A 57671-nucleotide genomic window follows, 5' to 3' on the forward strand; every position below is an offset into this window, starting at 1 on the left:
TTGGGCGGCACGGCGGCCCTTTGGCGCGCTTGGGCGAGACGTTTACGGCCTGGTATTACGGCCGTTCCCTGGCCCCCACCATCATCTTAGACGAGGGCCAGCTTGAACAATCGCTGACCGACATCGCCGTCGAAATCAACCAACCGGCGGTCAATGCCGCCTTTACCTATGATGGCAGCCGCACCACCTATGTGCCCAGCCAGGCGGGCCGTCAGGTGGATGTGGCCCTGGTGCGCAGCAGTCTGGTCGAGCCGCTGACCACCTTCCGGCCGGTGGCGGTGACGCTGCCCATTGTGGCGACACAGCCACAAGTGGCCGATACGGGGGAAACGGCCGTGCAAATCCAACAAGCCCTGTACAACCCCATCACCTTTTACCTGCCCCAGCCGTTGGTAGACGTAGACCTGGGGGCGATAGAGCTTTCCTCGGACCAACTGGCGCAGTGGGTGCGCGTGGAAATGGCCCTGGCCGCCGATGGCGCGCAGCAGCCACAACTGGTGGTAGACGAAAACGCGGTGCGCTACTGGTTGTACCAGTATGCCAACCAACTGTACCGCGCGCCGGTTAACGCCCGCTACTACTTCGACGACGACACCAAAGAATTGGTGCTGGTTGCGCCGCATGTAAACGGCCGTGAACTAGATATAGACGCCACCATGGAACATTTCCTGGCTCAGGTAAACACCCCCAATCGTTCCGTCCCCCTCATGGTCAAAGCCATCGAACCGTTGGTCCACTCCAACGCCACCGCCGCCGAATTGGGCATCACCGAACTGGTCAGCGAAAAAGTCACCTGGTTCTACGGCTCCTCCGACGAACGTAAACACAACATCGCCCGCGCCGCCGCCAACTTCTACGGCATCGTCATCGCCCCTTACGAAGAATTTTCCTTCAACAATTATCTGGGCAGCATCAGCGAAACGGATGGTTACTCCGAAGGGCTAATCATCGTCGGCGGGCAAACCATCAAAGGGATTGGCGGTGGCATTTGCCAGGTTAGCACCACCATCTACCAGACAGCGTTTTGGGCCGGTTTCCCCATCACCAGCCGCCTGGAACATGGTTACTGGCTGAGCTATTATAACGACGGCGAGGGGCCAGGCATGGACGCGACCATTTACACGCCTATTGTGGACCTGAAATTCATCAACAACACTCCGTACCACTTGCTGCTGGAAAATTATTACAGCGCCGAAAACGAGGCCTTGACTTTTAAGTTTTATTCCACCAGCATGGGGCGCACCATCGAAAAAGTGGGACCGATTTTTGAGGACGTCACCGAAGTGCCGGGAACCGACCAGGATCGCTGGGAGTTTGACCCCGATTTACCGGAAGGCACGGCCAAACAAATTGATTGGGCCACCGAAGGCGCAAACGTATTTGTGACACGCATCGTCAAAAACGCCAGCGGTGACGTGATTGAAGAACGCACCTTCATCAGCCGCTATATCCCCTACCCCAACACCTATCATTACGGCCCCGGCGTGCAGCCTTACGACTATTCCGTGCTGCCCAAAGAAGACCGGCGGTAGTTACGGCTCACATGGATCGGGCGGATTCACACCGGTTTTCCCAATGGTCAGAGGTTAGTCAAAGTTGTCAAGCTGAAGACAACATGCCACATTGTCATTCTGAGCGGAGTCTGCGGAGCGAAGAATCCCTATCTGTTAGCGGTAACGGGATTCTTCCTCGAAGACTCGTCAGAATGACGTCTTCTTTTGCCAGCGTTGTATGGCAAAAGACGTAGGTTCTGACTAACCAATGTCATTGACAATTGTCGATGACAATCCAACTAATCCGCCAGATCCGTGCATCTACAGCGCCAGCGCGGCCTGAATGTCTCGGGTATGCAGACGTTCGTGGTCGGCAATGATGTGGCAGATTTCTTCGATGCTCATAATGCGGCCGCTGCCGTGCCGCCCCTTTTTGGCCCAATCCTCTTCTGTTAACGCCGCCATAAACGCCAACAGATTGGCCCGATTCTGCCGCAAGTCGGCGACAAGGTCTGGTGGCGTTTTGGCTTGACTTTTCCTGAGCCGGACGGCGTTCCAACGGTCCAGGTCGAAATCTTCGGGCACGCCCTCGCCGCCATCGCGGATGCGGGACATGAGGGCGATCATGCTGTTTTCGGCGTCGGTCAGGTGACGCAGCAGGTCCAGCACGTGCCAGGAAGCATCTTCGGCGAACACGGCCGTTTCCCAGTCTGCTTCCCCCAACCCGGCCACCACCGCCAACAATGCCTGCCGGCTGGCTTCTAATTTGCCATACAACTCTGCTCTGGAATTATTCATCGGTATCTCCCTTGAAAATAGCTAGAGCTAGAGCGAGAGCTAGAGTATTGCCCGAATTCTTCCTCTCGCTCTCGCTCTCGCTCTCTTTAAAAGACCATCACTCCTCCCCCGCCGGGGCGGTGAAAGAGGGCAAACATGGGTTGGCGTCGGCTCCCAGGTAGACACGGTAAGCGACGTCGCTGTTTGGGTTGGGCAGCAGGTTCACAACGGCCGTCGTCTGCCGGAACAGCCAGCTTAACAAATCGCTGGACGACCCTTTGAAGTTGGGGCCGTAATACTCAATGCGCGTGCGCGCCGGGGTTTCATCGGCCGGAGCATAACGCGGCACAAAACCAACCCAGGCCAGGTTTTCAGCCATCAAGCGGTATAACTGCTCGTCGGCGGCGACGATTTCCACGGTGATGGGCGGGCGGGTGGCGCGGTTAAGGGCGGGCGGCTGCATGACACGGCTGAGGATGGGCACGGCCGTTTCCGGCCGCAGCAGTTGGGTAGACCAACCCGTGCCCGGTTCTTGCCAGGAGCGCACCGCGTCCCCGGCAAGCGCCAGATGTTGGATGCCGTTGGCGCGCACCGCCGGGGCCAGCGCTGCTAACTCCAAAACCACCGGCAGCGTCAGGTCCGTTTCCACCGCCTGCCGGTAAATGCGCCACAGGTCGGGAATGTCGCCGATGAGGTTACGCTCCAGGCCGCGATCTAAAATCGCGCGCAGCACCTGCTGCTGCCGTCGGCCGCGCTCAAAATCATTGGTTGTGCGGCGCGAGCGGGCATACCACAGGGCCAGGTCGCCATCCATCTCATGCACCCCCGGCTCCAGGGTAAACATCTCCCAATTTTCCTCCACCGTCTGGTCCAATTCCGGCGAGATAAGCCGCCAGTCACGCAGGGTGCACGTCACCACCACCTCCGCGCCGCCCACCAGGTCTACAGCGCTCTTAAAGCCATCAAAGCCAATGCGGGCATAATAATCCACCGGAATGCCCAGGTTATACTCGATGGTATCCTTCAACAAACCGCCGCCCGCGCCGGGATAATCCACGCCGTAGCCGTGGCCGTGGGGCAGCGCCAGGTTGATTTTGGTCATGCGCCAGCCGGGAATAAAGACGTAGAGGTCGCGGGGGATGGACAGCATGGTGGCTGTTTTGGCCTCGCGGTTGATAGAGACCAGGATGATGCTGTCGGTGCGGCCGCCTTGCGCTTCGGCCACGTCGTTGCCCACCAGGACGATATTGGTGATGGCGCTGTTCTTGGGAAAGGGGGGCATGGGGCTGGGCACGGCCGTTGGTGGGGTGGCTGCCAGTGTCGCATACGGCCGCAGCGTCGGCCGCGGCGTGAAGGTGGGTTGGGGAGTGAAGGTCGGTGGTAGGGTTGCCTGGCTGGTTGGTTTGTTCGTTGGTTGGATGGTTGGTTGGATAGGCGTCAGGGTGGGCGGCAGGTAGCGGGTGGCGGGCAGTGGGGTAAGCATTGTCTCGGTGGATGTGGCGCTAATGGCGGCGACGGCCGTCGCCGCAGTCGTCGGCAAGACAATGGCCGTCGCCGGGCGACAGCCGATAAGCAGAACAACGGCCGTCAGCAGCGCCAGCCAATAGATGGGGTGGGTAGAAAGGCGGTTCATCGCCACCTATTCTAGCCCAGAACAGCCTATCCCGACAGGTATCTGATCGAAGGGACGGCCACCCACAACTTGATAACTTTGACCATTAGATAAATCCGTTCAATCCGTGTCATCCGTGTATCAATTTTTACTTTTTCGACGACGGAATACGGAATACGATACACGGATTATCGAATACAGGCGTTAAGTCTCTGGATTATCTTACCGCCCGACGCCAACGCTGCCGCCAAAGGCGGCCGACATCGCCTCGTAAATGGCGGCAATACTGGCCTCGTCGCCGCGGTAAAAGTTGCCGTTGCCGCTGATGGCAAGCTGCCCCAACACCCCTTCGTCGGCGTCGCTGCCGTAAGCGATGGTGAAAATAGTGGTGTCGCTGCCGGTCGCGTAGTCAATCAAATCCTGGTTAAAGCGGTAGCGATAGCTGCGTGTATCCTGCCCATCGGATAAAACGACCATGGCGTTGGTCAGGGCCGGATCGTTGGTGCGGGCGATGCTGGTCGCGCCATCGCCGATGGCGTCGAACAGCGTGGTGTCGCCAGACGCATTCAGGTCACGAATGGTATTGGTTAATTTGACACGCGCCTCGCCGACCTGCATCCCTTCCACCAATAGGTACGGTTCGGTGCTGAAGGCGATGATGGTCAGGTGGTCATCATCGCCCATTTGCGCCACAAACTGCACAGCCGCTTCGCGCATACTCTCCATCTTGCTGCCGCGCATACTGCCAGAGGTATCCAGCAGCAGCACCAGGTTAACCGGCTTGCGCGCCGCCTGCCACACGTCCTGAATGGCATAGATGCTGGCCACAGTGGGTTCGCCGAAGACAATGGCCGGCTGGTCCAGGTCCACGCCATTTTCGGCCGTTAGCGGTGCGCCAACTGGGGTGGTGCCGTTGACGGGGCGCAGGGCATGGGTGACGGCCGTTGCCTGCCCGGCATCGCTCAACAAATAGTCCCGAAACAGGCTGGCCGCTTCTTGTTCAACGGCCGCTGCCTGCCGGTTGATACAGGCCGGATGTGTGGCCACAAACGTGCCTTCCAGCGGGTAAATCGGCACGATCTGCCCTGGGGCGCTGCTAACGGCGTCACTTTCATACATCACCGCCGCGCCTAGATAGGCAGCGCCGCGTTCGCTCATGGTTTGCGCCAGGGTGTAGGGGTCGCTGGCGAAGTAGGCCACGGCGCTCTCAAACGCGCCGACCGACGCCTGTACCAGCGGCAGGCTGATTTCGTCCACGGTGACGGCTTCGGTTTGACGCTGCGCAGACTGCACCAGCGCCAGCAGCGTGCTGGCTCCCGCGCCGGAGAGGCCAGGGTGGGTGTGGCTCAGGCGCAGGTTGTCGCCATAGGCGCCACCGCTGTAGAACTTCCAGGCGGCCGGGTCCTGGGCCAGGCTGCCAAAATCGAGCCAGCCCAGGGCATAACTGGGCCAGCCCAGTGATTCGGCTGCCGGCCGCCAGACGCCAATGACCAGTGGGCTTCGGGCCACGCTGACGCAGCCAGTCTGAAACGCATCGTACCCCTGGTCGGCCAGGACGTTGGTCCAGACGGGGCTGTCTGGCAGCCAAAGGGTTGGCAGCTCGGCGCTGCCGCCGGCGATATCGGTGATGAATTGGCCGGATTCTTGGCCCTGCACCATGGCAAAAGCGGTTTTGCCGTCGGCCGTTTGGCTTTCGGTGGCGTTGAAGTCGTTGGCGGCCTGTTGCAGCCAGGGGACCAGGCTGCTGTTGGCGACGACGGTGACGACGGCCGCATCCCTGGGGATGTTTACGGTGTCGGTATTGTCGGATTGGCCGAGCGTGCCTAATTGACAGGCAACGGCCGTTAAGCCCCACAGCCCCACCAACAGCCACAGCCCGCGATAACGTTGCAAACCTTTCATAGTTTTCTCCAGTTGTAGGGGACAGTTGGGAGTTGGGAGTTGATAGTTGGGAGTTGGGATCAACCAAAAACTATCCACTATCCACTATCCACTACCCTACCGTCCTACTGTGATCAGCGTCAGTTCCACGTAGCGGTCGGCGGCTTGCAGCGTGGCGTTGTCTGTGTTGCGGTGGTCTTCCGGCGGCAGCACCGCTTCAACGACAAAACGGGCCGGGTCTATGCCTTTACTCTCCAGATAGGCCACCACCGACCGGGCGCGTCCTTCGGCCACTTCCAGAATATCCGCTTCGGTGTAGGGCGGGTTGTTGGCCGGCCAGGCGGAAGAGCCTTCGACTTTCAGAAACAGCCCCACGCTTTGCGACAACGTGGGCACGACGCAGTTGTCCAGGATGCGCCGCGATTCCAACGTTAATTCGGTGGATTCGGGCAGGAAGGTGAAGGTGCGGCAGGGCAGCACCACCAGCGTCTCGGATGCGGCCGTGCTGACGCCGCTCAGGTCCAACTGCTGTGAGATGGAAAAGGTATCGTTGATTGGCTTGCCGTTGGGCTGCAAACCGGCCTGTTCGGCGGCGCGCAAGACAAAGCCAGGGTTCACTAGGGCGTCGGCGCTGTCGCCGGGCGCGGGCAGGTTCGCCAATGACCAGACACGCCGGGCGATGTTCAGGCGCTCCACGATGGGGCGTGTGTCGCGCATGACAAAAGCGTTGTCGCCTAAATCAGCCTGAGCCACGTTTGTCAGCCAGGTGGTGAAGTCGTCGCTGGCTGATTCAGGATAAACAAAGCTCCAATCGTTGTGTCCCCAGGCGGCGATCTGGTTGGCGGCCGTGCCGAAATCTTCTACCTGGGCTTTTAGGGTGGCAAACCAAGCGTTGTGGAAATTTTGCACCAGGTCTGGTTGGTTTTGGATGGTGTCGCGCGAGGTGACGATGGTGTCTATGACAATGCGCAGTTGGGCAGAACTGAGCAGGGGAATGCCGCCGCTGGTTTCTGCCTCGAAAATATCTGGTTCCCAGCCAGCTACGGCGTCAGCCTGGCCGCTGTTGAAGATGGCGACGGCGTCGGCGACGGTGTCTTGGGGGACCAGGGTTACGTCGGTGCGTGGGCTGAGTTGGGCGATGGAGAGGACATAGTAGAGGAAGTATTCGCCCACGCTGCCGCGGGAAAAGGCGACGCGCTTGCCTTTCAGGTCGTTGATGGTTTCGATGCCGCGCACCCATAGCTGGTCGGCGCCGGCGCTTTCATCCACAATGGCGGTGATGACGCCAGGGCTGGTGAGGGCCACCGAGTCCAGGGTGGTCAGGAGGCAGTCCCACACCCCGGTGGTGAGCAGGGCGACACGCTGTTCTTCGGAAATTTCGTATTTGGGATCGCCATCCAGGGCAAAGGGGACGATGCCCAGGTGGAAGCCGTTGGTTTTGTCCAGACCGGCCATCTGCATTTGTTGCAGGGTGAAGTAGCTGCCAAAGGCGTCTGCGCCGCAGATGTAGGTCGGTAGGCCGTCGTTGGCGTCGTAGTTGGGTCCCCAGATGGGTTCGGGGGATTGCAGGTTGGTCGGTGGGCGCGTGGGATTGGCGGGCAGGTTGCTGGCGGCGGTGGCAACGGCCGCTGGGGTGGCGGATGCGTTGTTGCCAATGTTGGCGTACATGGTTAGAAAGCCGGCCACGCAAACGGCGATGAGGGCCAGACCGACGATGACGATAAAGATGATGCGGGTGCGATCCATTTGCATTGTTCTTCTCCTTCTGGTTGGTGGTTAGATGGTTGGGTGATGTTTCAGGCGAACCTGTGGATGCTCTAACACGTTGTCTTTACGTGAGGTGGTAGCCGAGGTTGCGCAGGACGTCGGCGGTGGTTTGGCCGGGGAGGAGGTCGAAGGTGTAACGGCCGTCGCCATCCCGGTCTACCACCAACTCCATCGCTTCTGGCAAGACGCAATGTTTGCTGCCGCGCACCCCGCCCAACATCTCCTGGTACGCGCCAATGCTAAAAAAGCCGATGTACAAATCATCTGTTTCCACCGGCAGATAGAGGGGGGATTGGCTTTTCTTGGGTGGGTATACATCGTCGCTGTCGCAGGTGATGCCGCCGAGCTGCACGCGCTGGAATGGTTTGTCCAGGTGATTCAGCGGCAAGACAATGAAATGCTCGCCCAGCGCCCAACTATCGGGGAAGGAACTCATGATGGAGCTGTCTATGATGTACCAGGGGTAGGTTGAGTCGTTGTCTTTGGCGGCGATAATTTTAAAGAGGTGGGCGCCATGTTCGGAAGTGGTGTAACGGCCAAATTCGCCCATCACGTCTGGCTCTGGCACGTTGTAACGGGCGCAAGTCTCTTTGAGGGCGGTGAGCAGTTGGCGGGCGAAGGCGGCGTAATCAAAGTCGAAGCCCAGGGTCATCGCCACGGGCATCCCGCCGCCGAAGTTGAAGATGTGCAGGCTGGGGTGGCGCTGGCGCAGTTGGGCGTAAAGTTCGATACCTGGCCTGAGGTAATCCACAAAGGCTGCTTTGTCGGTGAGCTGACTGCCGACCATGTTGTGGAACATGACCAGGCTGAGGTTGGGGGCGGCGGCGATGTAATCGGCGGCGATCCACATCTGTTTGCTGTCCAAGCCGAAGCGGGAATTGGCGGCGTCCATTTCGTTGAGACTGGTGTTGGGGCCGTAGCTTTTCTGGCGCAAACCAACGTCGAAGTGGTGGCGGCTGTTGAGGAAGGGGGCGATTTCGTTGAGGTCTTCGATGACGGGGATAACCTGGGCGTGGTCGTCGCGCAGGCGCAGGATGCTGTCGGCGTAGGCGCTGCCGTTGGGTTTGAAGCCGTTGCAGACGATGAGCCGGCCGGGGGGCAGCAAGCCGCGCCGAATCATGAGGCGGGCGATGTCTACATCTACAGCGGAGGACATTTCGTGGTGGGCGCCGCCGCCGAGGGTGGTGCGGATGACTTCTTCGGCGGCGTTGGCTTTGGAGGCGTAGGTGTAGTGGAAACGGCCGTTATACTCCAATTCCTCTATCGCCGCGGCAAATACCTGGTTCATATAGGCGATCTGGCGCGGGATAATGGGCAGGTAAACGATTTCCAGCGGGCTGGGCAGGGTGCGCCCCAGCCCCAGGCGACTCCCGCCGCCCAGAAACAACTGCGCCAGGTCCAGGTCTTCGAGATGGAGACGGCCGTTTTTCACAATCAAATAATGATTAAACGAGTGCCCGTCGGGGACAGGGTCGCTGCTTTCCCAACCAATAACAGGTTCGCTCATAGCTGTTTCTCCCAGTTTATTGACTTAAGCTGTGCAAAAAGTTCAACTTCTCGGAAGAAGTTGAACTTTTTGCATAGGCATCGTCACGCTTTGGGCAGCGTGAACCAAAACATGCTGCCGGCGCCTAATTGACTCTCTACGCCCACCTGCCCGCCGCACTTTTCCACAATGCGGCGCACAATAGACAAACCCAATCCCTCGCCCCGAACCTGCCTCTGGTGCAGGCGGGTGTGGGCTTTAAACAAGCGCAGTTGATCCGCTTCGGACAGGCCGGGTCCGTTATCTTTTACCCAAAAGCAAACGTTAGTTTCATCGTTCACTGTTGCGCCCAGGCGCAAAATGGGTGGGCTGCCGCCATATTTTAACCCATTACTGATGTAATTGACCCACACCTCTTCAATCCAGGAAGGATAACCAAATGCGGCCGGCCAAACGTCTGCCAGCTCGATTTGGGCGTTGTGTTCATCAATTTCAAATGAGAGCCGCTTGCAGGCTTCGGCTACCACGCGCCCCATGTTGAGCGAAATGGTCGCCACTTCTTCACGGCCGACGCTGGCTAGAAGCAAGATTTCACTCAACACGTTGTTCATTTTGTGGCCGCTTTGCAATATGCGTTTTAGCGCCAACCGCCCTTCTTCATCCAGCTTTTCTTTTTGGGTCATCTCTAAAAAGCTGCCATAGCCGATGATTTGGCCCAATAAACCCTGGACCTGATGGGCGACTGTATGGGCAAATTGGTCCAATTCGGCGTTGCGGTTCTGTAATTCGATGGCCTGCCGCGTCAGTTGATTTTTGGCGAGAAGCTGCTCGGTGAGCAGGTGCTGCCGCTCAATGGCGTGGCGGATGGCATGAGTGAGCAGATCGGCGTCTATGCGCCCTTTCACCAGATAATCTTGCGCTCCCTGCTGCATCGCTCTGATGGCGATGGTCTCGTCATCTAATCCGGTCAGGACGATGATGGGGGTATTGTGGGCGCTGATTTTTATGATGTCGAATGTACCTAATCCCTGGCTGTCTGGCAGCGAGAGGTCGAGCAGGATGATGTCGAAGAATGTTTCATCTAGCCGCACCAGGGCGCTGGCGATGCGATCTGCCTGGTGGATGACAAATGTTGTGGTTCGGGCAGACAAATGGGCTGGCGGGTCGGCGAGCAAATAGCGAATGAGATCGGCGTCGCCCGGATTATCTTCAACGAGCAGGACGGTGATAAATGGGTTGTTCATAAGGTACTAGTTTACGTATCTGGTAATCCGTATTCCGTAATCAGTATTTCGTGGAGCGGCGCCTCTGGCAAATGCCAACGGGATACGGACTTCGGTTTACGGCAGTTGAACGATGCTTAACCAAAATTGCTCTATTTGTTTGACGATTTGGATAAATTCGTCCAGATCGGTGGGTTTGGTGATGTAACAATTGGCGTAATGGTTATAGGTGTCTTGGATGTCTTCTTCCGCTTTGGAGGTGGTCAGGATGACAATGGGGATGCTGCGGAAGTTGTTGTCGCTTTTGATTTCAGCCAGGACCTGACGGCCGTCTTTTTTCGGCAGGTTCAGGTCTAGCAAAATCATATCGGGGCGGGGGGCAGAGGCAAAACGGCCGTCCTGCTGCAAAAAGTCTATCGCTTCGGCGCCATCACGCACCACATGCAGGGTGCTGGGTACTCCGGTTTCCTTGAAGGCTTCCTGGGTCAAACGCACGTCGGCCGGATTGTCTTCAACCAATAGAATATGTATCATGCTGCGTAAACTTTTTCTGGTGGGGGTCATCGTTCTGTCCTCTCTATGCTGGCAGGGTGAAGTAGAATGTAGCGCCCTGTCCGGGCTGCGATTCGACCCAGATACGGCCGTTATGCCGTTCCACTATCTTCTTGCAAATCGCCAACCCAATCCCTGTGCCCGGATACTCTTCCAGCGTATGAAGCCGCTGGAAAATGGCAAAAATCCGCTCCGCGTACTCCAGGCTCAGGCCAATTCCATGATCCTTTACCCAAAAGAGCCACTCTTTGCCCTCTTGTCTGGCTCCCAGGTAGACTTCAGGCTCATTGCCACCAAACTTCATCGCATTGCTGATTAAATTTTGCCATAACTGATTGAGTTGTATCGCGTCGCCCATCAGCGTGGGCAGTGGTTCCTGGTGAATCACAGCGCCAGTTTCAGCAATGGTCATTTGTAGATTTGCCAATACCTGCTGCACCACCGCATTGCAATCAGTCGGCGCAAAAGACTTGCCCTGCCGCCCCAGCCGCGAATAATCCAGCAGGCCATTGATCAATCCCTTCATCCGCAGTGCCCCATCTACGATGTAATGCAAAAACAAATCCGCATCTTCATCCAGCCGACCCTTGTATCGCCTTTCCAACAACTGCACATAGCTGATGATAATCCGCAGCGGTTCCTGCAAATCGTGGGAGGCAACATAAGCAAACTGCGCCAATTCCGCGTTTTGCTCCTCCAAAACCTGGGCATGGCGTTTCACCTGTTCATACAGGCGCGCCTGTTCAATGGCAATTGCCAGCGGCGCAACTACCTCGCCCACCACCAGACTGTCCTCCTCCGAGAAACCATCGGGTACAGTTCTGGACAAATTGAGCGTGCCAATAATTTCCTCGTGGGCCACCAGCGGATAGATCAGAACCGACTGGATGTCTGATCCGGCCAAACCAGGAAATAAATCCGGATTAAACGGCAGTTCGCTCAGATTGCCAAAAAAAGGCCCCTGAGTAATCCGCTGCAGCACCATCAGGTTGTCGGTCAGACGATATTCGCCGGGGATCAACGACGCATCTTCGCCATTGGTGGCGGAATAGATCTGCACCTGGCCTGTCTGGTAATCAAAAATCGAAAAACTGGCGCGGTGATAAGGAACCATTGCTTTCAGGCGCTGCACGGCCGTGCGCGCAATGATTTCTGGTGACTGGGTCAACAAAATCGCCTGATCAATCTCGTGTAGACTCTGCAACCGTTCGGCGTAATGCCGCAGCGCCATTTCTGCCTGCTTTTGCTCCTCGAATAAATAGGCATTCTGAATCGCCGAGGCAATGTGTCCTGAAAAGACACTAAAGGTCGCTATGTCTAGCTGGTCGAAGCGATAAGAACGGTCGTCTTGCACGTCTAGCACGCCCAACACGCGCCCGCCCAAGATTAACGGCGCGGCCATCTCGCAGCGTGTGTCTGGCAGTAGGGGATTGGGCAAAAAATCGGGTTCGCGGCTGACATCATCCACTAAAATGATAAAGCCTTCACGGGCGGCGCGCGCTACCAGGCTGTGTTCTGTTTCCAGCCGGATGGCGTGCTGCTGTTCGCGCAGCCGTTTGCCCACCGGGCCAGAACCGGCGGCCATGTGCAACATGCCAACATCTTCGTCCAATAAGTAAACATGCACGTGGTAAAGCTGGAAGCGCTCTTTTAAGAGCATCACCACTTCGTTCAACAACCGATCCAGGTTGAGAATGCTGCTGAGCTGCTTAGAAACGTCTGCAGCCGTGCGCAGTTGGTTGGCAAACCGAGAAATCTGTGCGCCAGATTCTTTGTGGGTCGCCAGTTCTTCTTCCAGGCGCCGTACTGTTTGGTTTAATGCGGCAATTTTTTCGGCGGCGTTTGTTTGTCGGGGTACTGTGGGGTCTTCTAATTGGGTCATGTTGGCCTGCCTCTGTTATGTTCACCAGCCTAAGCAATCGTTTAAGAATAACTTCCTGTTTTTAGATTGGACCAATCTTGGAGATTGGTCCAATCTGGAAACTCCAAAGTTAATTGCAAACGAACCCTAAGCTGATGGGTCATCCCTCTTCTTGTCTGAACTTGCGCCATTCAGACAGCCAGGATGAGGGAACGGTGTCCGGATTTAAAGAGTTGCTAAACCGCCCCGCCACTACATTTTATCATATTCTATGCTATACTTACTCGTAGAACATGCGGTCTATTTTGTGAGGTATGCGGCATGGCAAGATTGGCAACACGCACGGCGCGGCTGCGCGAGATAGAGTCGCTGCTGCTGTTGGCGGCGGATGGGTTAACGGCCGTTGAATTGGCCGACAAACTGGAAGTAGACAGGCGCACAGTCTACCGCGACGTCGAATTTTTGTGCGAGCAGGGGACGCCGGTGTGGCAGGAAAACGGCCGTTTTGGCATCAACCGCGCCCGTTATCTGGCCAACGTCCGGCTTTCCTTCCAGGAAGCCATCGCCCTGGTGCTGGCCGGGCTGCTGCTGTCGCGCACCGTAGACGACCGTAATCCGCACGTTACGGCCGCCTTACGCAAGTTGGCTTCCACCCTGCCAGACCCCCTCGGCAGCCACCTGCAGCGGGCCGCCGACCGGGTGCAGCAGCGGGAAGATGGCAGCCAGACGGCCTTACTGGAAGCCGTCGCCGAAGGCTGGGGCAGCGGCCTGCAAGTTAAAATCGCATACCGCTCGCCACGCAGCGGCGCTTTGCGCCAGCGTATCATCTGCCCTTACGCGCTGGAGCCGACCCCCTCCGGCATCTATGTCATCGGCCACGATAGCTGGTCCGACGAAATACGTACCTTCAAACTAGACCGCCTGGAAAGCGCGGCCGTCCTGAGAAAACGGTTCATCATCCCCGCCGATTTCGACCTGGAAGCCAGGCTGGCTTCGGGCTGGCGCATCATGGCCGGGGATGAAGTCAACGAAGTCGCGCTGCGCTTTGCCGCGGAGGCCAACGCCCAGGCGCGGGAACGCCAGTGGCACCCCTCGCAAACCGTCGAAACCACGCCCGATGGTGGCTGCATTTTGCGGGTGCAGGTGGCCGAACCGCTGGAAATGAAACCCTGGATTCGCAGTTGGGGGGCGCAGGTGGAGGTGTTGGCTCCCGGCTGGCTGCGCGCCGACATCGCCGCCGAAATGCGTCAGGCGGCAGCGCAGTATCAGCCTCAGCCGACGGCTGCCCGCCCCATGTATGCCAAATAGCTCACTATTTCCTGGGCAAAGGCCCGCAGTTTTGTCCACCAGCTTATCCAGGCAATGGTGCGCGTTGGTGAACTGTACGCCTGCATGTCCAGGTCGGCGGCAATAGACATGGCCCGCTTCATGTGAAACGGCGTACTGACGATGAGAAAGCTGTCCAGCCCGTGGGCGGCGGCGACTTGTTGGGCGTTGGTCAGGTTCTCGACGGTATTGGTGGAGATGGTCTCGCGCAAAACGGCCGTTTCCGGCACACCCTGGGCCAGCGCGTAGGCGGCGGCTACGTCTGCTTCGGCCGTTTCATTGGGGCCACCCTGCCCACCGGTGAAGATGATGTACTGCACGGTTCCCGTCTGGTACAAAGCGATGGCGTGGTTGATGCGCTCGCGCAGCACCGGCGACGGCCGTTCGCCAAAAACCGCCGCCCCCAACACAATGGCCGCGTCGGCCAGCCGTGTCTCGTCCCGCTGTGCATAGGCGTACACCTGCACCCCCGCCCAGCCCACCGTTAGCCCGGATAAAGCGAGGCAGAGGAGAACGGCCGTTTTCCAGAGTCTTTGTTTCATATTACCGATAACGGATTACCGCTTACGGGTACTAGTTCCAGGCGAGTTGGCTGCGGCTGTGCCAGTATTGGGCAGGGGTTTCGACAAGGGTTTGCAGGCGCACGGCCGTCTCCTCATCCCAATTCACCTCTACAGCCCTGACATTGGCCTGCAAATGGTCAATCGCCGCCGCGCCGCTGAGGACGACGCCGGCCCAGGGTTGGGCCAGCACGGCCGCCAGGGCCAGGGCGTCCATCGTCGCCTCTTTCTCGGCGGCCATCTGGCGCAGGAGCGCTATTTTCGGCTCGCTGCTGCGGGGTGTGAGACGGCCGTTTGCCAGCGCCTCCTTCACAATGACCCCCAAACCGGCCTGGTGGGCGGCTTGCAGCGCCGCGCCGGCCGATGGTTCCAACAGGTTCCAGGTGGCCTGTACGGCGTCGAAGAGAAGACGGCCGTCATCTATTTCAATTTCTAGGGCGCGATACAGCGTTTCTGCCTGCTGTTCGCCGCTGAGGGAGAGGCCGATCTTCAAGCCGCCCGCCTTCAACCGGGCCAGTTCGGCCAGCACGGCCTGGTTTTGCAGCACGCCGCTGTCCAGCGTGGCCGAATGAATCTGGTACAGGTTCAGAAAATCGCCCAGCAAGGCGCGGCTTTCGCCGATTTGCCGCCGTAAAACGAGCAGCGAATGCTCTTTGACTTCGTGCTTGTCGGCCTCGATCTGCCAGTCGGCGGTGTAGGTATAGCCCCATTTGGAGCCAACGGTCACGTCGGCGGCGGCGATGCCGCGGCTGTGCAGCCAGGAGCCGAGAAAGGCTTCGGCACGGCCGTAAGAGCGAGCGGCGTCGAAGTAGCGCACACCGGCGGCCCAGGCGGCGTCTAACACTGTCTGGGCGTGGCGCTCCATGGCGGCCACGTCGGTGTCGCCACCCAGGTCTTGGGCATGGCCCAGGTTAATGTAGCCGGGGCGGCCCAGGGCAGCCAGCCCCAGGCCGATGGGGGAAACCAGGAGGCCGGTTTGGCCGAAGGTTTGGCGGTTCATAGGCGTCTCCTCGTGGTGGGTAACTGTTGTTGATGGGTTCTATTGTAGCAGGGGACGGCCGTCCTGTCTTTGGGCGATCATGTTTCGCAGCAATTCCAATGATGAACCTGGGTTGCACGGTGACGCACTTTTGTTACACTGCTGACGCGGCAGACAACTAGGAAAAGACCATGACATTAAACAGTGTAACCCTGGCGCAGTTCATTACGGCCCAGGACCTTCAGGCGGAGATATTGCACCTGCCGGCCGATACGCCCACCGTCGCCGCGGCGGCGGCGGTGATGGGTGTGGAACCCGACCAAATCATCAAATCGGTGTTGTTTCTGGCCGATGGCGCGCCGGTATTAGCCATTAACAACGGCACAGCGCGTATCGCCTGGAAGCGGCTGGCCGACTATTTGGGTGTGTCGCGGCGGCGGTTGAAAACGGCCGTCGCCTCCCAGGTCCTCGCTATCACCGGCTATCCGGTGGGGGCTGTGCCACCCTTTGGGCATCTTGCTCCGCTGCGAACGGTGGTGGATACGGCCGTCTACGATCAAACTATCATCTACGGCGGCGGCGGCGAAATCCACGCCCTCATGCGCCTGACGACAAGCGAACTGCGGCGCGTTGTCGGCTCTGAAACTGCCCCTTTAAGCGAATAATATAGGGTTGGTCCGGTAGTTGGCCTGACTTCTTTACTAACCAACCAACTAAGTGATCATCTAGAAATTACATGGCCCAGATTGGACCAATCTTGGAGATTGGTCCAATCTAAAAAAACAGGAAATTATTCTCAGACGATTACTAACCATTCCGATGAACCTACCCGCCCAACCAGTTGATTACAGTCGCAAATGGTTTGTGATGACGGCCGTTGCCATGAGTACCTTTTTGGCGACCATAGACGGCAGCATCATCAACGTCGCCATGCCTACCTTGGTGACAGAGCTAGACACCGTGTTTGCCCTGGCCCAATGGGTCATACTGGCTTATCTGCTGGCTCAGACCACCCTGATGCCCAGTATCGGCCGTCTGGGAGACATGATCGGCAAGAAACGGCTGTATACGGCCGGTATCGCCATCTTTACCCTCGGTTCCGTGTTGTGTGGTCTCGCGCCCACCATCTATTGGCTGATTGGGGCGCGGGTGGTGCAGGCTGTGGGGTCGGCGATGGCCTTGGGCCTGGGCATGGCGATTGTCACCGAAGCCTTTCCGCCCCAGGAGCGGGGCAAAGCGCTGGGGCTGAACGGCGCCTTTGTTTCCATTGGCGTGGTCATCGGCCCTACTCTGGGCGGTTTGATGCTCAATTCGTTGAGCTGGCACTGGATTTTCTTCGTCAACCTGCCGGTTGGCCTGTTGGGGCTGGTATTGGCCTGGCGCTATGTGCCCGATTTACGGCCGTCTGGCCGGGCACAGTTCGATTTTGCCGGGGCGGTGACTTTGTTTATCAGCCTATTGTCTGTGTTGTTGGCCTTGACGATGGGGCAGCAGGTTGGGTTTAGCGATGGGCGCATTTTGGCTTTGCTGGCCGCCGGCGGCCTCTTCCTGGCGCTGTTTGTATGGCTGGAAATGCGCCATCCCCAGCCGATGATCAATTTGCGCCTGTTTCGTCAGGGCATGTTCAGTCTCAGCCTGCTCACCGGGACGATGGTCTTCCTGACCATTGCCGGGACCACCTTGCTGCTGCCCTTTTACCTGCAAAATATGCGCGGCTTCGATACGCGCCAGGTGGGGCTGATGATGGCTTTTATCCCTGTGTTTCTGGGCGTGGCCGCGCCGCTGTCTGGCGCAGCCTCCGACCGCTACGGCACACGGATCATCGCCAGCGCCGGATTGCTTATCCTGGCGGCCGGATTGTGGGTGATGCGCGGGTTTGATGCGCAAACGGCCGTCATCGGTTTTGCCCTCGGCGTCATGCCCATTGGTCTGGGTATTGGCGTCTTCCAATCGCCCAACAACAGCGCCGTCATGGGGTCGGTCCCGCCCGAACACCTGGGCGTGGCCTCCGGTCTGTTGGGCCTCAGCCGCACCCTGGGGCAGACGACAGGCATTGCCCTGTTTGGCGCGTTTTGGGCCGCCCGTACCGCCGCTTATGCTGGGGGGCCACTGCCCGGCGGCGCTACCATCGCCCCCATTCCGGCGCAAATCGCCGGCCTGAGCGATACGTTTATGGCAATGCTGCTGCTGGTGCTGGTGGCTCTATCGCTCAGCCTGTGGGCTATTAGCCAGACGCGGCGCACGCACAAAAAAGCTGCCGCCTGAGGGGAACCATGCGACCATTGGAACTTGTCATCCTGGCCGGTCATTTATTGACGGTTGGCTGGCTTTATGCCAATCCACACGCGGATGCGACGGCCGAACGGGTTGTGGCCCTGCTCGTGCCGCTGCTCGTCATTGTCCATATGCTGTTGGAACGGCCGCGCTGGCAGATGGCCCCGGCTTATTTGCAATCGGTGGTGGTGCTGACGGCCGTTTCTGCCGGTAGATGGTCGGTGTTTGCCTTGAACGGTTGGGCTGTTTTGGCCGGCGTTTTGCTCTATCTGGCGGCGGTGGCTTTGCCCTATGTTCTGGCTGTGCCCAACCTGCCCAAACCAACCGGCCGCTACGCCATCGGCACACGCACCGTCTACCTGGTGGACAGGACACGGCCGGACATCTTTGGCGAAACAGGTGACGAACCGCGTGAATTAATGGTCCAGGTGTGGTATCCAGCGGAGCGAACGGCCGGCGCCAGACGCGCTCCGTTCATCGCCGATTTTAAGATTGGCGGTCCGGCCATCGCCCGCCGTTTTGGGTTTCCGCCCTTTATTTTGCGCCACGTGGACCTGGCCAAGACGCACGGCTATTTGGATTTGCCGGTCGCCGCCGCTGGCACGCCGTTTCCGGTGCTGACCTTTTCGCATGGCTATCTGGGGCTGCATTCGCAAAACACCTGGCAGATGGAGGAGTTAGCCAGCCACGGTTATGTGGTGGTGGCCCCCAACCACACACATGGGGCGATCTGCACGGTGTTTCCCGACGGCCGTGTGGTCTTTGGCATGACCGCACCGCCAGATGATATGCCGTTGGAGCAGGCAGGGCGGCGGGGCATTCAGCAGTGGGCGGAGGACGTGGCTTTTGTGCTGGACCAGATGGTCTGTTGGCAGGCGGACCCGGCGCATCTCTTTTACGGCCGTTTGGATTTTGCCCGTGTTGGCAGTTTGGGGCATTCGATGGGCGGGGGCACGGCGGTGCAGTTTGCCGCCAATGACCGGCGCTGCCGGGCGCTGCTGTTGTTGGACCCCTGGTTACGGCCGTTGGACGACTCTATCATCCACCAGGGATTTGCTTTCCCAGTTTTGTCGCTGATGAGCGAAGGGGAATTTGGCAAAAGCAACGGGCTGTTGGCCGACAGGCTGGCCGCCGCCAGCCGCCCGCCGGGCATGGTGGCGACCATCACCGGCAGCGGCCATTACGATTACAGCGATTTGCCGCTGCTGTCGCCGGTGACACGCATGTTTGGCGCCAAGGGGCCGATTAACGGCCGTCGCGCCGCACGCATCATCAATGAGTATACATTGGCCTTTTTTGAGGCGGCATTAAAGGAACGGCCGTCATCGCTGCTGGCTGGCGAAGCGCGCTACCCGGAGGTCCGGTGGCGCCCGGGAATGGACTCGCTTTAGTTGCCTATGGTTGGGCGGTTGCGAAAGTTGAAGAAGCGGTCAATTCGCCGGCGTAACTGTTCCGAGAGCGGGCGGGTGTCGGGCAGGTCCGGTGTGGTGTACTGGTCTAAGAATTGGCGCACGGCCGTTTCCCCCGCGTCCAACAGTTTCTGATACGTTTCATTGTTCGGGTCGGGCCGCAAGTTGAAATCAATCGTCGAGACGCAGCAGTTGCTGACGTTAATGGTACGCTGGCGATCCATGGGCCGCTGTTCATAGGCGGTGGTCTGCGCTTCCATCCATGTCTCGAACAGGTTGCTCAGGTAGAAGGCCAGATTGGAGACGGGGCGGCGGCCAGAGTCGGGGCAGTCAGATGGCGTGTAGAGGCGGCAGCCCAACGTTTCCCAGTTCACACTGTGTTCATTTAAGCGATGATTGGCGTTGTACTGGGGCGCATCAAACAGGTGAATCGGGTAATTGGCGAGGATACCGCCATCGCCGTAGAAATCCCCCTGGCCGAGGGTGCGCCCATCAAATTGGGGCGCGGCGAAAAAGAGGGGCATGGATTGGGAGATGAGGAGGGCGTCGGCGACGGCCGTATTCGGGGTGGTATCGGCGGAAAAAATTTCTAAGCGGTGCTGCGAAACATTGGTAGCAACGACGTGCAGGTCACGGAAACCCCTGGCCCGAAAGTCGGCAAAGGTGGCCTGGCCGTAGCCGATTTGGGCGGAGATGGTTTCCAGCATCCAGTTATGGGCGTAATCGGTGTCGTACCAGCCATAATGGCGCAGCAGCCGGTTGAAGCCATCCACGTTGTGGGCCAGTTCTTTGCCCAGGTTGGCGTTGAGGAGACGAGAGGGCATACGCACGGCCGTTTTGAGTCCTGGTATTTTGCTGTAGTCCAGCGTGCGGAAAATGGCGATACTCTCAGCCGCGCTGAGGCGAAAGCTGAGAATGGCCGCCAGCAGCGCCCCGGCCGAAGTTCCGCCGACGCGCTCGATTTGCGGCAGAATGCCCACTTCTTCTAACACGGGGATGACGCCCAGATAGGCCAGGTACTTCATGCCGCCGCCTTGAAAGACCAGGTTTTTGAATGGATAGTGGGTCATAGCTGTGCGCCTTACTCCGTAATTCGTAATCAGTAATCCGTAATCCGAACACGGAATACGGAACACGGAACACGTCACCCATGGGACAAAACCAGTTTACCACTGACATCGCCGTCTTGCAGACGCTTGAGGGCGGCTGGCCCATCGGCCAGGGGGTAGGTGGCGTGGATGATGGGGCGGAGACGGCCGTTAAACACCAACGCCATGACTTCTTCATAGTCGCTGCTTGTTCCCATGGTACTGCCGATGATGCGCAACTGCTTGCCAAAAATCAGCCGATTGTCAATCTCGAATTGAGGGCCGCTGGTATTGCCGACGGTTAGTAAACGGCCGCCGCGCTTCAGCGCGCGCAGCGAGGCGGCATAAGTGGCCGCGCCGACATTGTCTACCACCACGTCTACCCCCTGGCGCTGCGTGGCCTTGAACAATGCCCGGCCCCAATCTTCAGCCTGCCGGTTGATAGTGACATCTGCGCCCAATGCCCGCGCCTGGGCCAGCTTTTCCTCTGAAGAGCCGATTACGTAGATTGGCCCCGCCCCGGCTAATTTGGCGATCTGGATGGCCGCTGTGTTGACGCCGCCGCCCGCGCCGACAATCAACACCGATTCACCAGCCTGTAAACGGCCGGCCTTGATGAGCGAATGCCAGGCGGTGACAAACACCAGCGAAGCGGCGGCGGCGGTAGCAAAAGAGATGTGGTCGGGAAGTTTGAGGAGGTTGTGGGCGGGCACGGCCGTATAATCGGCAAAAAAGCCATCCACGTGTTCGCCCAGGATGGCAAACTGCTGGCACATATTGTCCTGGCCGCGGCGGCAGTAAGCGCAGCGGCCACAAAACAGCGTCGGATTCACCGCCACCCGGTCGCCAGGGGTAAACCCGGCCACATTGGCTCCCACCTGGGCGATGACGCCCGCGCCATCGCTGCCCATGACGTGCGGCAGTTTTAGATTGAGTCCCGGCCAGCCGGCCAGCACCCACAAATCCAGCCGGTTCAGCGCCGCCGCTTTCACTTGCAGCAGCACCTCATCCGGCCCAAGCTGTGGCTCGGCCACGTCTGTATAGCTCACTTTTTCCAGCGTCCCATGTTCATGAAAAACGACAGCTTTCACAATTCCTCCCGAAAAAATGGGAGCAGCGGACGTCCCGGCCGCTAGGACAGGCGGGACGCCTGCGCTCCCCGGTGTTTACTCTTCATCCCAGACTTCTTCCAGGTTGTCTTTGTAAAATTCAAAGACGTCGGCGTAGGCCAGGATGTCTTCGTTGGTGGTGGTTTGCAGCAGCACATCCAGCAGGGTGCGCATGGCGGCTTCTTTCTGGTCGTTGCTGTAGTAAGCCAGGGCCAGGAAGACGTGGCCGCTTTTATTGTCTGGGAATTGGGCGACGGCCGTTTCCAACACCGCCACCGCCTCGGCAAACTCGCCAATCACCCGATGGCAGCTTCCCAGGCAAATCAGGCACTCCTGCAAATCGTCACCGCTGAGGCCCTCTTCCACGGCATCTTCGTAATACGGGATGGCGTCCCGTTCCTGGCCCATCACGTCGTAAGAGCCGCCCACTTCATACAACACCACCGGGTCTTCCGGGAACTCGTCCATCAAGGCCAGCAATATGGCCTGCGATGCTTCCAATTGATCCTGTTCGCGCAGTTCTCGCGCCTGGGCAATACGTTTGTCTTTTGTCTCCACGTTGGTCTCCTCTGAAAATAATTAACGCAAAGACGCAGAGGCGCAGAGATAAATCTGCGTAATCTGCGTAATCTGTTGATTGTCATTCATCGTTTCGCGCATACGGCTTCCTCAGAATCATAGGCATCCATCGCCAAATCCGCAACTTCTTTTGGCTTGCCGCCTGGCTCAGGATTTGGTATTGTCTGGTTATAGTTTATTGTTGGCAGCGAGGCAATTCCTGATGGCATTAAAACCGGTTCGACAACATGTTCATGGGCGGCTGATTCAGGCCAACGGCCGTACCGCCCTCATACTCTTAGATGCCCAACCAGCGGCGAAAACGGCCGATTCCCTTTATCTGCGCTTCGCCCTGGTGGTCAGAGGGCCAGAAGACCACGTGCTGCCCGGTTTGCTGCTGGACGATTGGGGCCACGAGATTCGCGGCCTGGAGATTTACCAATTTATCCGCGATCACGGCGATTCTTTCCCGCGAGCCGAGGTTTTTGGCTTTGATATGGATGGCAGCGAGACGCAGCTCTTCTTGCGCAGCCTGGAGCTGCACGTCCGTTGGCCTTGTTATGTCTATACTTCGACCGATGTGCCGCTGGTGGAAGGCTTGCGCCTACACGCCATTTTGCTGCCGACCGCAGGGGTAGCTGCGCCGCAAGCCATCAAAAAACCGGACCAAGCAGCCATCGAACGGCCGTTACGCGGCGCACAGGTAAGCTGGTGGCAGGTTCCGCCGGATGCCGCTGCCTTTGATTTTGCCCTATTGGAGCGTGGCTGATGACCCGGATCAGCATGGTCGGCCGTTTTCTGCTGCTGGCATGGGGGGCGCTGTTGTGGACGGCCGTCGTCCTTCCCGGCCAGTCGGCTGCCGCCCAAGAAACAAGCCCACAATCGGCCATCTCCACCATCTGGGGGCCGGGCATTCAACAGTGGGCGTTCCACATCGGCGTCTTGTCTCAGGCGCATGGTCTGGACCCCGATTTTATCGCCGCCGTCATCAATGAAGAATCAGACGGCAACCATCAGGTGATCAGCCAGAAAGGGGCGGTGGGGCTGATGGGCGTGATGCCCACCGGGCCGGGCATGGAATGGCGACCTTCCTCTGACGACCTGTCGAACCCGGCCATTAACCTGCGCTGGGGCGTGGCGATTTTGGCGGATGTGGTGCGCCAGGCCGGCGGCGATTTGTACGCGGCGCTGGCCGCCTACAGCGGCGGTTGGGCCAATGTGAACAATGGCGTGCCGCGCAGTTATGCGGTAAGCGTGTTGGATAGTTACGGCCGTGCGGTGGCCGCCCGCAGCGGCATCGCACCGGCCATCGCCAGCCAATGGACGGTTGCCATTAAAATCCCTTATGGCAATGTGCCCAACGCACCGCTGCTGGTGTTGGGCGATCAGCCAATTTCTGGCCTGTATACCTTTGGCGAACATATGGTGTTCGATTACGTAGACAGCGCTGGACGCGCTTACTATGTGGTGGGGTATGCCGTGCCGGTGGCTCTGGTATCGCCGGTTGAAAATAATACGGCCGTGTATGGCGACAGTGAAAACGTGGATGCCCATCTGCGCGTCCGCCTGGGCGACAATGACGCCGTTAAGACCCCATCCAGCAACCCACAAGTGCTGCTGGCCTGCCTGCCCAGCCTAGACCGCCTGCGCGGCCACGCCAGCACCCGCTGGTTTGCCCCCACAGACTGCCCGGACGGAAATAGGTAGCTGTCCACCAACTACCAACTATTAACTACCAACTATCCACAATGCCAACACCATTTATGCACCTACACCTGGCGGAACAGATCCGTTCCGCCGCCGAGACGCGCTTTGGGCGAGACGGCCGTCTCGCCACACTTCTGGCGCAATCCTGGCCGGCCTTCTACCTGGGCAGCGTGGCCGCCGACTGCCAGGATTTGGCCGGTATCCCGCGCACGGCCACCCATTTTTACAACGTCCCACCGGAGCCAGACAACCAGGCCTACCCACGCATGTTGGCCGCCTACCCAGAACTGACCGACCTGGCCCATATGCCGCCCGACCAGGCGGTTTTTGTCGCCGCCTACAGCTTTCATCTGATTGTGGACCTGGTGTGGTTCCGCGAGATTTTGCTGCCCTATTTTGTCCATGCCATCAATTGGCGCGCCGGCCATGAGCAGCGCCATCTGGTCCACAACATTGTGCTGACCTACCTGGACAAACAGGCGTATGAGGCTTTACCGCCAACGGCCGTCGCTACTCTGGCCGCCGCTACACCTGACCATTGGCTGCCTTTTGTTAATGATGAGGCGTTGGTGGCCTGGCAAAATCTGCTCGTGGCCCAATTGCAGCCCGGCGCTATGCCGCAGACGGTTAACATTTATGCCCGTCGCCTGCACATGTCACCGGTGGAGTTTGCCAACAGCCTACAAGACCCCACCTGGATGGCCGACCACGTGTTCAACGTTGTGCCCATCGCCGAAATACAGGCGCGGTTAGACACGGCCGTACTCACCGGTCTGGATATGCTGGCCCATTACCTGAACGGGATGGATACCCCCTGACTACTATCCGTAGGCCGAAGTCCGTACCCTGTTATCCGATGACATTTTCCAGAGGCAGCACCCTACGGATTACCGCTTACGGGTACTACGTCGCTTCCGGCTAAGGAATAACCCATGAACAACATTGTCCCAGCCCCGGTCAGACAAACGGTGCAAATCCAGCTCCCTGATGGCCGCGCCTTTAACGGCCCCATCGGCACAACCGTCGAGCAGTTTTTGCTGGCAGCCATGTCCGAAGCTGTGCTGCAAAACCATATCGTGGGCGTGTTGTGCGATGGCCACCTGCGCGAATTGGCTCATCCATTACACGCCGATGCCCATCTGACACTGCTGACCACCGGCGACCCGGACGGCGCGCGCATTTATCGCCGTTCGCTCAGCTTTTTGATGATTGCCGCTGCCGCCGAAGTGTTTCCTGACCAGGTAATTACCGTGCAGCACTCCATGCCCTTTGGCGGTTATCACTGTGAACGGGATGATAACGGCCGTGTGACCACCGCCGAACTCAACCGCTTACGCCAGCGGATGCGCGAGTTGGTGGCTGCCGATTTGCCCATCACCCGCGTGGTCGTGCCTCTCAACGAGGCGCTGCAAATCTTCCGCGCCAGCGGCGATTTGGAGAAGGCAGACTTGTTTGCCCGGCGGCGTAAGGATTACCTGACGCTGTATGAACTCAATGGCGTGCGTGATTATTTTCATGGTTTTATGGTTCCCCGAACCAGTTATCTAGATTTGTTTGAGCTGCACCCCTACAACGACGGCTTTATTTTACAATTTCCCCGGCGACACGACCCGGCTCACCTCCAACCGTTTGAGGATGAACCGCGTCTGGCGCAGGTTTTTCAGGACTATGCTGATTGGTTGAGCATCGTCGGTGTGCCCAGTGTGTCGTCGTTGAACAATGCGCTGCGAAACGGCCGTACTCAGGAAGTCGTTCTCGTCGCCGAAGCGTTCCACCAGCGCCAGCTTTCGGCCATCGCCGCCGCCATCGCCGACCGCCGCCCGGCGGTCAAACTGGTAATGATCTCCGGCCCCACCTCTTCCGGCAAAACGACTTTTAGCAAGCGGCTGGCGGTGCAGCTTTTGGCCCAGGGTATCTACCCTGTCACCATTGGCATGGACGATTATTTTGTCAATCGGGAGGACACCCCCCGCGACGTCAAAGGGGATTACGATTTTGAGTCGTTGGCAGCGGTGGATATTGGTCTGTTTCAGCAGCAGTTGCGTCAACTGCTGGCCGGAGAAACCATCATTCAGCCCGTTTACAACTTCTTCACCGGTCAGCGGGAATGGGGGGACGAACTGCGCATTAGGCCAGACCACGTGATCCTGATTGAAGGCATTCACGGGCTAAATCCTAAATTGGTGGAAGGCATTGCGCCCGAGGCGATGTATCGCATCTTCATTTCGGCGCTGACGCAGCTCAATCTGGACAAACACAACCGCGTGCCGACTACCGATACACGCCTGCTGCGGCGCATCGTGCGTGACGCCGCCCGGCGCGGTTACACCGCCACCGACACCATCAGCCGCTGGAACAGCGTGCGCCGCGGCGAACGGATGTACATTTTCCCCCACCAAAATAACGCCGATGTGTTTTTTAATTCTGCTTTGGTCTATGAATTGTCGGTGTTGAAGACGCTGGCCCAGCCCCTGCTGCTGCAAGTGGAAGCCGGTACGCCGGAGCGGATTGAGGCCAATCGGCTGCTGGCGTTTTTGCAATGGTTCGAGCCAGTTCCTGGCGACGCCCTCAGTTTCATCGCCAGCGACTCCATCCTGCGCGAATTTATCGGCGGTTCGATTTTGGACGATTTTGAACTGTGGCAGCGATAGAGGGATTTCGTAAGCCGTATTCCGAATTACGGAATACGGAATACGGCTTACGGATGTCAGATTTCCCCAGTCGCCAACACCTTTTTCACCTCAGCGATGGCTTTGGTGACTTCAATATCGCGTGGGCAGGCGCTGGTGCAGTTGAAGTTGGTGCGGCAGCGCCAGACGCCAAAGGTATCGCCGACGACAGCCAGACGCTCGGCGGCGCCTTCATCGCGGCTGTCGTAGATAAAGCGGTGGGCCTGCACGATAGCCGCCGGACCGACGTATTTTTCGTTGGCCCAGAAGCTGGGGCAGGAGGTGGTGCAGCAGGCGCAAAGGATACATTTGGTGGTGTCGTCGAAGCGCGCCCGGTCTTCGGCCGATTGCAGGCGTTCACGGCCGTCGGCCGGCGGCGGCGAATCATTGATGAAATATGGCAGCACAGAGCGGTAATGCTCCATGAACGGCTCCATGTCTACGATCAGGTCTTTGATCACCCGTAAACCCAGAATGGGTTCTACCTGAATCGTCGCCGACCCGTTGCCACCACTTAGCCGCTGGACCAGCGTTTTGCAGGCCAGGGCATTGGCCCCATTGATGCGCACGGCGTCTGAACCGCACACGCCATGGGCGCAAGAGCGGCGCAAAGCCAGCGTGCCGTCCATTTCCCACTTCACCCGATGCAGCAGGTCTAGAACGGTGTCAGTTGGCAGCGCGTCGCTTAACGTATATTCCCCCCACCACGCTTTTTGGTCTTTCTCCGGGTTAAACCGGCGGATGCGTAAGTTGACTTGCATGATGTTGCTCCTGAAAGCTGTCGGCAATTGTCAATTGCCAATTGATAATTGACAATTGACAATTGTTAATCAGTATACTCTCGGCTTGGGTTCATACCGGCCCAATGTCACCGGTTTGTAATCCAGCTTGTATTCGCCTTCGCCAACCTTGTGGCAGAGGGTATGTTTGAGCCAATTAACGTCGTCGCGGTCGGGAAAGTCATCGCGGGCGTGCCCGCCACGGCTTTCCTGACGGGTCAGGGCGGATACGGCCGTTACCTCCGCCAGCTCCAACAAACAGCCCAATTCCCATGCCTCTAACAGTTCGCTGTTAAAAACCTTGCCTTTGTCTTGCACGCCAACATCTTGATAAGCCACCCGCAGCTTTTTCAGCTCGGCGATGCTGGCGCTGACCGTCTCTTTGGTGCGGAATACACTGACCCCTTCGGTCATCGTCGTTTGCATTCTATTGCGCACCTCGAACATCTTGGCGCTGCCCTGGTTGTGGCGGATGCGCTCAAACTCGGCGATGACTTCATCGGCGGCGTTGGCGGGCAGGGGCAGCAGATTGGCCTGCTGGCAGAACGCTGCCATATCCTTGCCGGCGCGTCGGCCAAAAACCACCAGGTCAGTCAGCGAGTTGGTCCCCAGGCGGTTGGCCCCATGCACCGAAACACAGGCGGCCTCGCCGGCCGCGTATAAACCGGGCAGCACCTTTTTGGCTGCATCCAAAATCACCCGCCCTTCCACGTCCGTGGGAATGCCGCCCATGGCGTAATGGGCGGTTGGCTGGATGGGCATGGGGTCTTTCACCGGGTCCACGCCCAGGTAGGTGCGCGTAAAGTCGGCGATATCCGGCAGCTTGGCCTCGATATCTTCGCGGGTAATGCGCCGCGTTTCACCATCTTTTGCAAAATAATGGTTCACTGTTTCTGGCCTGATGTCCAGATGGACATAATTTTTGCCGTCAATGCCGTTGCCCGCCTGGATTTCCAGGTAGATGGCCCGGCTTACCACGTCGCGGCTGGCCAGGTCCTTAATGGTTGGGGCGTACTTCTCCATAAAGCGTTCCCCTTTGCCGTTGATTAGCACGCCGCCCTCGCCGCGCACGCCTTCGGTGATGAGGATGCCCAGCTTAAAGATGCCGGTGGGGTGGAATTGGAAAAATTCCATGTCTTGCATGGGGATACCCCGGCGCAGGCAGATGGCCGCGCCATCACCGGTGAGCGAGTGGGCGTTGGAAGTTACCTGCCAGCAGCGGCCCCAGCCGCCGGTGGCAAACATCACCGCTTTGCTGTGGAATATGTGAAATTCGCCGGTGGCAATTTCAATGGCAACCACGCCGCGAATGGAGTCGCCGACGCGGATCAGGTCTACGACGTGAAATTCGTCGAAGAAGTTGACCTTTTGTTTGATGCACTGCTGGTAAAGGGTTTGCAGAATCATGTGGCCGGTGCGGTCGGCGGCGTGGCAGGCGCGCATGACCGGCTTTTTGGTCTCGTTGTTGGTGTGGCCGCCGAAGCGACGTTGGGAGATACGGCCGTTCGGGAACCGGTCGAACGGCAGCCCCATATGCTCCAACTCGATCACCACCTCAATGGCGTCCTGGCACAAAATATCCACCGCGTCCTGGTCGGCCAGGTAGTCCGAGCCTTTGACTGTATCAAAGGCGTGCCATTCCCAACGGTCTTCTTCCATATTGCCCAGGGCCGCGCCCACGCCGCCCTGCGCCGCTCCTGTGTGCGAACGGGTTGGATACAACTTAGAAAGCACCGCCACGTTGGCATTTTTGCTGGCATAAAGCGCCGCCATCAGCCCCGCGCCGCCTGCGCCAACGATCACTGCGTCGAATGTGTGTGTTTTCACATTGGCCATTGTCTTTAACCTCAATCTCCTAAAAAGGCTGCCGAATCAAAACTGGCAATCGCATAGCCGGCCCATAAGATGGTAATCACGGCAAAAACGGCCAGGAAGATGTTGATGACTTTCACGGCCCGCCGGTTGTGGATGTAATCTTCCAGCACATTGCGCAGCCCGTTGATGCCATGCGTATAAGCAAAAGCCAGCAGCAGCATGTCAAACGCCCGCCAGCCCCACGAATTCCACTGCTGGGCGACAAACTGAATGGTCAGATTATGGGAGCTGTTTAGCACGTGTTGAATCATCATGTGCCCCACAGCCAAAACCAGTAACGCTACCCCGGAGACACGCATAAACAAGAATGCGTAACGCTCCAGATTGGATTGAACCTGTACCTTACGGCGGGTGACGCCGGTAACATTTGCGGTTGTCATATCATATGCTCCTTTGGCGCACCTAGCGCGGCGGATAATCGCTGAGGCGCGGGAACTGCATCCAGGCGTCGCCCATGTGCTGCCAATGCCCAACCATGGAGATGAACATATAAATGGCGATGGGAACAAAAATAATCAGAAACAACCCCCAGGTAATCTGGGTAGACCTTTCCTGGTGTTTCCACAATTCTGGCTTGAAATCGAGGATTGAGATGCGAATGCCATTGAAGGCGTGGTAAAGCACAGCCCCCATCAGCGGGATTTCGCCCAGGGCAATAGGCGGCCATTTGAACAGGTCTATAGACCATTCATAAACGTGAGGTAGAAAATGGGCATTGGCGGTGTCCCAAACGTGGATCGTCAGGAACAGCAGGATGGCCAGACCGGAGATGCGATGCGCCACCCAACTCCAATGACCACTCCGGCCACGGTAGCGAATACTTTCGCGTATCGTCAGGCCAAGTGTTGACATAAGGCTTTCTCCTTTATATGAGGTGGGCTAATAAACCGGCTGAACTGGGGCGACTTTGTCTGGTACAGCAGCAGACAGTTGGGGATATGTCTGGTGTTTCGGGAAGATGTAACAAAATATGCCAAGTTTCAGCCATCGAATGAATTGTGACCACCGGGCCTGCGTCCTCTCTCTAGTGGCTGGAGACGCGCAAGGGGGTCAAATTCCTGGTTGGGAAAGATTTCACAGATTATAACACAGTTGCCCAAATGGGTAATGGGCGCAAGGGCGCAAGGGCGCATGGGCGCATGAACATACAAGTCTAATGGTTGCCGGGCATGGTGTGATATAATCACTGCTCTGAGATTATTTTTTGGGAGAGTAAGAGATGTCTGGACATTCAAAATGGTCGACCATTAAGCATAAAAAGGCGGCCACTGACAAAAAGCGGGGCAAAATTTTTACCCGGTTGGCTTCCGAACTCACGATGGCGTCCCGCGAAGGCGGTGGCGACCCCAGTTTTAACAACCGTCTGGCGCTGGCAGTGGAAAAGGCCAAAGCTTCGAACATGCCCAAAGACAACATTGAACGGGCCATCAAGCGGGGTACGGGCGAACTGGAAGGCAGCGAACTTCATGAAATGATGTATGAAGTCTATGGCCCCAACGGCATCGGCATCCTGGTGGAATGCCTCACCGATAATAAAAACCGGGCCGTCGCCGATTTACGCCACACCGTGAGCAAAAACGGCGGCAACATGGCCGATTCCGGTTCCGTCGCCTGGCAGTTCACCCGCAAAGGTTACATCGCCGTGGCTGATGTGGCCGATGAGGACGAATTATTTCTGGTGGCCGCCGACGCCGGCGCCGATGACATTCAGTTTAGCGAAGAAGGCGCCGAGATTTACGTGGAACTGGAACTGTTCGCTGCTGTGCGCGACGCTATCCAGGCCGCCGGCTTTAAGTTGGAAGAGGCCAACGTGTTGTATGACCCCAACGCGCCGTTGGAACTGGACCAGGGTGCGGCCGTGCAGGTGATGAATTTCATCGAGAAGATCGAAGACCTGGACGACGTGTTAAATGTCTATTCCACCCTGGACGTGACCGATGCCGCTCTGGCGGCCATGGATGCGGACTAAGCAGCTGTAAATGATGAACGATGAGTCAGGTCCTCATCATTCATCGTTCATCGTTACCTTATGCGTATTTTAGGATTAGATCCGGGCACAGCGACCACCGGGTATGGGATTATTGATGCAGCAGAAGACGGCCGTTTAACGGCCGTTTCTTTTGGCGCTATCGTCACCCCGCCGGACTCGCCCATGCCCTATCGCTTGCAGCAAATCCAACAAGAGCTGCAGCAATTGTTAGACGAGTACCAACCGGACACGGCCGGCATCGAAGAACTATTTTTTGGCCGCAATATCACCACCGCCATCACCGTAGGGCAGGCGCGGGGTGTGCTGCTGCTCACATTAGCCAACGCCGGTCTGTCCATTGGCGAATATTCGCCGCCCAAAATCAAAGAAGCCATCACCGGCTATGGCAAGGCGGACAAGGCCCAGATGCAAATGATGGTGCGCAACCTGCTGGACCTGGAAGAAACACCCCGCCCCGACGACGCCGCCGATGGCCTGGCCGTCGCCATCACCCATTACCAATATCAGCGACACGCCGCGCTTTACACTTAGTGATCATCTAGAAATTACATGGCCCAGATTGGACCAATCTCCCAGATTGGTCCAATCTAAAAAAACAGGAAGTTATTCTTAGACGATTACGTAGTTTGTTAGTTGGTTCATACCAACCAGCCAATTAAAACATTATGATCGCCAGTCTCAGTGGAACGATTCAGTTTATCGGTTCGGACCATCTTGTCATCAAGGTGGGCGGCGTGGGCGTGCGGGTGTTTGTGCCCAAGACGGTGCTGGAAGATGTGGGCGGCGTGGGGCGCAGCCTGACGCTGCATACCCACCTCATGGTGCGCGAACAAGACCTGTCTTTGTATGGCTTTAACAGCGCCGAAGACCTGCAATTGTTTGAGGTGCTGCTGAGTGTCAGCGGCGTTGGGCCAAAAATGGCGCTGGCGATTTTGTCTACGCTAAGCCCGGAATTGTTGAAGAGTTCCATTATGCGCGAGGAAACGGCCGTTCTGCAACGTGTCCCCGGCATCGGCAAGAAGACGGCCGAACGCATCATGTTCCAACTGCGCGACAAACTCGATCTCAGCCTGGGGGGAACGGCCGTACCCCTGGTTACAGATGTAGACGCCGATGTGATAGACATCCTCACCAGCCTGGGCTTCAGCATTGTCGAGGCGCAGTCTGCCCTGCAAAAATTGCCCCGCGAAGTGAAAAATGTAGACGAACGTGTGCAAATGGCCCTGCAATATTTAGACCAGGGTTAGCCGGCGTCGTGGGGTAATCAAGTCCTGGCAAAAACCGGTGCAAGAGGGAAGGGTCATGGCTAGAGAACGAATTGAACGCCTTTATTTTGTAACTGCTTCGGAGAACAAGTTCAACGATTATCAGTTTTTGCTGGGTAAATTTGTTGACTTATTCTGGTTTCCTCACACTGTGGAAGATGTGATCACCACTGACGTAGACATCCTCATCCGGCGCAAAGTGGAAGCCATCCGGCCCAAACTGCCCTACCTGCCCTTTCTCGTCGAACAAACCAACCTGATGATCCGCGCCTGGAAAAATTTACCGGGCAACGTGGCCGGACTTTTTATGGATGGCGTCGGGGCCGATGGTATTTGCAAGATGTTGGACGCCTTCCCCGACAGGTCGGCAACGGCCGTTACCAAGCTGGCTTACCATGCCCCCGATGACCGGGTATTGGTTTTTGCCGGTCAGCTCTCTGGAACCATCGCCCCAGCGCCACGCGGGCAGCAGGTGTTTGGCTGGGACGCCATCTTCATCCCCGACGGCCACGACCGCACCCTGGCAGAGATGAGTATGGAGCAGCGCAACAGCATTTCCACCCGGAAATTGGCGGTGGCGGCTTTTTATACGGCCGTTCTCGAAGACGAACAGGCCGACGCGCTGCTGCAAAACCGCATTCGCCTGCGCGAATTGATGGTGCGCTACTTCAACAAGACCGAACTGGAAACCCTCTGTTTCGACCTGGGCATAGACAAAGACAACCTGCCCACCGTCACCAAGCCAGAGATGTCCCAGGAAATCATCCTCTACTGCGAACGGCTCAATCTGATCCCCCGCCTGCTGGAACTTTGCCGCAGCCAGCGCCCCAACGCCGACTGGCCGGAAGCGCTATGACGTCCAAATAGCCAAAGAGGACGGCGCGCCGTCCTCTTTGGCTATTTGGGTTGTGGCTGGGTGGTTGGGTTACGCAGTGCGTAATTCGGGGATGCCCTCTTCGGATTGGCCGTTGGTATGGCTGGCCGGTTTGAGCGCGCCTTTTAGATAAGCGCCGCCAACGGGCAGGTAATCGTAGCCGTTGGCCACCAGCGAGGTGAAGTCGGAAATCATGCGACGGCCGTCAATCACCAAATAGGGCGCGCTGACCGTCGTTTCAATCGTGCGGGCGATACCGCGAAACTCTTCCCAATCGGTGGAAATAAAGACGGCATCGCTGCCTTCAATGGCCTCTCTGGCGGTTTGGTGATAGCTGATACGCTCGAACAGGTGGTTCTTTTCCGGGTTGAACCAATATTCCTGCGCCGCAGATGTCGCCAATGGATCAAAGGCGCGGATTTCGCCGACGCCGCGCCCCAGCAGCGCTTCGACCGCTTTGAGGGCGGCTGAGTCGCGCATGTCGTTGGTGCGTTTTTTGAAGGCCAACCCCAGCAGGGCCACGCGCTTGTTGTTAAAGTTGAAAGCGGCTTCGTGGACAGCGCGGTCTACCAGATACGTTTTCTGGAATTCGTTGATGTTGTAGACAGCCTGGAGCAAATCGGTGGAACGGCCGTTTTGGTTCAACTGGTAAATCAACGATTGGATGTCTTTGCCGAAGCAGCTTCCACCAGCCCCGTTGCTCACATAAGACCCCCACGTGCTGATGCGCGAATCGGCCGTGACGCCGATCTTCAGGTCTTCCATGCGAATGTTGGGGAAGGTTTCCGCCAGCCGTGCGCCGACGCCATTCCAGAAGGAGATATAGGTCAGCAGCAAGGTGTTGCCGGTGTACTTGATGGCTTCGGCCGTTTCCGGCGTTGTTTCCAGGTAGCGAATACGCACGTGGTTGACAAAGTGGGAATAGATGCGACGCAGAAGAACAAAATCCTCCTCGGTATCCGCGCCCACCACAACCCGGTCTGGCTTGCGTGAGCCATCCATGGCATTCCCTTGCGCCAGAAATTCCGGGTTGGAAGCCACGCCGAAGTTCTCTACGCCGTGCTGTTCCATCACGTTTTGCAGCAGGCGCACCGAACCTACCGGCACAGTGCTTTTGTTCACCAACAGCACCCGCTTTTTGTTCTGTCGCTGCGCCAGCAGCTCGGCGACGCTGTGGGCGGCGTTGAGATAGTAACTCAGGTCGGTGGAGCCATCCCGATTGGGCGGCGTATTCAGGCAAAAGAAGAAGATGTCGGTCCCTTCTGCCAGGTGGGTGATGTCGGTGGTGAAGAACAGGTAGCGATCTATATTTTCGGCAATGGCCGCGGCCAGACCTGGCTCGTTGACATAACGTTCGATTTGGGCCGCCTGGCCCGTTTTATAAGCGTTGATACGCTTCTCGTCAATGTCGTAAGCCCACACTTCGTGGCCATATTCAGACAAAACAGCCGCATGGGGCGCCCCACGAAACCAGTGCCAACTACGATTATTTTCATCAAACTACTCCTTAAATGAATGGGAGACAGGTCCAGCCATGCGCCCCATTTTGTTGATCGTTGTGTCTTAAGATACGCGATTTACCTTAGTCTTGCCAACTTACATTGGTACTTAATCTATACGTTTCGCCGATAAGCTGAAAGTTGTTAGCTTTTGACTATCAACTCTCAACTATCAACTTTGCCGCCTGACGGCCGATTTCCACTGCGTAATTGGTGCCCCGGTCCCAGGGGTAAACCTGGCTCATGCTGGCGAAATAGAGGCCAGGAAGCGGCGTTTGCAGGTCGGGGATGTGGGCTGAATGGTGGAGCAGCGGCACGGGTTGGGCATATTTCTCGCGGAAGACCCAGCTTCGGCGCACCCAATCGGGGCGGAAATCGGGGTTGAATTGGGTGAGGACGCCGGTGAAAAGGTGGGTCAATTCCTCGTCGCTCATCTGGAAATAGGCGTGGTCGGGCGCAACGTAATCGCCGCAATAGATGATGTGGTCGCCACCGTAATGCTCGCGGCTGATGTAATTGGTGTGTTCTACCAGGGCCAGGAAGGGGACGGTGTTCTGGCTTTTGTCGGGTGAACTGGAAGGGATGTTAAGCCAATAGGTGAGGTGGTCGGGGAGTAACGGCCGTTTTAACGCCAACGTCAGCACCACTGCGCCCATGCTCTTCAGATTAAGAAGCTGCCCCAGATAATCGGCCGGCAAATCGGGCGCCAGCCGGGCTAACAAATGAGGCGATGTGGTGGCCAGAACGCGGTCAAAGGGCGCTTCGCCGGCGGCGGTGGTGGGGGTGGTGAGGGTGAGACGGCCGTTCACCGTCTGGGCAATATGGCTGACCGGCGTATTGAGCAAAATCTGGCCGCCACGCTGTTGGACAACGGCCGTTAACTGGTCAATAAACGCCTGGAAACCGCCCACAAAATAGCCCAGTTTCGGTGTGCGCACATGCAGCCGCGCCCACATCCAAGCCATATTCACCTCCTGATAATAAGGCCCAAACTTACCGATCAGGAGCGGCCGCCAGGTCGTCTGGTAGATTTTGTCGCCATACCAGCGGCGCAGCCAGGCATCGGCCGTCTGCTGCTCCAACCGGCGCCACGGCTCCGTAAAGCGCAAATAGGCGCTGACCAGGCCAAAGCGGGCCACGTCCAACAAATTGAAGCCGGGAAAGGTAATCCAACGCCAGGGGGAATCGAAGGGCACGATTTTCCCATCATACATGACCGAGGTCGTGGGGCGAGGAAAAAACAACTTATCGTTGAAACCAAGTTCATCCACCAGTTGAATGATGGCCTTATCCGACTGGAAAATGTGGTGGTAAAACTTCTCCAGCGGCCAGTCCCAGTTCTGGTCCTTAAACCCAGACGCCAGCCCGCCTGTATGGTCAGTAGCTTCGTAGAGCGTTACCTGATGTCCGGCGGCCAACAAGTCATAGGCCGCCGACAGACCGGCAACCCCGGCTCCAATGATGGCTATCTGCATAAGTGTGTGTCCTTTTGGGGTTCCGTATTCCGTGTTCCGTATTCCGTGTTCGGCTCACGGCTCACGGCTTTCCTTCATCTCCGCCGCCTTGCCGATGTCCGCCCAGCTCAGCCCTTCGCGGAGCATGTAATAGAAGCCCAGCAGGGTGATGGGCAGCCACAGGGCGGCGTGCAGGACCAGGGTATAGGCGGCGGCCGTGTTGGCCGGCACGCTGTACAATTTCAGCACTTCGATGCCTGGCGTGTCAAACGTGCCCACATAGCCGGGGGCGGATGGCAGAGTCGTCGCCAGATTGACCACGCCGTTCATCAGCATCAGAGCAAAAAACGTCACCTGAAAGTCGAAGGCGTGCATCACAAACCAATATTTCACCGTCTCCAGCAGCCAGATGACGATGGAGGTGAAAAAGATCATCAACACATTGCGGAAACTGCGCAGCGATTCCAGCCCGGCGAGAAACCGTTGCAAAATACCAAGCAGGCTGCTGCGCCCTTTTTCACTGAGCAAATTGCCGGTCAGCCCTAAACCCCACTGCGCCAACCGGTAAAACCGGTCCGGCATGGCTGCCAGAGTAAAAAAGACAACCAGAGCGATAAAAAAAGCGGCGCTGGCAAAGATGACGGTGGCGCGCACAGTGGTATTGTCGCCGGGAATGGGGGTGAAGGGGAGGGCGACAAAGACAAAGATGAGCATAACCAGCCCATCAAACACACGCTCAACAATCACCGTGGCCAGACTGGCGCTCATCGGCACTTCTTCGCGCTGATAGAGGACAAAGGAACGCAGCACTTCACCGGCGCGAAAGGGGTAGACATTGTTGCCCATGTAACCGATGACCACGACAGGAAAGAGGCGACGCACTGGAATGTGCTTCAGCGGCCGCAGCATATAATCCCAGCGCCAGGTGCGCGCCCAGACGGCCACAAAGTAGACGGCCACGCTGGGCAGCAGCCACCAGTAGTTGGCGGTACGCACGTCGGCCCAAACTTCGGCCAGCTCCAGCCCATCCAGGGCCACCCACAAAAAAAGAGCGCTGATGAGAACGGCCGCGCCCAGCCACAGAGTTCGTTTGTTCAAAATGCGCCTCGGAGTTGGATGGTTGGATAGTTTGTTGGTTTGTTTCGTTCGGTCCACAAACCAACCAGCCAACTATCTATCTTACACGCCTATGGCGTGAAAGGCGCAATTGTATCAGGTTGGGAAGGGAAGGGGAACGGGGGAAACGGCCGTGCCCCCGCCCTACGGCAGCACAGGAGACAGAGAAGCCCTCTATCCCTGTGTTCAATCATCTTCCAAAGTGAGCTGCGTTAAGAACAGCCCAGATACCAGCAGGGATTATCTTGCACGCCGTTGATACGGATTTCAAAATGAATATGCGGCCCAGACGAATTGCCGGTATTGCCGCTTAACCCAATCACATTACCCTTGTAGACAATCTGGCCCGGCGAAACATTAATTCCGCTGAGATGGGCGTAAAACGTCTCGAACCCGTTGCCATGATTGACGACGATTAGATTGCCATAGCCATACACATTCCAACCCGCATAGGTCACCGTGCCTGTATCGGCCGCATATACCGGCGAGCCATCACCCAGGGCGATGTCCAGACCAGGATGCCCATACCAGAAGTATTGGCTGAAATTACGGCCGTTCACCGGGTATTGGAAAGATCCCGTGCCCACAATCAGCGGTTTAATGCTGCTGCCCTCGCGGGACGTGCCGCCCACCGACGCCAGGTCTGGCGGCGTCCAGACGAACACCTCGCGCACCGCGCCAGGGACCATAATCTTGCTTTCGGCATAGAGGCGGTAAGGAAACTCCAGGTTGTTACTTTCGTAGGCGACAATATCTTCCACTGGAATGGCATACTGTTCCGCGATGCGCTCCAGCGTATCGCCAGGCTGAACATCGTGCAGCACGCCATCTATGGGCAAAATGATGATCTCCACGCCAGTTTGCAGCAGGCTGGCCTCCTGGCTTAGCTGTGGATTCCCGCCCAACAGGGTCTCGGTTTTGATGCCAAAACGTTCGGCGATGCCGTTGGGCGTATCACCGCGCTGTACCACGTATATCTGGAACGTGTGCTGCGGTTGTTCGCCCTGATAGGTGTGGGCGTTAAAGTTGGGGTCCAGGCTGCCATCTTGGATGACCGGCAAATCACCGGTGGCAAAGTCATACAGCGTTTGTTGAGGGGGGTTGTTGGTCTGGGGTAGGGTCGTTATGCTGGCCGGTTGGCCTGCGGCAACGGCCGTATCCCCTGCTGTTTCTGCCAACCCACCAGCTAAACCGGCGCGCCAACCAAAAAAGAGAAAGGCCGTCACAACCAGCAGCACCACATAACCGCCGACTCTCTCGGCGAGGCTTCTTTCTTCATCCATAATCTTCTTCCCTTAAGCGACGTGGATGCTACCATAAAGCATTAGAAGCGCAAAAGCGGGCCAGGGAGACCTGACCCGCTTTCTCTATAACCGTTCAGAATAGAGGAACGGCCGTTTACAACCAGTCACCTCAGCTGCTACATCATATCTTTCGTCAAAGATTCCAAAAATTCATAGTTCGTCTTTGTGCCGCGCATCCGTTGGAACACGGCCGACGTGGCGCTGCTGATGTCGTAGCCGGGCGTATCCATCAGGTGGCCCAACATCCGGCGCATGGTATACACCCGCGCCAACTCATCGCCAGACAGCAGCAAATCTTCACGACGGGTGCTGGAACGTTCAATATCATACGCCGGGAAAATGCGCCGCTCTTGTAAACGACGGCTGAGCAGCAGTTCCATGTTGCCTGTGCCCTTAAACTCTTCGTAAATGACGTCGTCCATGCGGCTGCCAGTATCCACCAGGCAAGTGGCGATGATCGTCAGGCTGCCCCCCTCTTCCAAATTACGCGCCGCGCCAAAAAAGCGCTTGGGCGGATACAAAGCGGAAGGATCAAGGCCACCAGATAGTGTACGGCCGCTCGGCTGCACCGTCAGGTTATAAGCGCGAGCCAGACGGGTGATGGAATCTAACAAGATAATCACATCGCGTCCACCTTCTACCAGACGTTTGGCCCGTTCCAGAGCCATTTCCGCCACCCGGCAGTGCTGGCGCACCGGTTCATCAAAGGTAGAACTAACCACTTCCCCTTCAATCGAACGCTGCATGTCGGTGACTTCTTCAGGGCGCTCGCCGATCAAAGCCACCATCAAATGAACGTCACTGTAGTTTTCCAGGATGCCATTCGCCATGTCCTTCAGCACCGTCGTTTTACCAGATTTAGGCGGAGAAACAATCAGGCCGCGCTGCCCGCGACCAATAGGAGCAATCAGGTCAAGCAAGCGCGTAGACAAGATGTTGGGGTTTGTTTCCAGTTTTAACTTTTGGTCAGGGAAGATGGGGGTTAAATGTTCATAACGCGGCCGTTTTTTGGCTAGCTCGGGACTCATGCCATTAACGGTCTCAACGCGCAGCAAACTGTAATACTTTTCGTTCTCTTTAGGGACCCGCACCTGACCCAGCACCATATCGCCATTACGCAGACCTAAACGACGGATTTGGGAGCTGGAGACGTAAATGTCTTCGGCGCCGGGCAGGTAATTATGGGAGCGCAAGAACCCCATATTCTGTTTGTCATCTTCGACGATTTCTAAAACGCCGCCGCGAAAGTCTAGCCCTTCCGATTCTGCGTTGACCCGCATTATGTGAAAAACCAGGTCTTGCTTTTTCATTGTGCTAAAGCCAGTTACGTTTTTTTCACGAGCGATGTCGCGTAACTCGCCAATTTTCAGTGCTTCAAGCTCTGCGATATCCATCCTATACTCTCCAATTCACGTGTTTAGCGATTGGTAGCAACACGCCACCTTCGTTGAATGTGGGCATCACATCATAAATTCGCCAGAAATTTGGGAACTAAATGCTTGAGGTAAGTGGGGCATGATAAGGGTTTGGCCCCACAAAACCGTCGCGTGGTTTTAAAAGGTTAAGCAGTAAGATACTCCAAATGTGTCGTGAAGTCGCTCAATCCACCCTATTTGCGTGCAGCTAGTCTTGCCGTTGTTAACCAAGATGGGGATTTGTATGCCATAAACCAGATCAGGCTGATGAACCTGTTGTGTCAATCATCTTTCGTGGTGAGGACATATACACGGAAACCACTCTGGTGGTGAAAAAAAGTATAACATGCCCCCTGGTAAGCGTCAATGAATTTAATTATTTCTAACCCCCTCTATTCACCTCCAGCTGATCTTCAGCCATAAACTCGTGCAATTTTTCTATCAGGCCGCGATTGCCGGCAAAAAATGGCGTGCGCTGATGAGGCTCGGTGGGCACAATGTCTAAGATGGGTCGCTGCCCGTCGGTGGCCGACCCACCGGCTTGTTCCATCAAAAAGGCCAGCGGCGCGGCTTCATACAGCAGGCGAATTTTGCCGTTAGGTTTGCCGGTTTCGGCCGGGTAACAAAAGATTCCGCCGCGCAGCAGATTGCGATGGAAATCGGCCACCAGTGAGCCGATGTAGCGCGCCGACAGGGACGGCGGGGAATCTGGCTCCTGGCCTTGCAGCCAACGGAGATATTTCTGTACGCCGGGAGACCAACGGCCGTAATAAGCGCTGTTCATGCTAATATAACCCGGCGGCTCCGGGGCCATCATATTCTTGTGCGACAGCAAAAACTCGCCAATCTCCGGGTCCAGCGTAAAACCATGCACCCCATTGCCTGTACTGTAAACCATCATCGTGCTGGAGCCAAACAAAATGTAGCCAGCAGCAACCAGGTTCCGCCCCGGCTGCAACACATCTTCCACCCGGCCGCGCCGTTCCATGTCTATACAGCGGTAAACGCCAAAAATTGTGCCGATGCTGACATTTACATCTATGTTCGAGGAGCCGTCCAACGGATCATACACCAGGACATAGCTGCCTTTTTCATAACGCGCCGGAATGGTCAGCAGCTCTTCATGCTCTTCCGAGGCCATAATGCACAAACGTCCCGTGTGGTCGCAGAGGCGGTAAATGACGCTGTCGGCATAGACATCGAGCTTTTGTTGGTCTTCTCCCTGGACGTTGATGGCTCCGACGCGCCCCAGAATATCTACCAGACCAGCGCGATTGACTTTGTGGGCAATCATTTTGGCGGCTAAAGCCAGATCATACAACAAGCCGGTAAGATCGCCTTTGGCATATTGGGGCTGGTTGTCGAGAATAAAGCGTTCAATCGTCGTGATTTGCGACATGACTCGCACTCCTTGCTATGGTTCGCTCGGAAAAATGGGAATAGTGGGATTAGTGGTCGTCAGAAAATTGTCGGAACGATATCAATCAAATGGTTAACATAACCAGATAGTAGGCCATCATAACAGACCAGAGAACAGAATCAATACGGTCTAATGCGCCCCCGTGAACGCCAAAAATGGCGCCAGAATCTTTCACTTTGGCTTCGCGTTTCAGCAAGGAGATGCCCAAATCGCCTAGTGGGCTGACGATAGAAGCTAACAGACCCAAGATAACGGCCGTCGCCCAGGGAAGCTGCAAAAAATAAGCAAACAACAGGGTCATCAACGTGCCGAGAACAATTCCACCGCCATAACCTTCTACTGTCTTGTTGGGGCTGAGGCGCGGCGAAAGCGGATGCCGCCCCAAAACCTTGCCGGCCATGAACTTGCCAACCAGATACGCCCCCGAATCGGCCGCCCAGGTGCTAACCAACGCCAGAATTGTCCACTGCCAGGCGGCCGTTTCCAACCCACGCAGGCGCAAGAAATGGCTGCCAATCCAACCCAACAACAGCACCCCACCCAGCATCGCCATCCAATCCATAGGCGCCGTATCGCTCTGGCGGCTTTCGTACAACCACAGAACGTAAGCCAGCATGACGAGTAAACTGACAACAATACCCAACTCAATCAACGGGGTGTTGGGCCACTGGCCGTTGAGAAGCTGCAACAGTACGGCCGGCGTTAAAATCCACAAGGAAACATGCAGTCCCATGCGCTGCATCATCTGACCAAATTCATAAGCGGCCAGCACGATGATGAGGGTAATGGGCACAAAGTAGAACCACCCGCCCAGATAAACCAGGTAAAGCGAGAGAGGGCCAAGCGTAAGAGCAATGAGGGCGCGCTGCCACAACATAGGGGCACAGAGTTCCTGATCAGGTTTAGGTTTCTTCTGTTACCAGACCAAAGCGACGCTCGCGGTGATTATAGGTGACTATCGCGTCGTACAGTTCTTCCCGGCCGAAATCCGGCCAATAGGTGGCAGGGGCGTAATATTCCGCGTAGGCAGCCTGCCAGATCAGGAAGTTGCTGACACGCAGTTCACCACTGGTGCGAATCACCAGGTCGGGGTCTGGCAGGCCAGCGGTAAACAGGTAAGAGCTAAACATCTCTTCGGTTAGTTCATCTGGCGCAACGCCATCAGCCAAAATTTGTTTGATGGCGTGCAGGATTTCGGCGCGGCCGCCGTAATTGAAAGCGACATTGAGGATCAGCGTTTTATTATCTTTGGTTAGCTCGATGGCCCGGCGTACTTTGTCTTGTAGTTTGGGGTCAATGCCGGTAAGGTCGCCTAAGTGATGCAGGCAAACGCCCTGAGCACACAGATCGCCAATCTCCTGGTCTAAAACACGGGCAATAATGCGCATCAGCCCGCGCACTTCTTTTTCTGGCCGGCCCCAATTTTCGGTGGAGAAGGCGTAAATGGTGAGAATTTGAACGCCAAATTCGACGCAGGCATTGATGACGCGGCGCAGGTTTTCGGCGCCTTGTCTATGCCCGGCCTGCCGGGGCAGGCTACGCTGACGCGCCCAACGGCCGTTCCCATCCATAATAATCGCAATGTGTGTGGGCACACGATACCCGGTGAGGTCGAGCGATGACTGCGGTCTGGCTCCCATACCTTAAACTTCCATTATCTCGGCTTCTTTCTTCTCGCTAATCGCGTCAATTTCTTTGATGTATTTATCGGTTAGCTCTTGCAACTCATCCTGACTGCGGAAAAAATCATCTTCAGAGATCATTTTTTCTTTTTCGAGATCACGCAAATCATTTAAGGCATCGCGGCGCACGTTGCGCGCCGCCACTTTGGCTTCCTCTACCCGGCGGCCAACCAGGCGGCTCAGATCACGGCGGCGCTCTTCGGAGAGGCGCGGCAGATTGAGGCGGATGATCTTGCCGTCGTTGTTGGGCATAATGCCCAGGTCCGATTTCAGCAGGGCGCGCTCGATGGCCGAGATGGATTTGGCGTCATACGGCCGTATCGTCAACTGCTGCGGTTCGGGAACCGAAATCACCGCCATCTGGTTCAGGGCCATCTCCACGCCATACATCTCCACAATGATCTTGTCCAACAAATGGGGAGACGCTCTACCTGTCCGAAAAGCAGCCAAATCAGCCTGCAGCGAGGTGATTGCGCCGCGCATACGGCTTTCAGCATCTTGCAATACTTCACGAATCATTTGAACCTCCGTTAGCTGCTATGCGCCAGCAATAAAGAGTCGGGCATTTGCCGTTCAATGATACCACGACAAGCTATGTGTTCATACTGCTGGTTTTTTTTAGATGTTACAGATCGTGGTCCCAACAGTTTCGCCAGAAAGCAGCCGCCTGACAGCGCCGTTCTGCCACAGGTTAAGGACGACGATGGGCATGTTGTTGTCCATACAGAGGGAAACGGCCGTGCTGTCCATCACCCGCAGCCGCAAATTCAGGAAATCAATGTAAGAAATCCGGTCAAAACGGCGCGCCGCCGGGTTTTTCACCGGGTCGTCATCGTAGATAGCATCCACTTTGGTCGCCTTGATCAGCACATCGGCGTTAATTTCCATGGCTCGCAAAGCCCCGGCCGAATCTGTGGTGAAGTAAGGGTTGCCCGTGCCGCCGCCAAAAATAACCACCCGCCCCTTTTCCAGGTGGCGCATGGCGCGCAAACGGATGTACGGTTCGGCCACCGTGCGCATTTCAATGGCTGTTTGCACCCGCGTTACCACGCCCAACCGCTCCAGCGCGTCTTGCAAGGCCAGCGCATTCATCACCGTGGCAATCATACCCATGTGGTCGGCTGTAGAGCGCTCCATGCCATGTTCCATGCCAATGGAACCGCGCCACAAGTTGCCGGCGCCAATGACCACAGCCACTTCAACGCCGATATCTTGCACACCTTTCACCACCTCGGCCATCTCGGCCGCGCGCTGCGGATCAATGCCAAAACCGCTGGGGCCGCTCAGGGATTCCCCACCCATCTTCAGCAGGACTCGTTTGTATTTGGGTTCGCTCATGTTGGTTTACACTCGAGAGAAAGGCGAGAAAAAAGGGCGTTCTCAGGAACGCCCTTTTAACAAGTTTGTTTAGAGCGCTTCGCCCAATTCATAACGGGCAAAGCGGCGAATTTTGATATTTTCGCCGGTGGTGCGGATGGCGTCCGTCACCATGTCTTTAATTTTGATGCTGTCGTCTTTAACAAACGGCTGCTCCAGCAGACAAAACTCTTCATAGAACTTGCTCAGACGGCCGCTGACAATTTTGTCTACAATCGCTTCCGGTTTACCTTCGGCCAACGCCTGATTGCGCAATACTTCCAACTCGCGGTCCAGGTCTTCCCGCGGCACGTCTTCGACGTTCATATAGCGAGGACTCATGGCGGCAATGTGCAAGGCCAGGTTGTGCGCCAGTTCACGAAACTGATCATTACGGGCGACGAAATCGGTCTCGCAGTTCAGTTCCACAATAACCCCAACCCGGTTGCCCGGATGGGCGTACAATTCAATCATGCCTTCGTTGGCTTGCCGATCGGCGCGTTTGGCAGCGCGAGCCGCGCCTTTTTCGCGCAGCAAATCGGCGGCTTTGTCGAAGTCGCCATCGTGGGCTTCCAGGGCTTTTTTGGCTTCCAGAACGCCAGCGCCGGTGGCTTCGCGCAGCTCTTTGACCATTTGTGCTGTGATATTCATAACGAAACGTGTCTCCTAATTCTGTTACTTGGTTAGACCTGGCAGGTTTTTGGCAACCTGCCAGGTCTTAATGGCATTTGATCCTCTACAAGCCCTACTCGTTTTCTTCATCCAGACTAAAGTCGCTATCAACGTCGTCGTCATCGGCGAGCAGCACGGCTGCTTCGTCCAGGACGTCATCATCGGTTTCTTCTACGCCCCGAATTTTAGCCAGGGTAGAAGCGCCTAAGAGGATTTCGTCGTCTATGTCTTCGACGCCGTCATAATCTTTTTCGTAGGCGTATCTGTCGTAATCGGTGATGGCTTCGACCAGGGTGTCTTTGCGCATGGCCCGACCTTCGAGGGCGGCGTCGGCCATTTTGCCCACGATGAGCTTGATGGCGCGGATGGCGTCGTCGTTGGAGGGGATGATGTAATCAATGGGGTCGGGGTTGCTATTGGTATCTACCACGCCGATGACGGGGATTTTGAGGATGTTGGCTTCACGCACGGCCGTTTCCTCATAGTTCACGTCTACCACAAACATCAATGCCGGCAGCCCACGCATCTTGCGAATACCGCCCAGACGCAGGTTGAGCTTTTCAATGACGCCTTCCAGTTGCAAGCGTTCTTTCTTTTTCAGCAAATCAAACTCGCCGGCGTCGCGGCGTTTTTCCAGCTTGTCCAGGTAGGTGATGCGCTGGCTGATGGTGGACCAGTTGGTCAACGTGCCACCCAACCAGCGGTCATTGACGTAAGGCTGCTGCCCACGCGCCGCTTCGTGGGCGACAGTGTCTTGCGCTTGCCGCTTGGTACCGACAAACAAGACCTCGCCGCCATTGGCGACGGCGTCGCGCACCAGGTTGTAAGCGTCCTCAATGAGAACAATCGTCTGCTGTAAATCTAAAATGTGAATACCATTGCGCTCGGTAAAGATATAGGGCTTCATTTTGGGGTTCCAGCGACGGGTGCGGTGCCCAAAGTGAACGCCTGTTTCTAAAAGCGCTTTCATAGAAACAACGGCCATGGGGTAATTCTCCTTTTAATTGTGTTTTTCTTCCATACCCATCAATCCGGCGCGGAGCTTGCCAGGCCTATATGGTGTGACCGGGTCTTGGGGAGGCCAGACGGCCGTTAATCCCCAGCACAACATAACGCAAGCACACCCGTTCCAGTCCGAGTATGTGTAAGATGTAAAATCAATTGCCCATAAACATACGGGAATCTGCCACAAGGCAGCCTACGGATTATAACGAATGCCAATTTTCGCGCAAATGGCGTTATTTCCAGCGCGTCAGTATCACTTCACGCTGGAATAATCGGACGCTCAGATACACCAACAGGCTGTCTGCCACCAGCAAAATAGCCGCCATCCACACCACCAGCGTCGCATTCACCAGCAGCCAGCCCACCGATTGCCCTATCAGCAGGAAAATAATGGGCAAAATCACCAGGGCCGACAACTGCTCGGCGACACGCGGGTCTGTCACCCGCGACGAGACCATCACCGCCACTGTAACGGCAAACAGCGTCAGCAGTGGGCTGACGACAAAAATGGCTAACAACCACATGGGGTCCATCGCCCTGGCGAACACCGCTGCGCTCACCATAAAGCGAGCGCCGATGATATAGATGATGAAAGCCAGCCACGTTACAGCGACGGCTGGTACGCACGCCGCCACCATTTTGCCCACCAATAATTCGGTGGTGGTGATGGGCGTTGCCAGCAGCGGCTCCAGGCTGCGGGCCGTTTTTTCGCCGACGATGCTGTAGGCGGCGATGGTGACGGGGATGGCTACCGGCAGAATCATGAACATGAGGGTGTAGAGGTTGAGCATGTAGACGGCCGTACAGTCCAATTCCGATAAACCGATGCACATATCGCCAAAAAATTGCAGCGTTTCGGCGTCCACGTTGTTGACTTCGTTGGGTAATTGGTTGGTGAAGTAGAGCGTCAGCAGCGGCAGCGCCGTGAGGATGAGCGGCAAAAAGGCGACGGTAAACAAGACCAGCCGATTTTTAAACACCTCGGCCCACTCTTTACGGATGATGGTTGTTATCTTTTGCATAGCAGTCTGCCTTTCAATCGGTCATTCAGTCTGGTTGACCAGCTGCAGGTAAATGTCTTCTAGCGAATGGCGCAGTTCACCGACAAAGCGCAGGTTGGCCCCGGCCTGCACTAACAGGCGGATAAGGTCCGGGTTGTGGCTTTCAGGGTCATCCAGGGCGACGATGAGCTTGTTTTCGATGGCTTCGCTGCGATGCAGGTAGGGCAGGTTTTGCAGGAGGGGGAGGTAGGCAACGGCCGTTTCCGCCAAATGAAACACCACCTGCCGCCCATACAACTGCTGCCGCAATCCGGCCGTTGTATCCACCACCCGCAGCCGCGTCTTGAACACCGCCAACCGGTTGCACAGCCGTTCCGCCTCGTCCAGATTATGGGTACAGATAAAAATCGTGCGGCCCTGCTCGCTCAGCTCCTCAATAAAGTCGCGCACCAGTTTGGCCGCCTCCGGGTCTAAGCCCGACGTGGGTTCATCCAGAAAGAGGATGCGCGGCTCGTGCAGCAGCGCGCGGGCGATGGCTAATTTTTGCCGCATCCCCTTACTAAAAGTGCCCGCCTCGTCGTGGCGGCGTTCCCACAGCCCCAACATCCGCAGGTACTTCTCCACCTGGCCAGGCACGTCTTTCACCTCATACAGCGTGGCAAAAATCGTCATATTGCGCCAGGCAGACAGGCGATCATACAGGCCCGGCGTTTCTGTTAGGATGCCCACGTTGCGCCGGATTTCCTGGTCGTCCCGGCCCACCTGGTAGCCCATCACGGCAGCCGTACCACCGGTGGGGGCGATGAGGCTGGTCAGCATCCGCACTGTCGTCGTTTTGCCGGCCCCGTTTGGGCCTAAAAAGCCGAACACTTCACCTTCACCAATCTCTAAAGTCAGGCGGTCTACGGCCAGATGTTCGCCAAATTTTTTGGTTAAATTTTCTGTTCTAATCATCAGACTTCTCGTCAAATGTTATATACGCGCAAAGGGCATAATCTGACATTTTGTCACCTTGTCAGATGTCACCTTGTCACCTTGTCAAGTATATCTACTCTTTTCCAGGGTATCGTCGGAAAATGGGCCGGCGTGGGGTTGGATGGGCGCGGGCGGCGGCAGCGGCTCCAATTCTGGCTCCACCGGTTCCGGCGTGCGCAGCCAAAAGATGATGCCCAGGCTCAGCAGGGCCATCACGCCGATTAACGCTTCGGTGATGTAGACGTTCCAGGTAACAACGGCAACCACCGCCACAAAATTCAGCAGGGTATGCCACAGAATGGAAAGCCCCAGCCAGCCAATTTGCCGCCGCACAAAAGCCTGCATCACCAACAACGACATCGCCAGGTGGGCGGTGATGGCAAACAAGCGCTCCAGCGCCCCCATCATCACCAGGGCGAAAGGGGCGTCTAACATGGCGGTAATTTGGGTTTGCACCAATCCCATCTGGTCGGCGGGGACCATGCTTGGCAACTGCCCCTGGCTCATAGCGCCCAAGACGATGGCGTTGGCGCCAACGGATGCCCCGACGAGGATAGATTCGATCCCACCGTGGCCGGCGCCCAACATCAGGCCGGTTCCCCAGGTACGGGCATCCCTGGCCCAAAAACGGTAGGTGAGGTAACGCGCGCCTTCTTCAAAGACGCCGGCCGACAGCCCCAAAAACAGGGCCAGGATGATGAGGTTGGCGAGGACGGCCGTATCCGTCGGCAGCAGTTCCCAGCGCTGCAACACCAACCAGTTGAAGGGGATGTGCAGCACCTGCGAGCCAATAAAAGTCACCATACCAATGAGGTACAAACCCCAGCTAGCCCGCCGTTTCCGGTGAATCCACCAACCGGCCACCAGCGGCATCGCCACCATCAAGAACGCACTTAAATAATAAAACCAAAAAGCGATCACTTTTTTGTCACCTTGCTATCTTGTCGGCTATAGTGTACCAGAATATACCGCAAATTCTTACGATCTGAGGAGGTCTCATCATGGAACAACAAGGCCTGACACTACCGACCGTGAGCGAACTTGAAGCGCTCATTGATACCATAGACTTCAACAGCCTGCGCCAGATATTGGCCGACATTCATCCGGCCGACATTGCCGATTTGCTCGACGGCTTGCCGCCAGAAAAAGCGGTGATTGTCTTTGAACTGCTCTCGATTGAAGTAGGCAGTGAGGTGTTGGACGAAACCGGCAGCCTGGTGCGCCAGGAACTGCTGGAAAGAGTAGATGAAGAAAAACTGGCCGACCTGCTCGACGAGCTGCCCACAGACGACGCCGCTGAATTTCTGGACGATTTGCCCAACGACGTGTCTGACCGGTTGATCATGCTGATGGAGCCAGAGGAAGCGGCCGAAGTTCAGGAGCTGCTCGGCTATCAGGATGAAACGGCCGGCCGCCTGATGACCCGCGACGTGGCAGCCTTGCGCCGCTTCTGGACGGTAGACGAAACGCTGCAATATCTGCGCACCCTGCAAGACGCTGAATCGCTGCATTATCTGTACGTGGTAGACCGGGACGACCGGCTGATTGGCGTTGTGCCGCTGCGTGAACTGCTGCTGGCCTCGGCCGACACGCCGATTGATCACATTATGAACGACCAGGTGGTGGCCGTGACAGTGACGGCCGACCAGGAAGAATTGGCCGAAATGGTCGCTCGCTACGACTTTTATTCCATGCCGGTGGTGGATGAAGACGGCCGTTTCCTCGGCGCTGTCACCCATGATGACGTCATTGACGTTCTGGAAGAAGAAGCCACCGAAGACATCCAACGGCTGGGTGGTTCCGAACCGTTGGACCAACCTTACTTCGCCGTCTCCGTCCTGCAAATTGTGCGCAAACGCATTGGCTGGCTGCTCCTGCTTTTTATCGCGTCAACCCTCACCGGCACAGTGATCAATGTTTTCCAGGAAGATTTACAAGAGGTCATCATCCTCTCTCTCTTTATCCCGCTCATTATTGGTACGGGGGGTAACGCCGGCTCACAAACCGTTGCCACCATCATCCGCGCCATCACCCTGGACGAAGTGCGCATGAGCAACCTGTGGCAGGCGATGAAGCGCGAAATCTCTGTCGGCCTGCTGCTGGGTCTGGCCATGACCGGCGTGGGACTGCTGCGCGCCTTCACCTGGGGCGCTGGTTTCGAGATTGCTCTGGTGGTTGGTCTCACCCTGGCAGCCGTTGTTGTTTGGGCAACCACGGTGGCCACGGTGGTCCCCATCTTGGCCGACCGCTTTCATATTGATCCCACCGTTATCAGCGGCCCGATGATTACCACCATCGTAGACGCCACCGGCCTGTTGATCTACTTCTCGCTGGCAAAATTAATCCTGGGCCTTTAAAGCGCCGACCATTCAACACCCAGAGGGGGTTACATGGACTATGATCATTTTCCGGCTGAATTAATTGCTCGGCTGCGTGGGGCGCAGCGGGTGACGGTGTTGACCGGGGCAGGCATTTCCGCCGAGAGCGGTGTGCCCACGTTCAGGCAAGCGCAGACAGGGTTGTGGGCGCAGTATGACCCACAGGAATTGGCAACGCCGGCTGCTTTCCGGCGCGATCCACGTTTGGTGTGGGAGTGGTACGCCTGGCGGCGCGAATTGGTGGCCCAGGCGCAGCCCAACCCCGGCCACCTGGCGCTGGTGACGATGGCACAGTTGGTCCCGCAGTTTGCGCTGATCACCCAAAATGTGGATGGCTTGCACGGCCGCGCCGGCAGCCAGCAGGTGATTGAACTGCATGGCAATATCACCCGCAGCAAATGTTTTGCCGACGGCCGTCTTATCCCCACCTGGCCGCCCACCAACGACATTCCACCCCGCTGCCCCCACTGTGGCAGCTACTTGCGGCCCGACGTAGTCTGGTTTGGCGAAGATTTGCCTTATGCGGCCCTGGCAACGGCCGTCAGCGCCGCCCGCGCCTGTGAGGTTTTTCTCTCTGTTGGTACATCAGCTATGGTTCAGCCGGCCGCCTCGCTGCCGCTGGAAGCGCTGCAAAGCGGCGCGACCATCATCGAGATCAACCCCCAGCCCACACCCCTCAGCCCCTATGCCACCTTTGTCCTCACAGGTCTGTCCGGCGAAATCCTGCCCCAACTGGTACAGGCGACCTGGCCAGAATAGCTGAACACCCAACACTGAATACTGAACACTGAACACCACACGCTCCCAATCTTTACATAAGCGTATCTCTCGTTTATACTACGGGCATGTCTGGGCAAACATCTCATCCTAAAAACGAAGTGCGCGTACCTCTAAGCGTTGTCTTAATCAGCCTTGGTCTGGTCATTGTGGCGGCGGTTACGGCCGTGTGGCTTCTCATCCCTGCCAGCATCCCCAGGCCCGTTTACGCGGCCATCAACAACCTGCTGCCACCAGAACTGATGATCCCTACCCCGGCAGCGGTAGCGGTGCTGCCAACGGCCGTGCCCCCTTCCGATACAGCGACCTCCCTGCTGCCTGAAACCACCCAGGAAATGTCTGGCAGCAATAACGGCAGCGTCATGACCCTGGCCGAAGCGCTGGAACAGGGGCCGCGTCCCGGCAAACCGGTACGCATCGTCATCCCTGACATTGACCTGGATGCGCCGGTGGAAGAGATTGGGGTAACGGCCGTACAAAGCGGCGGCCAAACCTACTACCAATGGCTCGTGCCCGACGCCTTCATCGCCGGTTGGCACGACAACAGCGCCCTGCTTGGTCAGCCCGGCAATACCGTGCTGAACGGGCATCACAACGTCTACGGCGAAGTGTTCCGCGACGTGATAGACCTGGACAAAGGGACGAGATCATCCTCTACGACGCCGATCAAACCTACACCTATCAGGTTACGGACATACAAATCTTGCTAGAACGTGGCCAGCCGCTGGCGGTACGCCTGGAAAACGCCCAATGGATCGCCCCTACGGAAGACGAGCGCATCACCATCGTCACCTGCTGGCCCTATACCGACAACTCTCACCGCCTGGTAGTTGTCGCCAAACCGATGGCGACAGCCAAAGTGTCTGGAAACCCATAATGATCATTAGACCTTAACCTGGACAAGCCAGAACCAAAAAGGGTTATCAAAGATTACGCGGATTGCCGACAAAAATCTGCGTAATCTGCGCAATCTTTGACGATATTCTTGTTCGCTGTACAAACAGCTGGCTCGTAAGGTACTAAAGGTTACAAAAACTTCATGGTCTTCATTAAAAAACAAGGAGGTTCGGATGAAAAAAGTTTGGACAATTGGTGTGGCGCTGCTTCTTTTCCTGGTAATAGGCGTCAGCATGGTCAGTGCGCAAGAGAATGGTTCTGTGCGGGGGTCTGTTTACCAGGACGTGAATGGGGATGGCAAATGCGTCAATACTGGCGTGCCCGGCGAGGTTCCGGTGGCCGGGGTGAATTTGGAATTTATGAACACCGGCAATGATTGGAAAGTCACGCTGTACAGCGGCGACAATGGCACATATGGCCTGGTGGCCGCCGGATTTGGCTATTGGCGCGTCACCGCCCAGCCTAATTCGGAGTGGTACGTTACTTCCACCAACCCGGTCTATGCAGCGATTGACAAAGATAAACCACTGGCTCTGAATGTGGACTTCTGTGTCGCGCGTCTGTATTCCCCCATCATCCCGGTTTACCCCATTTATCCGGGGCTGCCACTGCCGCCGGTGCTGCCGGAATCGGGCGCTGCGGCGAATTCTGGCAGTGGGGCAATGGGCACGGCCGTTTTTGCCTTCATCGGTCTTGGTCTTGTCGCCGCCGGCATTGGCCTGGAATGGCAGCGCCGCCGCACTGCCTGACAAACTGAGGGCGGGGCGACCCAAACGCGCCCCGCCCTTATCACGACGGCTTCAACAATACTTTACCGACATTCTTGCGATCCTGAAGATAATGATGGGCAGCGGCCACATCGTCAAAACGATACGTTTTGTCTATGTGCGGCCGAAACAGCGCCTCATCATACCAGGACACAATCTGCCGCATCCAGCCGCGCAGCAAATCCGCGTGGTCCCACATGTGCCCCAGGTTCACGCCCAACACCGCCTTGTTATCGCGCATCAGCGAAAACGGCGTATATATGGGGACCTGCACCATCGTCTTAAACATCTCCCACCGCGAGCGCCGTTTGCCATTGGCAATAGCGCTGACGCCCAAATGAACCAACCGACCGGTAGGCATCAGCAGGCGATAATTCTTTTGCCAATGTTTTCCGCCCAAGGGGTCTAAGACAATGTGCAGCCCTTTGCCGGCCGTCAGGTCATTGATCACCCGTTCATAATCCATATTGCGGTAATCAATGGCGTGGTCCAGGCCGCGCGCCCGCAAAAACTCGTGTTTCTCCGGCGACGCCGTGCCAAACGTTTCCGCGCCGATGATGCGGCATATGTCCAACGCCGCCACCCCCACACCGCCGGCCGCGCCATGAATCAACACCTTATCGCCAGGATGCAGCGAACCCATGACCATCAACATCTGGTAAGCCGTGAGGTAGTTCACCGGAATGGCTGCGCCATCTTCCACCGGCATCCACTCTAACCGTTTGAACACCTGCTTGTAGGGCACACAAACCACGTCGCTGTAACCACCAAAGCGCGTCAGGGCCATTGCGCCATCCCCTTCTTTGAGATTGGGCACACCCTGGCCAATCACGTCTACAACCCCGGCTACTTCATAACCTGGCACATAAGGCAGCCTGGGAGCATCCGGGTAAACGCCCATCCGCCCTAAAATATCGGCAAAATTGACGCCGACAGCCTGCACACGCAGCCGCACTTCACCAGTACGCGGGATGGGGTCTGGCGCGTCTTGCAGCTTGAGAACTTCCGGCGGCCCGGCTTTGCTAATCCAGATTTGTTTCATGCTTAGTTCCAGGGTAGCTTTGGTGATGGCGAGTATAACGGCAACGGCCGTACTTAGCCAAACCGGTGATCTGCCTGCGCCAATTGACAAGCCCCCGCCATTATGCTAATTTTCCACCACGATACCTGTGTCATTTGCGGCTTTCCCACGGCTGGGCGCGCCGCCTACCACGCCCATCAGGGCAAGCAGAAAGACGATATGCCGCGTATTGAAGCCTTAGAAAACAGTTCCTCAGGCCAACGAGACAACCTGAACCATCAGGCGATTGAAGATTACCTGAAAACGATTTACATGTTGGCCGAAAGCGCAAGCCCGGTGAGTACATCGCGCATTGCTGAGGCGCGGCAGGTAAATCCCGCTTCCGTTACCAGTATGCTGCGCCGCCTGGATGGCCTGAAATTAGTGAATTACGAGAAACATTATGGCGCCACACTGACAGAAAGCGGTACAAAAATCGCCCTTGAGGTGATTCGTCACCACAGGCTGTTGGAATTGTACCTGATGGAAGCCTTGGGGTTTAGCTGGGACGAAGTGCATGAACAGGCTGATTTGCTGGAACACGTCATCAGCGAGAAGTTGGAAGAGCGCATCGCCGCCGCATTGGGCCACCCAACGCTGGATCCACATGGCGACCCCATCCCCGCACCAGATGGCAGCATGGTGGTGTTGGACACACGGCCGTTAGCCCACGTCGCCATCGGCGAACAGGTGCAGGTCGCTCGCATCTACGACGACGACAACAGCGAAATGCTGCGCCACCTGGCCGATTTGGGATTGACGCCGGGCACGTTGGTGCAGGTAACGGCCGTTGCCCCCTTCGACGGCCCTCTGACTATCGAAGTAAACGGCCAGGCCCAGATAATTGGCTTCAACGTCGCCCGGTCTGTCCTGGTGACCGCTGCCTGAACTCTTACACCCCATTGACGATGAAACCACGCCGGGCAGGGAGATTCCTTTGACGCAGCCAACGCAGCCCATCAACTCCGACATCGCCATCGGGCAAACGCAAGAGGCCAGCCAACGGCCGCCGGACGCGCAACCGTTTGTCGGCCGGGACGAGGTATTTGTCTGGCTGGAAAAGCATCTGGCGCGGCGTTCGCCAACCGAACCGCTGCTGCTGTACGGCCCGGCGCGAATTGGCAAAACGGCCGTATTCCAGGAAATCGCCGCCGGCCGCCTGGGACCCCAATTCATCCTCGTCTATATAGATTTTGCCCGGCTGCTGCGCGACAGCCTGAGCATTTTCCTGCACGATCTGGCGCAAACGGCCGTAGCCCAACTCCAGCAGCACGGCATTCCCCTGCCAGAACCAAAGCAGCAAGAGTTTGTCGTCAACCCCTACAAAGCGTTTCAGGACCACCTGCTGCAGCCGGCGCTGCGCCAGTTGGACGGCCGTAACCTGCTCTTTCTCTGCGACAACCTCAACGTTGTCTATGATCAGATGGCGGCCGACGTATTTGCCGCCAATACCTTCGAAGCATTCTACCGGCTCATCCACGCCCATGCCCACGCCTACACCTTGTTCAGCCTCACCTACCCGGCGGCAAACGGCCGTCCCGATACCTTCACCCCCTTCGAGAGCATCCCCCACCTGGCGCTTCAGCCATTAACCCCGGCCGAAGTTGCCACCTTGATGCGCCAGGGAACAGCAGCGACGGCCGTTCAAGACGTCGTCACCTACATTCACCAGCTCACCGGTGGTTATCCGGCCCCCTTACAGCGCCTGCGTCAGGCATTAAACGAATGGCAGGCGCACTACCAACTGCGCCAACTCACTGTCGCCGATGTGGCTGTGGTGCAGCAAAACACCGCTTCCGCCGCTGCACAAACCAACACCGCCCCGCCGCTCGTGCCCTTTACCATCACCCGCACAATGCCCAGCGCCAGCGTTGTCTATCGCTCGCCGTATCAATCACCGCCCATCTCTCGCAACACCAGGCTGCTTGGCGGGGCGTTGGTTCTATTAGCCGCTGCTATGATCATCACCGGCATACTTTTTCAACGCGCCACCCAGCAGCAAGTCGCCAATCCACCGACGTTTGTGTCGGAAACGGCCGTAGCCCTCACCTCTGAAGCCTTAGCCGCCGCCATCATTGCCCAAACACCCAGCCCCACTGCCACGCAGCCGCCCACAGACACCCCCACGCCCACCACGACCCCCACAGACACCCCCACGCCCACCCTCAGCCCCACGCCCACAGAAACCCCCACCGTCACCCCGACGCCCACGCCAGACACGCTGCCCACCGCCATCACCCGCACCGCCGACGGCATGGTCATGCGCCTCATCCCTGGCGGAACCTTCGTGATGGGTTCCAACGACGACGACGTGTTTGCCGCCTCCGATGAAAAGCCCCAACACGAAGTTACTCTGGACAACTATTACATGGACCAGTACGAAGTCACCGTCGCCCAATATGCCACATTCCTAAACCGACTAGGTACCTACCGGCAAGCCTGCGACGGCTTCGACTGCGTGCTGCCGCGCAGCCGCACCGGCATCATCAGCTATTTGCTGGAAGAAGACCTGGGAGATGGCAAAGTACAATTCACGCCGCTCACCGGCTTTGCCGCTTTTCCTATCAACCACATTAGCTGGTACGGGGCCAAAGCGTACTGCGAGGCCGTTGGCGCGCGCCTGCCCACCGAGGCTGAGTGGGAATATGCCGCCAGAGGGGATGACGGCCGTCTCTATCCCTGGGGCAACGAAGCGCCCACCCAACTGCGCGCCGTCTTCAACAGCGAAAAGTTCGACAACCTCAAGCCGGTAGACGCCCTGCCGAACGGCCAGAGCGCCTTCAACATTTTTGGCATGGCCGGCAGCATGTGGGAATGGACGGCCGATTGGTACAGCGAAACCTATTACGCCACCAGTCCATCCTTCAACCCCACCGGCCCAGAAACCGGCCTTACCCGCGTCATTCGCGGCGGCGCCTGGCCCCTCAACAACGAAGCCGACCGCATCCGCGCCGCCAACCGCAGTTCACTCACCCCAGAATTTATCAGCAGCACCGTCGGCTTTCGCTGCGTTAGCCAGCCGTAAGGGTTCGTTTGCAATTAACTTTGGAGTTTCCAGATTGGACCAATCTTGGAGATTGGTCCAATCTCACCAGGTTAAAAATATATGAACCCTAAGACGATTTCGGATTGGGGATTTTGGATTTCGGATTGACGATTGGTCCTGAGCTTGCCGAAGGATTGACCATTGACCTCTATCTCATGATAAATGTCACGCCTATGGCATGACATTTATCATGTGGGCGCGTGACATTCATCATTTATACTATTTCTATCTTGAGGGTAAAAGCTCAAGGTACTGAGGAAGCTCCGAGAAATTGGAAAGCACTTTTTACCAAGAAAGCATCTACAGACAACGTAAACAAAAACCCGAATTAGATTTTAGGTTTATCTTGGGGAAGTTTACGAAGTAGATGTGGCTAACCCGGAAAACTGGGTCTTGGCTCCAGAAAACAAATCGCTTGCTCTATGGGTAAGCAGCTGTTCTGAAGCTAAGAACAGACATTCGGGAAAAACGACCGAGTTTTGTTACGAGTGTTTGAGTCCATGCTATTGGCTCAACTGTAAAAAACAGGTGGTCAAGGTAAAAAGGTGACTAGAAGGTTACTTGGGGCTCCTCTTTTTTGTTATCAATTCCCCGGCGCTGCGGCAGCGCCGGGGAATTTTGCATTACGCCCCATTTACCAGGGCGCGCAGCAAGCTGGCTCGCCCCAACAAGCCGGTCAAACGGCCGTTCCCATCCACCACCGGCAGCCGTTTGACCCCGTGCTGCATCATCA

The 57671-nt window shown here is 57.0% G+C and carries 53 protein-coding genes and 1 pseudogene (2 of these 54 only partly in view); 20 read left to right on the forward strand and 34 right to left on the reverse strand.

Annotation, left to right across the window (positions count from 1 at the left end; all coding sequences use genetic code 11):
- Positions 1 to 1532, forward strand: the 3' portion of a protein-coding gene (locus tag IPM39_02885; GenBank protein MBK8985016.1) for a VanW family protein. Its footprint begins 364 nt before the window's first position; 1532 of the gene's 1896 nt are visible here — the last part of the coding sequence; the start codon falls outside the window, past its left edge; it ends in the stop codon at positions 1530 to 1532.
- Between the two features lie 282 nt (positions 1533 to 1814).
- Here the strand turns inward: IPM39_02885 and IPM39_02890 are convergent, their stop codons facing one another.
- The 8 genes from IPM39_02890 to IPM39_02925 all read right to left on the reverse strand — a co-directional run bounded on the left by IPM39_02890 (position 1815) and on the right by IPM39_02925 (position 12673).
- Positions 1815 to 2291, reverse strand: a complete 477-nt coding sequence (locus IPM39_02890) for a DinB family protein (protein ID MBK8985017.1) — start codon at positions 2289 to 2291, stop codon at positions 1815 to 1817.
- A gap of 97 nt (positions 2292 to 2388) precedes the next feature.
- Positions 2389 to 3903, reverse strand: coding sequence for an LCP family protein (locus tag IPM39_02895; protein ID MBK8985018.1), 1515 nt, complete (start codon positions 3901 to 3903; stop codon positions 2389 to 2391).
- Positions 3904 to 4104: 201 nt separating this feature from the next.
- Positions 4105 to 5784 (reverse strand): VWA domain-containing protein, encoded by a 1680-nt coding sequence (locus IPM39_02900; protein ID MBK8985019.1) that lies wholly within the window; start codon positions 5782 to 5784, stop codon positions 4105 to 4107.
- A gap of 96 nt (positions 5785 to 5880) precedes the next feature.
- The gene (locus IPM39_02905) at positions 5881 to 7515 is read right to left on the reverse strand and encodes an ABC transporter substrate-binding protein (protein ID MBK8985020.1); all 1635 of its coding nucleotides are present in this window, start codon (positions 7513 to 7515) and stop codon (positions 5881 to 5883) included.
- 79 nt (positions 7516 to 7594) lie between these two features.
- A complete protein-coding gene (locus tag IPM39_02910) occupies positions 7595 to 9037 on the reverse strand; it encodes an arginine decarboxylase (GenBank protein MBK8985021.1) in 1443 nt (480 codons plus the stop codon).
- Positions 9038 to 9120: 83 nt separating this feature from the next.
- Complete coding sequence (locus IPM39_02915) at positions 9121 to 10260, reverse strand: response regulator (protein ID MBK8985022.1); 1140 nt, start codon at positions 10258 to 10260, stop codon at positions 9121 to 9123.
- A 96-nt stretch (positions 10261 to 10356) separates the two neighbouring features.
- Positions 10357 to 10803 (reverse strand): response regulator, encoded by a 447-nt coding sequence (locus IPM39_02920; protein MBK8985023.1) that lies wholly within the window; start codon positions 10801 to 10803, stop codon positions 10357 to 10359.
- 13 nt (positions 10804 to 10816) lie between these two features.
- On the reverse strand, positions 10817 to 12673 hold the full coding sequence (locus IPM39_02925; protein ID MBK8985024.1) for a GAF domain-containing protein: 1857 nt from the start codon (positions 12671 to 12673) through the stop codon (positions 10817 to 10819).
- A 300-nt stretch (positions 12674 to 12973) separates the two neighbouring features.
- Here IPM39_02925 and IPM39_02930 point away from each other — a divergent pair, with 300 nt between their 5' ends.
- Positions 12974 to 13960: a transcriptional regulator gene (locus tag IPM39_02930; protein ID MBK8985025.1), complete on the forward strand. Its 987-nt coding sequence runs from the start codon at positions 12974 to 12976 to the stop codon at positions 13958 to 13960.
- On the opposite strand, the gene IPM39_02935 is transcribed toward IPM39_02930, so the two are convergent.
- Both IPM39_02935 and IPM39_02940 read right to left on the reverse strand, forming a co-directional pair.
- The gene (locus IPM39_02935) at positions 13924 to 14520 is read right to left on the reverse strand and encodes a YdcF family protein (GenBank protein ID MBK8985026.1); all 597 of its coding nucleotides are present in this window, start codon (positions 14518 to 14520) and stop codon (positions 13924 to 13926) included. The two genes, IPM39_02930 and IPM39_02935, sit on opposite strands and share 37 nt — an antisense overlap.
- Before the next feature lie 31 nt (positions 14521 to 14551).
- Positions 14552 to 15538 (reverse strand): aldo/keto reductase, encoded by a 987-nt coding sequence (locus IPM39_02940; protein MBK8985027.1) that lies wholly within the window; start codon positions 15536 to 15538, stop codon positions 14552 to 14554.
- A 170-nt stretch (positions 15539 to 15708) separates the two neighbouring features.
- On the opposite strand from IPM39_02940, the gene IPM39_02945 reads away from it, so the two are divergent.
- The 3 genes from IPM39_02945 (at position 15709) to IPM39_02955 (ending at position 19182) form a co-directional block, all read left to right on the forward strand.
- Positions 15709 to 16182: a YbaK/EbsC family protein gene (locus IPM39_02945; protein MBK8985028.1), complete on the forward strand. Its 474-nt coding sequence runs from the start codon at positions 15709 to 15711 to the stop codon at positions 16180 to 16182.
- 154 nt (positions 16183 to 16336) lie between these two features.
- Positions 16337 to 17782: a DHA2 family efflux MFS transporter permease subunit gene (locus tag IPM39_02950; GenBank protein MBK8985029.1), complete on the forward strand. Its 1446-nt coding sequence runs from the start codon at positions 16337 to 16339 to the stop codon at positions 17780 to 17782.
- Positions 17783 to 17790: 8 nt separating this feature from the next.
- A complete protein-coding gene (locus IPM39_02955; GenBank protein MBK8985030.1) occupies positions 17791 to 19182 on the forward strand; it encodes a dienelactone hydrolase family protein in 1392 nt (463 codons plus the stop codon).
- On the opposite strand, the gene IPM39_02960 is transcribed toward IPM39_02955, so the two are convergent.
- The 3 genes from IPM39_02960 to IPM39_02970 form a co-directional block, all read right to left on the reverse strand.
- Positions 19179 to 20270 carry a patatin-like phospholipase family protein gene (locus IPM39_02960; GenBank protein MBK8985031.1) on the reverse strand — a complete coding sequence of 364 codons (1092 nt, stop codon included), beginning with the start codon at positions 20268 to 20270 and terminating at the stop codon, positions 19179 to 19181. The two genes, IPM39_02955 and IPM39_02960, sit on opposite strands and share 4 nt — an antisense overlap.
- Before the next feature lie 74 nt (positions 20271 to 20344).
- A complete protein-coding gene (locus tag IPM39_02965; protein MBK8985032.1) occupies positions 20345 to 21379 on the reverse strand; it encodes a zinc-binding dehydrogenase in 1035 nt (344 codons plus the stop codon).
- 75 nt (positions 21380 to 21454) lie between these two features.
- Positions 21455 to 21955: a tetratricopeptide repeat protein gene (locus IPM39_02970; GenBank protein ID MBK8985033.1), complete on the reverse strand. Its 501-nt coding sequence runs from the start codon at positions 21953 to 21955 to the stop codon at positions 21455 to 21457.
- Between the two features lie 223 nt (positions 21956 to 22178).
- On the opposite strand from IPM39_02970, the gene IPM39_02975 reads away from it, so the two are divergent.
- The 4 genes from IPM39_02975 (at position 22179) to IPM39_02990 (ending at position 26313) form a co-directional block, all read left to right on the forward strand.
- Positions 22179 to 22724 carry a hypothetical protein gene (locus IPM39_02975; protein MBK8985034.1) on the forward strand — a complete coding sequence of 182 codons (546 nt, stop codon included), beginning with the start codon at positions 22179 to 22181 and terminating at the stop codon, positions 22722 to 22724.
- Positions 22724 to 23662 carry a transglycosylase SLT domain-containing protein gene (locus IPM39_02980; GenBank protein ID MBK8985035.1) on the forward strand — a complete coding sequence of 313 codons (939 nt, stop codon included), beginning with the start codon at positions 22724 to 22726 and terminating at the stop codon, positions 23660 to 23662. The genes IPM39_02975 and IPM39_02980 overlap by 1 nt, the downstream gene beginning before the upstream one ends.
- Before the next feature lie 41 nt (positions 23663 to 23703).
- Positions 23704 to 24480 (forward strand): hypothetical protein, encoded by a 777-nt coding sequence (locus IPM39_02985; protein MBK8985036.1) that lies wholly within the window; start codon positions 23704 to 23706, stop codon positions 24478 to 24480.
- Positions 24481 to 24594: 114 nt separating this feature from the next.
- Positions 24595 to 26313, forward strand: coding sequence for a nucleoside kinase (locus tag IPM39_02990; GenBank protein ID MBK8985037.1), 1719 nt, complete (start codon positions 24595 to 24597; stop codon positions 26311 to 26313).
- Between the two features lie 56 nt (positions 26314 to 26369).
- On the opposite strand, the gene IPM39_02995 is transcribed toward IPM39_02990, so the two are convergent.
- The 4 genes from IPM39_02995 to sdhC all read right to left on the reverse strand — a co-directional run bounded on the left by IPM39_02995 (position 26370) and on the right by sdhC (position 29837).
- Positions 26370 to 27092 (reverse strand): succinate dehydrogenase iron-sulfur subunit, encoded by a 723-nt coding sequence (locus IPM39_02995; GenBank protein ID MBK8985038.1) that lies wholly within the window; start codon positions 27090 to 27092, stop codon positions 26370 to 26372.
- Between the two features lie 69 nt (positions 27093 to 27161).
- A complete protein-coding gene (locus tag IPM39_03000) occupies positions 27162 to 28946 on the reverse strand; it encodes a succinate dehydrogenase flavoprotein subunit (protein MBK8985039.1) in 1785 nt (594 codons plus the stop codon).
- An 11-nt stretch (positions 28947 to 28957) separates the two neighbouring features.
- Positions 28958 to 29365: a succinate dehydrogenase gene (locus IPM39_03005; protein MBK8985040.1), complete on the reverse strand. Its 408-nt coding sequence runs from the start codon at positions 29363 to 29365 to the stop codon at positions 28958 to 28960.
- A gap of 22 nt (positions 29366 to 29387) precedes the next feature.
- Positions 29388 to 29837, reverse strand: a complete 450-nt coding sequence (gene sdhC / locus IPM39_03010) for a succinate dehydrogenase, cytochrome b556 subunit (GenBank protein MBK8985041.1) — start codon at positions 29835 to 29837, stop codon at positions 29388 to 29390.
- A 367-nt stretch (positions 29838 to 30204) separates the two neighbouring features.
- Between sdhC and IPM39_03015 the strand changes: the two genes are divergently transcribed.
- From IPM39_03015 to IPM39_03030, 4 genes are all read left to right on the forward strand, one after another.
- Complete coding sequence (locus tag IPM39_03015; GenBank protein ID MBK8985042.1) at positions 30205 to 30954, forward strand: YebC/PmpR family DNA-binding transcriptional regulator; 750 nt, start codon at positions 30205 to 30207, stop codon at positions 30952 to 30954.
- A gap of 60 nt (positions 30955 to 31014) precedes the next feature.
- Positions 31015 to 31506, forward strand: coding sequence for a crossover junction endodeoxyribonuclease RuvC (gene ruvC / locus IPM39_03020; GenBank protein MBK8985043.1), 492 nt, complete (start codon positions 31015 to 31017; stop codon positions 31504 to 31506).
- A gap of 134 nt (positions 31507 to 31640) precedes the next feature.
- Positions 31641 to 32222, forward strand: a complete 582-nt coding sequence (gene ruvA / locus IPM39_03025; GenBank protein MBK8985044.1) for a Holliday junction branch migration protein RuvA — start codon at positions 31641 to 31643, stop codon at positions 32220 to 32222.
- Between the two features lie 55 nt (positions 32223 to 32277).
- Complete coding sequence (locus tag IPM39_03030) at positions 32278 to 33096, forward strand: non-canonical purine NTP pyrophosphatase (GenBank protein ID MBK8985045.1); 819 nt, start codon at positions 32278 to 32280, stop codon at positions 33094 to 33096.
- Between the two features lie 69 nt (positions 33097 to 33165).
- Here IPM39_03030 and IPM39_03035 read toward each other — a convergent pair.
- The 15 genes and pseudogenes from IPM39_03035 to IPM39_03105 form a co-directional block, all read right to left on the reverse strand.
- Positions 33166 to 34610 (reverse strand): annotated as a pseudogene (locus tag IPM39_03035) (UDP-glucose/GDP-mannose dehydrogenase family protein).
- A gap of 161 nt (positions 34611 to 34771) precedes the next feature.
- Positions 34772 to 36088 (reverse strand): NAD(P)/FAD-dependent oxidoreductase, encoded by a 1317-nt coding sequence (locus IPM39_03040; protein ID MBK8985046.1) that lies wholly within the window; start codon positions 36086 to 36088, stop codon positions 34772 to 34774.
- 54 nt (positions 36089 to 36142) lie between these two features.
- Positions 36143 to 37165, reverse strand: a complete 1023-nt coding sequence (locus IPM39_03045; protein MBK8985047.1) for a flippase-like domain-containing protein — start codon at positions 37163 to 37165, stop codon at positions 36143 to 36145.
- 230 nt (positions 37166 to 37395) lie between these two features.
- Positions 37396 to 38466, reverse strand: coding sequence for a peptidoglycan DD-metalloendopeptidase family protein (locus IPM39_03050; protein MBK8985048.1), 1071 nt, complete (start codon positions 38464 to 38466; stop codon positions 37396 to 37398).
- 137 nt (positions 38467 to 38603) lie between these two features.
- Positions 38604 to 39881, reverse strand: coding sequence for a transcription termination factor Rho (gene rho, locus IPM39_03055; protein ID MBK8985049.1), 1278 nt, complete (start codon positions 39879 to 39881; stop codon positions 38604 to 38606).
- A gap of 403 nt (positions 39882 to 40284) precedes the next feature.
- Positions 40285 to 41301, reverse strand: a complete 1017-nt coding sequence (gene fbp, locus IPM39_03060; GenBank protein ID MBK8985050.1) for a class 1 fructose-bisphosphatase — start codon at positions 41299 to 41301, stop codon at positions 40285 to 40287.
- Between the two features lie 85 nt (positions 41302 to 41386).
- The gene (locus IPM39_03065; GenBank protein MBK8985051.1) at positions 41387 to 42199 is read right to left on the reverse strand and encodes a phosphatidate cytidylyltransferase; all 813 of its coding nucleotides are present in this window, start codon (positions 42197 to 42199) and stop codon (positions 41387 to 41389) included.
- Between the two features lie 25 nt (positions 42200 to 42224).
- Positions 42225 to 42962: a di-trans,poly-cis-decaprenylcistransferase gene (gene uppS, locus IPM39_03070; GenBank protein ID MBK8985052.1), complete on the reverse strand. Its 738-nt coding sequence runs from the start codon at positions 42960 to 42962 to the stop codon at positions 42225 to 42227.
- A 3-nt stretch (positions 42963 to 42965) separates the two neighbouring features.
- On the reverse strand, positions 42966 to 43523 hold the full coding sequence (frr, locus tag IPM39_03075) for a ribosome recycling factor (protein MBK8985053.1): 558 nt from the start codon (positions 43521 to 43523) through the stop codon (positions 42966 to 42968).
- A 99-nt stretch (positions 43524 to 43622) separates the two neighbouring features.
- Positions 43623 to 44342 carry a UMP kinase gene (locus tag IPM39_03080; protein ID MBK8985054.1) on the reverse strand — a complete coding sequence of 240 codons (720 nt, stop codon included), beginning with the start codon at positions 44340 to 44342 and terminating at the stop codon, positions 43623 to 43625.
- A 69-nt stretch (positions 44343 to 44411) separates the two neighbouring features.
- Positions 44412 to 45011 (reverse strand): translation elongation factor Ts, encoded by a 600-nt coding sequence (tsf, locus tag IPM39_03085; protein ID MBK8985055.1) that lies wholly within the window; start codon positions 45009 to 45011, stop codon positions 44412 to 44414.
- Between the two features lie 94 nt (positions 45012 to 45105).
- A complete protein-coding gene (gene rpsB / locus IPM39_03090; protein MBK8985056.1) occupies positions 45106 to 46017 on the reverse strand; it encodes a 30S ribosomal protein S2 in 912 nt (303 codons plus the stop codon).
- 253 nt (positions 46018 to 46270) lie between these two features.
- Positions 46271 to 47059 (reverse strand): ABC transporter permease subunit, encoded by a 789-nt coding sequence (locus tag IPM39_03095; GenBank protein MBK8985057.1) that lies wholly within the window; start codon positions 47057 to 47059, stop codon positions 46271 to 46273.
- Positions 47060 to 47080: 21 nt separating this feature from the next.
- Positions 47081 to 47992 (reverse strand): ABC transporter ATP-binding protein, encoded by a 912-nt coding sequence (locus IPM39_03100; protein MBK8985058.1) that lies wholly within the window; start codon positions 47990 to 47992, stop codon positions 47081 to 47083.
- An 84-nt stretch (positions 47993 to 48076) separates the two neighbouring features.
- Positions 48077 to 48934 carry a YhfC family intramembrane metalloprotease gene (locus tag IPM39_03105; GenBank protein ID MBK8985059.1) on the reverse strand — a complete coding sequence of 286 codons (858 nt, stop codon included), beginning with the start codon at positions 48932 to 48934 and terminating at the stop codon, positions 48077 to 48079.
- Positions 48935 to 49014: 80 nt separating this feature from the next.
- Between IPM39_03105 and mgtE the strand changes: the two genes are divergently transcribed.
- The 5 genes from mgtE to IPM39_03130 all read left to right on the forward strand — a co-directional run bounded on the left by mgtE (position 49015) and on the right by IPM39_03130 (position 52814).
- On the forward strand, positions 49015 to 50370 hold the full coding sequence (gene mgtE / locus IPM39_03110) for a magnesium transporter (GenBank protein ID MBK8985060.1): 1356 nt from the start codon (positions 49015 to 49017) through the stop codon (positions 50368 to 50370).
- A gap of 33 nt (positions 50371 to 50403) precedes the next feature.
- On the forward strand, positions 50404 to 51150 hold the full coding sequence (locus tag IPM39_03115; GenBank protein ID MBK8985061.1) for an NAD-dependent deacylase: 747 nt from the start codon (positions 50404 to 50406) through the stop codon (positions 51148 to 51150).
- A gap of 86 nt (positions 51151 to 51236) precedes the next feature.
- The gene (locus tag IPM39_03120; GenBank protein ID MBK8985062.1) at positions 51237 to 51878 is read left to right on the forward strand and encodes a class F sortase; all 642 of its coding nucleotides are present in this window, start codon (positions 51237 to 51239) and stop codon (positions 51876 to 51878) included.
- The gene (locus IPM39_03125) at positions 51872 to 52045 is read left to right on the forward strand and encodes a hypothetical protein (GenBank protein ID MBK8985063.1); all 174 of its coding nucleotides are present in this window, start codon (positions 51872 to 51874) and stop codon (positions 52043 to 52045) included. Before IPM39_03120 ends, IPM39_03125 begins: the two co-directional genes overlap by 7 nt.
- Before the next feature lie 193 nt (positions 52046 to 52238).
- Complete coding sequence (locus IPM39_03130) at positions 52239 to 52814, forward strand: hypothetical protein (GenBank protein MBK8985064.1); 576 nt, start codon at positions 52239 to 52241, stop codon at positions 52812 to 52814.
- A 40-nt stretch (positions 52815 to 52854) separates the two neighbouring features.
- Here the strand turns inward: IPM39_03130 and IPM39_03135 are convergent, their stop codons facing one another.
- Entirely contained in the window at positions 52855 to 53874 is a 1020-nt protein-coding gene (locus IPM39_03135) for a zinc-binding dehydrogenase (protein MBK8985065.1), read from the reverse strand.
- 198 nt (positions 53875 to 54072) lie between these two features.
- On the opposite strand from IPM39_03135, the gene IPM39_03140 reads away from it, so the two are divergent.
- Positions 54073 to 54780: a metal-dependent transcriptional regulator gene (locus IPM39_03140; protein MBK8985066.1), complete on the forward strand. Its 708-nt coding sequence runs from the start codon at positions 54073 to 54075 to the stop codon at positions 54778 to 54780.
- 49 nt (positions 54781 to 54829) lie between these two features.
- Entirely contained in the window at positions 54830 to 56917 is a 2088-nt protein-coding gene (locus tag IPM39_03145) for an SUMF1/EgtB/PvdO family nonheme iron enzyme (GenBank protein MBK8985067.1), read from the forward strand.
- A 644-nt stretch (positions 56918 to 57561) separates the two neighbouring features.
- Here IPM39_03145 and IPM39_03150 read toward each other — a convergent pair.
- Positions 57562 to 57671: the final stretch of a DUF190 domain-containing protein gene (locus tag IPM39_03150; protein MBK8985068.1), read on the reverse strand. 1180 nt of this gene lie beyond the right edge of the window; only the last 110 of its 1290 coding nucleotides appear in the window; its start codon lies off the right edge, out of view; it ends in the stop codon at positions 57562 to 57564.

Origin of the sequence: Candidatus Leptovillus gracilis (assembly GCA_016716065.1) — a bacterium.
GTDB classification, from domain to species: Bacteria; Chloroflexota; Anaerolineae; order Promineifilales; family Promineifilaceae; genus Leptovillus; species Leptovillus gracilis.

What these genes read in the sequence shown, in the direction of transcription:
- IPM39_02890 (MBK8985017.1), bottom strand. Translation starts at nt 2,291, where the DNA reads ATGAATAATTCCAGAGCAGAGTTGTATGGCAAATTAGAAGCCAGCCGG.
- IPM39_02895 (MBK8985018.1), bottom strand. Translation starts at nt 3,903, where the DNA reads ATGAACCGCCTTTCTACCCACCCCATCTATTGGCTGGCGCTGCTGACG.
- IPM39_02900 (MBK8985019.1), bottom strand. Translation starts at nt 5,784, where the DNA reads ATGAAAGGTTTGCAACGTTATCGCGGGCTGTGGCTGTTGGTGGGGCTG.
- IPM39_02905 (MBK8985020.1), bottom strand. Translation starts at nt 7,515, where the DNA reads ATGCAAATGGATCGCACCCGCATCATCTTTATCGTCATCGTCGGTCTG.
- IPM39_02910 (MBK8985021.1), bottom strand. Translation starts at nt 9,037, where the DNA reads ATGAGCGAACCTGTTATTGGTTGGGAAAGCAGCGACCCTGTCCCCGAC.
- IPM39_02915 (MBK8985022.1), bottom strand. Translation starts at nt 10,260, where the DNA reads ATGAACAACCCATTTATCACCGTCCTGCTCGTTGAAGATAATCCGGGC.
- IPM39_02920 (MBK8985023.1), bottom strand. Translation starts at nt 10,803, where the DNA reads ATGACCCCCACCAGAAAAAGTTTACGCAGCATGATACATATTCTATTG.
- IPM39_02925 (MBK8985024.1), bottom strand. Translation starts at nt 12,673, where the DNA reads ATGACCCAATTAGAAGACCCCACAGTACCCCGACAAACAAACGCCGCC.
- IPM39_02930 (MBK8985025.1), top strand. Translation starts at nt 12,974, where the DNA reads ATGGCAAGATTGGCAACACGCACGGCGCGGCTGCGCGAGATAGAGTCG.
- IPM39_02935 (MBK8985026.1), bottom strand. Translation starts at nt 14,520, where the DNA reads ATGAAACAAAGACTCTGGAAAACGGCCGTTCTCCTCTGCCTCGCTTTA.
- IPM39_02940 (MBK8985027.1), bottom strand. Translation starts at nt 15,538, where the DNA reads ATGAACCGCCAAACCTTCGGCCAAACCGGCCTCCTGGTTTCCCCCATC.
- IPM39_02945 (MBK8985028.1), top strand. Translation starts at nt 15,709, where the DNA reads ATGACATTAAACAGTGTAACCCTGGCGCAGTTCATTACGGCCCAGGAC.
- IPM39_02950 (MBK8985029.1), top strand. Translation starts at nt 16,337, where the DNA reads ATGAACCTACCCGCCCAACCAGTTGATTACAGTCGCAAATGGTTTGTG.
- IPM39_02955 (MBK8985030.1), top strand. Translation starts at nt 17,791, where the DNA reads ATGCGACCATTGGAACTTGTCATCCTGGCCGGTCATTTATTGACGGTT.
- IPM39_02960 (MBK8985031.1), bottom strand. Translation starts at nt 20,270, where the DNA reads ATGACCCACTATCCATTCAAAAACCTGGTCTTTCAAGGCGGCGGCATG.
- IPM39_02975 (MBK8985034.1), top strand. Translation starts at nt 22,179, where the DNA reads ATGGCATTAAAACCGGTTCGACAACATGTTCATGGGCGGCTGATTCAG.
- IPM39_02980 (MBK8985035.1), top strand. Translation starts at nt 22,724, where the DNA reads ATGACCCGGATCAGCATGGTCGGCCGTTTTCTGCTGCTGGCATGGGGG.
- IPM39_02985 (MBK8985036.1), top strand. Translation starts at nt 23,704, where the DNA reads ATGCCAACACCATTTATGCACCTACACCTGGCGGAACAGATCCGTTCC.
- IPM39_02990 (MBK8985037.1), top strand. Translation starts at nt 24,595, where the DNA reads ATGAACAACATTGTCCCAGCCCCGGTCAGACAAACGGTGCAAATCCAG.
- IPM39_02995 (MBK8985038.1), bottom strand. Translation starts at nt 27,092, where the DNA reads ATGCAAGTCAACTTACGCATCCGCCGGTTTAACCCGGAGAAAGACCAA.
- IPM39_03000 (MBK8985039.1), bottom strand. Translation starts at nt 28,946, where the DNA reads ATGGCCAATGTGAAAACACACACATTCGACGCAGTGATCGTTGGCGCA.
- IPM39_03005 (MBK8985040.1), bottom strand. Translation starts at nt 29,365, where the DNA reads ATGACAACCGCAAATGTTACCGGCGTCACCCGCCGTAAGGTACAGGTT.
- sdhC (MBK8985041.1), bottom strand. Translation starts at nt 29,837, where the DNA reads ATGTCAACACTTGGCCTGACGATACGCGAAAGTATTCGCTACCGTGGC.
- IPM39_03015 (MBK8985042.1), top strand. Translation starts at nt 30,205, where the DNA reads ATGTCTGGACATTCAAAATGGTCGACCATTAAGCATAAAAAGGCGGCC.
- ruvC (MBK8985043.1), top strand. Translation starts at nt 31,015, where the DNA reads ATGCGTATTTTAGGATTAGATCCGGGCACAGCGACCACCGGGTATGGG.
- ruvA (MBK8985044.1), top strand. Translation starts at nt 31,641, where the DNA reads ATGATCGCCAGTCTCAGTGGAACGATTCAGTTTATCGGTTCGGACCAT.
- IPM39_03030 (MBK8985045.1), top strand. Translation starts at nt 32,278, where the DNA reads ATGGCTAGAGAACGAATTGAACGCCTTTATTTTGTAACTGCTTCGGAG.
- IPM39_03040 (MBK8985046.1), bottom strand. Translation starts at nt 36,088, where the DNA reads ATGCAGATAGCCATCATTGGAGCCGGGGTTGCCGGTCTGTCGGCGGCC.
- IPM39_03050 (MBK8985048.1), bottom strand. Translation starts at nt 38,466, where the DNA reads ATGGATGAAGAAAGAAGCCTCGCCGAGAGAGTCGGCGGTTATGTGGTG.
- rho (MBK8985049.1), bottom strand. Translation starts at nt 39,881, where the DNA reads ATGGATATCGCAGAGCTTGAAGCACTGAAAATTGGCGAGTTACGCGAC.
- fbp (MBK8985050.1), bottom strand. Translation starts at nt 41,301, where the DNA reads ATGTCGCAAATCACGACGATTGAACGCTTTATTCTCGACAACCAGCCC.
- IPM39_03065 (MBK8985051.1), bottom strand. Translation starts at nt 42,199, where the DNA reads ATGTTGTGGCAGCGCGCCCTCATTGCTCTTACGCTTGGCCCTCTCTCG.
- uppS (MBK8985052.1), bottom strand. Translation starts at nt 42,962, where the DNA reads ATGGGAGCCAGACCGCAGTCATCGCTCGACCTCACCGGGTATCGTGTG.
- frr (MBK8985053.1), bottom strand. Translation starts at nt 43,523, where the DNA reads ATGATTCGTGAAGTATTGCAAGATGCTGAAAGCCGTATGCGCGGCGCA.
- IPM39_03080 (MBK8985054.1), bottom strand. Translation starts at nt 44,342, where the DNA reads ATGAGCGAACCCAAATACAAACGAGTCCTGCTGAAGATGGGTGGGGAA.
- tsf (MBK8985055.1), bottom strand. Translation starts at nt 45,011, where the DNA reads ATGAATATCACAGCACAAATGGTCAAAGAGCTGCGCGAAGCCACCGGC.
- rpsB (MBK8985056.1), bottom strand. Translation starts at nt 46,017, where the DNA reads ATGGCCGTTGTTTCTATGAAAGCGCTTTTAGAAACAGGCGTTCACTTT.
- IPM39_03095 (MBK8985057.1), bottom strand. Translation starts at nt 47,059, where the DNA reads ATGCAAAAGATAACAACCATCATCCGTAAAGAGTGGGCCGAGGTGTTT.
- IPM39_03100 (MBK8985058.1), bottom strand. Translation starts at nt 47,992, where the DNA reads ATGATTAGAACAGAAAATTTAACCAAAAAATTTGGCGAACATCTGGCC.
- mgtE (MBK8985060.1), top strand. Translation starts at nt 49,015, where the DNA reads ATGGAACAACAAGGCCTGACACTACCGACCGTGAGCGAACTTGAAGCG.
- IPM39_03115 (MBK8985061.1), top strand. Translation starts at nt 50,404, where the DNA reads ATGGACTATGATCATTTTCCGGCTGAATTAATTGCTCGGCTGCGTGGG.
- IPM39_03120 (MBK8985062.1), top strand. Translation starts at nt 51,237, where the DNA reads ATGTCTGGGCAAACATCTCATCCTAAAAACGAAGTGCGCGTACCTCTA.
- IPM39_03130 (MBK8985064.1), top strand. Translation starts at nt 52,239, where the DNA reads ATGAAAAAAGTTTGGACAATTGGTGTGGCGCTGCTTCTTTTCCTGGTA.
- IPM39_03135 (MBK8985065.1), bottom strand. Translation starts at nt 53,874, where the DNA reads ATGAAACAAATCTGGATTAGCAAAGCCGGGCCGCCGGAAGTTCTCAAG.
- IPM39_03140 (MBK8985066.1), top strand. Translation starts at nt 54,073, where the DNA reads ATGCCGCGTATTGAAGCCTTAGAAAACAGTTCCTCAGGCCAACGAGAC.